The following is a 57671-nucleotide window of genomic DNA, read 5'->3' on the forward strand; positions in this document are numbered from 1 at the left end:
CCTGGGCGCTGCTGATCGGCGGCGTCTGGATGCTGGTGGCCGAGCACTTCGCCAGCAAGCTGCCCGAGCGCGACGTGGTGACCTGGAAGGTGGCCATTGCCGTGGGCCTGGCGCAGGTGGTGGCCGGTGTGTTCCCGGGGACCTCTCGCTCGGCCTCGGCGATCTTCCTGGCCATGCTGCTGGGATTGAGCAAGCGCTCGGCAGCGGCGGATTTCGTGTTCATGGTGGGCATTCCGACCATGTTCGCGGCCAGCGGCTATGCGCTGCTGGAGATGTACAAGGAAGGCGGCATCGGCAGCGAGAACTGGGCCGATGTGGCCGTGGCCTTCGTGGCCGCCACCATCACCGGCTTCGTGGTGGTGAAGTGGTTGCTGGGCTACATCAAGAAGCACCGCTTCACCGTGTTTGCGCTGTATCGCATCGTGCTCGGCGCGGCCTTGCTGCTGTGGCTGCCGGCGGTGGCCTGAGGCCCTGGCGCGCGGCAGCCCGCTCGTGGCTGCCTGCGCACTGCCCGAGGCGGATGCGCAGGCAGTGACGGCGGTGGTTGCCCTGGCCGCAGCCCGGCGGTATCACTGAGCCATCGATCACCGGGAGCTGCCCATGCGTGCCGTGTTCTTGGCCCCAGCGCTGCTGGCGGGGGGTGTGGCGGCCTGCGGTTCGGGCGCCGCGCCCGACCGTCCTGCCGCCGCGCGCCCTGGATCGGAGACGGCTGCGGCGCCTGCAGCGACAGCGCCGGCCAGCTCGGTCGCCGACAACGCGCTACGCGCTGCCCTGCAGGCCCACCACTGGCAGTTGCGGCAGGCCAGCGATGCGCATGGCAGCGCGCTGACCAGCCTGTTCGTCGCCGGCAGCGCGCCACTGCAACTGGAGTTCGGCGATCAGCGCGTCCAGGTCAGCCAGACCTGCAACTCGCTGGGCGCCAGCTACGGCGTGACCGCTGCGCGGCTGCAGATCGGCCGGGTCGTCTCCAGCAAGCGGCTGTGCGCGCAGCCGCGGAAAATGGCGCAGGAACGGGCGGCCAGCGAGCTGTTGTCCGGCAGCTTTGCGGTGACGCTGGACACCACCCAGGCCGCACCGCAGCTGCGGCTGGCCCGCAGCGACGGCACCCGCCTGCTGTTCGGCGGCGCGCCCACTGCCGACAGCCGCCACGGCGGCCCCGGGCAGACGGTGCTGCTGGAAGTGGCGGCCGACACCGTGCCCTGCCCCACCGTGCCAGTGCATCCGTGCCTGCAAGTGCGCGAGCAGACCACACAAGGACAGCGTGCGACCGGGCCGTGGCTACCACTGGACGGCAACATCGAAGGCTTCGAGCACGAAGCCGGCATCCGCACCCTGCTGCGCATCACCCGTTATCCTGCCGCTCCCGACAGCGGGGGTGCGCCGGTGTATGTACTGCAGCAGATGATCGAGGCGAGTGGGTAGCTTGGGATTCGGGATTCGGGATTCGGGATTCGCTGAGCGTTGCAGGCGTGGTTCGGCGGTCGGCGCGTCCGACGCGATCAACTTGCCCGGGTGCCTTGCGGCACCATGGCCGCATCGGCCGATGCAGCCGATGCGGTGGTGCTGATCTGTGCTCAGCGCAGCGATGGGTTCAGCGTGTAGGTGCCGTGCAGCGCGGCCTCGGCGAGCACGTGGCCCTGCATCGCGGTCAGCAGATCGGCCGCGGTGAATGGCGTCGGCAACGGCAGCTGCGCCACATCCAGCGCGAACACGCGGAAGAAATAGCGGTGCATGCGCAGGTCGTTGAACGGCGGATAGGGGCCGTCGTAGCCCAGGTAGTCGCCGGCCATGTCGGGATTGCCGGCGAACCATTGGGTATAGGAATTCAGGCCCTGGCGCGCGCCAGCCGGGCCGGCGGGTTGCCGCTTTCCCTTGGCGACGAACCCGTCGCTGCAACTGCCTGGCGCAATGATGTGCACGGTCGCGGGGATATCGGCCATGGCCCAATGCACGAAATCGGTGCGTGGTTGTTCGACCGGGATCTGCAGATCCGTCCGCCCCACGGTGTCCGGCACCGTGGGCACATCCGGGTCCAGGCACAGCAGCGCGAACGACCGGGTCCCGCCGGGCGCATCGCTCCAGGCCAGGTGCGGGTTGCGATTGGGCGCGAAGCCGTCCGGGGTGCCGGCAGCGAATTCCACCGCGATCGGCTTGCCGTTTTCGATGCTGGTACTGGTCAGACGCATGCAAGGTCTCCATGGAGCGAGGTGCCCCAGCGTGCCTGGATTGGGGCAGCAGCGGAAGTCGCCGTCATGGAACCGTGTGTGGCGCGGCTGGCGCGGTCGAGCGCATGCGTTGATCGATAACGCCCGTCGCGGCCGGGTCCGCTCCTGCGACGTGCGTCAGTCCTGCGGGTAGCCGAAGCGCACCGCGATCAGCGTGAGTTGATCGAATTGACCACCCAGCACGCTGCGATAATCGCGCCAGCGGCCGGCTGCCAGCCGTGCCGGTCCGCGCGGTTCGATCAACGGGAAGCTCAGCCCGAACGCCTGCTGCAATGCGTCGGAGATGCCTTGCGGGTCGCTTTCGATGCCGTCGAGCCGGATGATCCGGTGCGGGTACAGATCGCGCTCGTGCAGCACCGCCAGTTGCTCCAGCGCGACCAGCAGCCAGTCGGTGGCCTGCTGCGGCGACTCCACCGCCAGCGGTGCCGGCGCACCGGCCGACAGCCAGTCCAGCAGCATGTCGCGCGGGTCGCGCAATGCGATCGCCAGCCGGCCCTCGGGCAGGTGCGGGCGCAGTGCGGCGAGCAGGCTGTTGTCCCACCACAGCAGCCAGTCGATGACATTGCCATCGTCGATGGCGCGGCGCGGCAGCTGCGCCTTCCAGCCTTCCACCAGCGCCAATGGGGCCAGTTCGCCGGAAGCCAGCTGCTCGACGGTACGGTAGCTCTGCAACGCGTCCGACGGCGGCGTGGTGCCGTAGCGGTCGCCGCGCACCAGCGGCGTGGCGGCGTCCATCGCCGCGATCAGGCGTTCGACGTGCGAACCAGGGGTACCCCAGACGAACAGCGGGCGCGCGGTGACGGTGTCGGGAATGGTCCCCAGCGCGGGCCACTGCATCGGCTGCCTGGCGGCCTGCGGCGGCAACGGCAGGCGGTGCGGGGCCTGCTCGCGCTGGAACTGCATCCAGGTGGACAGGGCGGCGTCGGGCTGGCCGGCGCGGTCCTGCACATTGCCCAGCCAGGGCCGCAGCACGGTCTGCTGCGGCGCGGGCAAGGACTCGATCAGCGATTGCACGCAGGCGATCGCCGCCGGAGGGTCGCGCGCGAGCAGGGCCTCGACGATGCGTTGCTCGCCGCTGATGCGGCCGGGCTCCACTGCCACGATCTGCCGCGCCACCATTTCCGCTTCGTCGGCATGGCCCTGCATGTCGTGCACGCGCATCAACGCTTCCAGCGCCGGCAGATGCTCGGGCATGGCCAGCAGCCAGCGCTCGATCACCGCCTGGGCCTGCGGCCCTCCCACCGGTTCCACTGCCAGCCGGGCCAGCCACAGGTCGTGCGAGCCGCTGAACGTGGCCAGCGCCGCATCCAGCGTGTCGCGCGCGGCATCCACCGCGCCCAGGCGCTCCCAGGCGGTCAGCAGCGCATGCAGGGTGCGCCGGTCCGACGGCCAGTGCGCCAGCGCCAGGCGCAGGTGCGCGGCGGCCTGATCGGGGCGGCCGGCCTGCAACTCCATCTCGCCGGCCAGCCGGCGCATTGCCGGACTGTCGCCGCCGGGCTGCTCCAGCACCGCCTCCATCGCGGCCAGCGCATCGTCCAGGCGGCCCTGCCGCTGGGCCAGCTGGGCAATGAAGGCGCGCAAGGCGGTGCCGGGCGGGTTGAGCTCGACCACGCGCTCGAACGCGCGCTCGGCGAAGGCGAAATGCTCCTTCTGCAGGTAGGCAAAGCCCAGCGCGAACATCACCCGCGGGTCGTCCGGCAACTGTTCCGCCGCGCGGGTGAGCAAGGCCAGCGCGCGGTCGGCCTGGCCGCGGCGCATCTCCACCACGCCATCGACCGCCAGCAGCTGCGGATGCTCCGGCACCAGCCGCCCGGCGGTGCGGCTCAGCCGCTGCGCCTCGTCCAGATCGCCGCGCGCCACCGCCAGATGCGCCTGCATCACGTAGGCGTTGAACTGGTTGGGGTCCAGCGCGGTGCTGCGCGACAACGCGGCGTCGGCTGCGGACAGGTCGCGCGCGGCCAGCAGCAACCCAGCATGCAACAGGTGCAGGTCAGCGTCTTCCGGCGCCAGCGTCAGCGCGGTCTGGATGCTGGCCAAGGCCAGCGCCGGTTGACCTTGCTGCTGCAGGGCCAGCCCCAACCACCGATGCGGCTGCGCATCGTCCGGTGTGCTGGCCGCCCACTCGCGGGCCAGCGCCACCGCATCGTCGGCCGCGTTGCGGCGCAGGGCTTGAAGAATGGCGTCTTGCATGGCGGCGGCGTGTCCCGGACAAACCGCTATTGTAACGATGCGCGCTGCTGCGGCTGGCGTGTACGGGTGATACATGCCGATTCCGAGCACCGGCCGCGCCCGCCTGGCGGCTGCGCAGTCGTCTTGTTAGCCGCTCTGTATCATCACGCAACGACAACCACTGCCAGAACGCCGACCACTGCATCCATCCACGGAAGTCGTGTCGGCACGGTCAGCGCGCCGCCGTCAGCCGCTCGGCCACCCAGCGTTCGGCGAAGCCGTCGCCCCGCGCGTTTTCCAGGAATCCGCAGTGCCCGCCCCAGCGCGCGATCTCCAGCTGCGCGTGCGTCGGCAGGCGCCAGGCGGCGAAGTCTGCGTACGGAATCACCGGGTCGTCCTCGGCCATCAGGATGTCCGAGGGCACCTGCAGGCCGGCCAGGCGGTCGCCGGCAATCGAATAGCTGTCGAAATACGCTTCCAGCGAGCCGTGTCCGGTGTGCTGCACCGCCAGCCAGGCCATCAGTCCGCGCATGTCCAGCGCCAGGGTGGCATCGTCGTAACCGTGCTGGTCGGGAAACAGCTTGCGCTTGCGCAGCAACGAGTCGCGCCATTTGCGGCGGAAGTACCAATCGTAGAACTGCGGGCCCTTTTCCAGCTGGGTCATGGTCGCGGCCGGATCCAGCAACGGGCACACCGCTGCCACGCGGGCCAGCGGCAGCCCGGCCGCCGGGGCGCGCAGGGCCAGCCGCAGCGCGAAGTTGCCGCCCAGCGAATACCCGGCCGCCAGCAGTTGCGGGGCGGGAAAGCGCCGCCACAGATCGCCCGCCGCATTGACCACTTCGTCGATGCGATCGGAATGGAACAGGTCCACATTGAGATGATGCGTGCCGCCGTGATCGCGGAAGTTAAGCCGAAATACCTGGTAGCCCAGACCCAGTAAACGCGCGGCGGTCAGCCGCATGTAATTGGAATCGGCGCTGCCTTCCCAGCCGTGCAACAGCAGCACGGTGCCGCGCACCGGTGCATCGCCGGGCGGCACACTCAGCCAGCCTTGCAGGCGCACGCCATCGCCGCCATCGAGGATATGCTCGCTGGTGACCGCACCGCTGGCGCTCAGCAGCTGGCGGCTGCGGATCCGGCGCAGGGCGCTGCTGCCCAGCACCGATTGCACATGCGGGTTGCGCAGCCAGCGCGGCGGCAGGTAATCGGAGGCGTTCATGCGCGCGTGCGGCCGGGCACTGCCGTGGCGACCGCGGGAGGCAGGGGCGCGCGCATCGTCGGCTCAGGATTCCATCGCGGCGATGATGCGTTGCCGTGAGGTATCGGCCAGACGGCGACGCCCCTCGATGTCGAATGCCCCGATCGGCTCGAGGAAATGCACTTCCGCCAGCCGCGGCGGCTCACCGAGCAGGCGCACGATGTTGGCGAAGAAGCTTTCGCGTTCGCCGAAGGCCACCACCGCCTGTGCATCCCCGCGCACGCCATAGCGCAGCGCGACCGGCTGCACCGGGACGCCGGCTTCGACCGCTGCCTGGAAGATGCGCGCGTGGAATGGTCCCACCTCGGTGCCGCCGCGGGTGCGTCCTTCCGGAAACACGCCGACCGGTCTGCCGCCACGCAGGCGTTGCAGCATTTCCTGCAGCACCCCGCCCATCGATTCGGTATTTCCGCGCTGATGGAAGATGGTCTGGCCCTTGGCCGCCAGCCACCCCACCAGAGGCCATCCGGCGATCTCGCGCTTGGCCACGAAGCCCATCACGCGCTGGCTGTGCAGCATCGGGATATCCACCCAGCTGACATGGTTGGCCACGAACAGGGTGGGGCCGGGCAGCGGCTTGCCGAAACGGCGCAGACGGAAGCCGAAGATGCGCATCAGGTTGCCCTGCCACCAGCGGATCATCACGTGTTCCAGCGTGTCGTCGCGGCCGATGCGGATGCGCGCCAGCGGCGGCGCCACCACGCACAGCATGGTGACCGGCAGGCACAGGCTCAGGTGCAGCAACAGCAGTGGTACCCGATACAGGTACCGGAACCAGCGCAGCACACCGCCAGCATCGCGCGTGGCGTCCAGGGATGACTCGCTCATTCGACCAACGGGACCGGTAACAGGGGAAGGAGGCACGGCTATTGTGACAGCAGCTTGGCCGCGGCGCAGTGCCGGCCGCGCACGGCGCTGTTCCACCCATGCGCTTGCCGGGCGCACTCAGCCATCGCTGCGCGCCACCACGGCCAGCGTCAGGCGCGACACGCAGACCCGTTTCCCGGCCGGATTCTCGATGACGATGTCCCAGACCTGGGTGCTGCGCCCCACGTGCACCGCGCGCGCGGTGCCGGTGACCAGGCCCTGGGTGGCGGCACGCAGGTGGTTGGCATTGATCTCCAGCCCCACGCAGATCTGGCTGCGCATATCCACGCACAGATTGCCGGCGCTGCTGCCCAGGGTCTCTGCCAGCACCACCGATGCGCCACCGTGCAACAGGCCGTAGGGCTGTCGGGTGCGCGCATCCACCGGCATGGTGGCGCGCAGCCAATCGTCGCCGGCATCGGTGAACACGATGCCCAGATGTTCGATCAGGGTGTTGCGGCTGCCGGCGTTGAGGGCGGCGAGGTCGACGGGTTCGCGGAAGGTCATGGGCTGGGGATTGGGGATTGGGAATCGCAACAGCGGTTGCGGGGCCGGGGCCTGATGCAATGCAGCCACGGGGTGGTTCACGCCGTGACGGTAACAGGCCGAGCGGGGTCGTTGCTTGTCGGACGCTGGCGGAATCGGACCCGACGACCGCGGTCGTCTTCAATCCCGGGTGGTGCGGGTCCCGGTGCTGCATGCGGCGCCGGTGCACGCGGCCGACCGCGCGGTGCTCAGAGTATCGGCACCAGACCGGCACCGAAGGCGGTGAGCATGCGCACCAGCAGCCACTTCGGCCCCACGTTGACCTCGGGGAAATCGCCCACGGCCACATAGCACTGCCGGAACTGCGGGTCCTGCCGCTTGAGCGGGAACGGGCAGCCGGGGCCAGGCTGGAACTCGTAGTTGGTGGCGTAGCGCCATGGCCAGAAGTCCAGCACCGGCAGCGCCTCGGACACTTTGCCCACGCTGTAGTTCAAGCCGCTCAGCAGCGGCGGCTTTTCGCGCGGCGCCACCGTCCAGGCGTTCTCCGGGCCGATGTCGCGTTCGATGCTGGCCGCCAGCGCCTGCGCAAAGCGCACATCGTCGATCACCACCGCCGCCTCGGTGTTGTAGTTCTCGCTGCGCGGATCGAAGTTGTGCGTGCCGATCACGCCGATGCGGCGGTCCACCACCAGCGACTTGGCATGCAAGCCCATGCGCGCGCCGGCCCGGGTCACCGGCAGCGGTTTGTTGACCGCACGGGTGCCCAGGAACGAGGGGCGCGTTTCGGTGCGCAATACGCGGCGATCGACCTCGCTACCGCCGGGCGCACGGCCACTGCCGCTGCTGCCGCGCAGAGCGCTGGCCGGCGCCCTCTGCGCGCTACCAGTGCCGCTGGCGCCGCCGCTGCCGCGCACCGCGTTGCCGGCCGCGCTGCCGCCGATCAGGCGGGTGCCACGCTCGTCATCGTCGCTGGCGGCATCGGGGTTGAGCGGATCCGGCAGCAGGTTGGCGTAGTCCACCGGCGCATCCAGCGGAAACGGCTTGAATTCGTACACATTGAAACCCAGCTCGCGCAGGTTGCGGCGTTTGAACTTGTACGACAACGCATAGACGATGGGGTTGTCGGTTGCGGCCAGGCTGTTGGTGGACACCACGATGCGCGGCGGCTGCGGGCGTTGGCGCAATTGACGGAAGATGGCCTGCGCCTCGTCGGACAGCACCAGATACGGCGTCTGCAGCAGCACTTCCTGCTGCGCGCCGGCGATCAGGCTGTCCAGTTCCGGGGCGGTGGACACCGCCTTGGAGGCATGTTCCCTGCGGTGCTTCTGCGGCAGGTCGGCCACGTACAGCACCCGCCGCACCGGCATGGCCGGGGTGACGAAGACATCGCGCACGAACTGCGGATCGCGCGCCTCCCGGTCCACCCGTGCCACCCGCTCGGGGCGCCGGAACTGTGCCGGCGGCATCGGCGGCACGCCCTGCTCCAGCAGCAGCCGGCCCACATCGTTCAGACGCTCGGCCGGGATGCTGCGCCGCGCGCGCCAGAACGCATCGAAATTGGCCGCCATCGCGCGCACTTCCGGCCCCGCCAGGATCACGTCGCGGTCGCGGAAGTTGTATTCGCTGTCCCAGTCGTAATAGTCGTCCTGGTAGTTGCGCCCACCGACCACGCCCAGCACATCGTCCACCACCAGCAGCTTGTTGTGCATGCGTTGGTTGAAACGCCGGAAACAGCACAGCACGCTGCCGGCGTAATCGAAGTAATTGAGTTTGACCTTGCCGAAGGTGGGGTTGTAGATACGCAGCTGCAGGTTTTCATGGCTGCCGGCGAGCGCACCGAGAATCTGCAGATCGGCGATCGCCGACAGCTGGTCGATCAGGATGCGCACCTTGACGCCACGCCTGGCGGCATCGACCAAGGCGTCCAGCACCATGCGCGCGCTGTCGTCCTTGTCGAAGATGTAGGTCTGCAGATCGATGCTGCGGGTGGCGCTGCGGATCAGGTTGAGCCGGGCCACCAGCGATTGCTCGCCGTGATCGAGGATGGTGGCGTAATGCCGCGGCACCGCCGGGGTAGAGGCGGTGATGGCCTCGCCCCCCAACGCGCGCAGCGGCGACGGCTGGGCGCAGTGGTTGGCCTGGCTGCACTCCACCACGGTACTGCGCGCGGCGGCGGCCACGCCGGCGGCACGGTTGCGTTCGATGTTCGACAGGCCGGCGCATCCGGTGCCGAGCAACAGCGTTGCCAGCACGAAGCCCTTCAACAGCAACTTCACGGGCGCCTTGCCTCCTGAAGGCGCCCACGCAGAATGAACGTCACCCTGTCGCCCAGGGCCATCTGCCACGCATTCATTCCATAACGTCCACGCAGCACCGTACCTCGGCTGATCACCTCGCAATCATAGCCCGGCCGCGCGCATTCGGCGGGCGCCACATGCAGCGTCTCCATGTGGGTGATTCCGCGAATGGTCAGGTTGCCGGTGATGTCGCCACCGTCCTTGATCGCGTCGTCGGTGTACGGCAGCGATTCGAATTCCACCACCGGATAGCGCGCCACGTCGAAGAAGTCCTCGCCCCGCATCCAGCCGGTGTAGCGGTCCTTGCCCGGGATCTCCACCTGGGTGGCGTCCAGCCGGAACCGCACCTGCTGACGCTTGTCGGGCAGCTCGACCACTTCACCGCGAAAGCGCGGGAAAATCCCTTCGATCTTCATGCCGAAGCGGGTTCTGATCTCGAAGCCGAAGCGCGATTGCGCCGGGTCGATGGAATGCACCTTCTGCTGCGCCAGGCAGGGCAGCGTGACCCAGAGCGCGAGCCAGGCGTACCAGCGCAACGACGATGACACGGATCAGGGCCACCAGAAGGCAGTCAGACGGGCGATGCCCGGCTCGATGGTGGCTTCCAGCGGCAGTGCCAGCAACGCGATCGAGGCGGTGGGCATGCCACGGTAATCGCCGGTCTGGCCGCTGTGCATCAGCGCCGCGAGGCGTTCCAGCCCGGGGTTGTGCCCCACCAGCAGCAGGCGCTCGGCATCGCGATGCTCGTCCACCAGGCTGGCCAGGGTGCCGGGCGTCGCCTCGTAGACACGCTCGTCCAGGCGCTGTTCGATGTAGCCGGTGAGTTCGAGTACCGCCTCCAGCGTCTCGCGGGCGCGCCTGGCCGGCGAGCACAGCACGCGGTCGGGGACCAGCCGTTGCTCGCGCAGCCAACGCCCGGCCGCTTCGGCCTCGGCGATGCCGTGCGGGGATAACGGGCGATCCAGATCGGCCTGACCGGTGTCGGCCGGCTCGGCATGGGCATGTCGCAACAAGATCAATTCGCGCATTGGAAACTTTCCGGTTCTAGGACTTCTTGAGCCATTTCAGCAATGGCTCCCAGTCCTGTTGATGGTCGCGCACCTGCGCCGAGCGATAGTCGAAGAGGCTGCGGCCCAGTCCGGCCATGACCACGTAGGCCTGCGTGTCGCGCAGCTGCGTCACCAGCGGATATGGCCAGCTGCCGATCATATCGGCGGCCTGTTGCGAGGTCTGGGTCCACGGGCGGGCGCGGTTGAGCACCAGACCCACCGGCAGCTTGCGCTGATGCACGCGCGGCACCTTGGCCAGGGTGTTGAGGAAGCCGACCACTGCTTCGATATCCAGCGCCGAGGACAACACCGGCACCACGACGGCGTCGACATGGTCCAGAAACCCGCCCAGATCGTCGGCCATCGCACCGGCGGGTGCATCGATGACCAGTTGATCGGTGCCCTCGGGTACGGCCGCCTGCCAGTTGCGGCGTTTGGTGGCATCGATGGGCAGGACGGCGCTGTCCAGGCTGGCGCGCCGCTGCGCCCACCGCGTCGACGAGCCCTGCGGGTCGGCATCGGCCAGCACCGTACGCTGGCCCTGCAGCGCCGCATAGGCGGCCAGATTGGTGGCGATCGTGGTCTTGCCGACGCCGCCCTTGGAGGCGGCCACCAGAACTGTCTTCATGCACGCCTCGCTTCCGGGAGCAAGCCGGCAGCGTACACCGCGACAAGGTGAGGAAGTAGTCGAAATGCGTTAAACGCCAGGCGCGGCAGCGGGGCTGCGGGAACCCCAGGCGATCACCGCTGGGGACTGCCGCACATCGTCCGCTGCAGGCGCACCCCGCAGATGGGGCCAGGCAGGCATCGCGACGCAACACGGCCTGCCCGCCAGCGCATGCGCCTGGACTGGCCAGCCAGCCAGCGGGTACGCCCAGGCGTACCTGGGCTCATCCGGCCAGTTGCGCCAGCAGCCAGGCCCATGCAGGCAGGGTCAGCAACGACAACAGGATGCTGTAGCCGACCATGGCCGCGGCCAGACGCGGCGCCAGACGATGCGAAATGGCCAGCGCGGCGGCGGTGATCATGCTGGGCATGGCCGATTCGAGCACATTGGTCTGCAGCATCAGGCCATGCAGGCCGAGCGCCCACGACAGCGGCAGCGCCAGGATCGGCATGACCGCCAGCTTGAACGCAAGGCCCAGCGCCAGCGGCTTGAGCTCGTCGGCCGGCAGGCGCAGTTGCAGTGAAAAGCCCACCGCCAGCATCACCAGCGGCAGCATGGCATCGGCCAGGCTCTTCAGACCGGACCCGATCCAGGCCGGGGGCTGCTCGGGCATCAGGGTCAGCGCGAACAGCAGTGCCCACAAGGGCGGGAATCGCAACACCCGGCCCAGGATCGTCCTGGTGGTCGGCGGGCGATCGCCGCTGTAGCGCGCCAATACGTACAGGCCGAAGGTGGACAGCAGCACGAAGGTACCGAACTGGTCGTAGACCACCGCGTACGGCAACGCCTGGTCGCCCAGCAGCGCGCGTACCATCGGGAACCCGATGAAGCTGGAGTTGGTGAACACCACGCACATCAGCAGCGCGGCGTATTCGCTACGGCCGACCCGCAGCAGGCGGATGCAGCCCCACAGCAACGGCACGATGAGCGCGGTCAGCAGCCACGGGGTGGCGATCACCCCGCCCAACGAGGCGTCCAGGTGCAGCCGCGGCACATAGGTCAGCACCGAGGCCGGCAGGCAGATGTACAGCACGATGCGGTTGAGCACATCGGCACTGTTCTCGGGCAACACCTTGAGCCGCGCGAACAGCAGGCCCAGGCCCAACATCGCCAGGATCAAGGCAAATGCATCCACCGCCATGGGGTGATCGTGTCCGTGGGAAAGCGATGCACAGGATCGCATGGCGCGCGGTGTGCGCAGCGGTGGATGCGTTGCTTGACGGATGCGCGGCGCACGCCACCGAGTTTCGATCACCTCGAAGCCGCAATTGCGGCATTGTTTCCATCGGCGGAAGCCAGCATGTCGACGGCACGGGGCCCTCGCCGCTCCCCGCGGGACACGCGGTGACCCGTCCATGGGCTCGATGCGGCATCCATGCCGCAAGCGGCGGGGACACCACACCAGACAGTTGGCTGGTGGTTTTATTTAAGACGAGGACCGCGCCCGTGGTCTGCGGGCCGCTTGTTGAACCACGCGCACCGACCAACGCGACTGGTCCTTGCCCGCTTACCGTCGCGGGACCTTACGCGGCATGGAGGCCGCGTAAGAGCCTGCACGGACGTACTTGCGGCGTGTCCTGCGATCGTGGGCGGGCAAGGGCCTGCAGCCAAGCCACAGGCCAAGCGCTTTGCGACCTCGCAACGTCGGACAGCAACGCGCTCAGCCATCGTTCCACTCAGGCGTACAGACCCGGTAGAACCTTTCGACGAGCTGGCGGAATCGAGGTTACGCGTCCTCGTTTCGAATTAAGCGGCCTGCCGACGCACCAGATCGAGCCTGGTTGATCGGCAGAGCGTGCCTGGCCCAGCCTCAGCACTGCACGACCCGCGCTGCAGGACATCCCCGCAGCGCGGCGCGGCGCTTACGGAAACGCTGGTGGGTTGGCCTGCCAGGCCGCATGGACCTCGGCGAGGCTGGCCCGCTCTGCGTCGCGCCAGTCCGGCAGCAGGCTGGCGTAGTTGGCGGTACTGCTCCAGCGATCCGGCCAGGTGCGCACCGCGGCGGCATACCATTCGGTCGCCTCCTGCTTGCGCCCGGCGCGCCACAGCGCCAATGCGGCGGCGGTGGGCAACCATTGCGGCGTGGCCGGCCGGCCGTTGGCCAGGTTGGCCCACTGCTGCAGCGCCTTGTCCGGCTTGTCGGCGCGCAACAGGTCCCAGCCGTAGTTCCAGGTAATGGCACGGTATTGCTGGCTGCCATTGGAGACCAGCCCCAACGCCCCCTGGTAGAGCTCGTCGCCCAGCTGCGTTCGCCCACCGGCGTAGGCCAGCGAGGCCAGCTGCGCGCGCGGTTCGGCCGCACGTGCGTCACGCTGCACCATGGTGGCCAGCCGATCGACGACGGCATCGCCCTGCCCCTGCACCGCCACCACCGGCTTGGTCGTGGCGCGGTCTTCGTCGAAATAGAACTCCTTGGGCTTGGGCAGAGTTTGCGCCTGCGCCAACGACCACACGCCCCCGAGCAGGGCCAGGGCGGCCCATGCGTATTTCCTTTTCACTGTGTTTTCCCCTGACAGCAAACGACCCTTCCCGCTCCCATCCTAACCGCAGCGCGGCGGCTGTGCATCCGCAAACCGGCCAGGCGGGTGAAGGCTGGCTGGTACACTTGCCGATGCCGTTTTTGGAACCGTCAGGCGGGTCATGCAGTTTCAGATGACACGTTCAAGGTCCCAGCCACCCTTTCCGGGCACGCCATGACCAGTACCGCTGCACTTTCCTCTCCCGACTCTGCCAACACGCCGGAGCTCGGCCGAGTGGATGCGGACTACACGCTGGAACATAAGTACACGCGCGCCGATGGCCGCATCTATCTGTCGGGCGTGCAGGCGCTGGTGCGGCTGCCCTTGATGCAGCGTCTGCGCGATCAGGCCGCCGGCCTGGACACCGCCGGCTTCGTCAGCGGCTACCGCGGCAGCCCGCTGGGCGGGCTGGACCTGGAGTTGTGGCGCGCACGCAAGCATCTGGAGGCGTCCCGGGTGACCTTCACACCCGGCCTCAACGAGGACCTGGCCGCCACCATGGTCTGGGGCACCCAGCAGACCAACCTGTTCCCCGGCGCGAAAGTGCAGGGCGTGTACGGCATGTGGTACGGCAAAGGGCCGGGCGTGGACCGCAGTGGCGACGTGTTCAAGCACGGCAATGCCGCCGGCACCTCGCCGTTTGGCGGCGTGCTGGCGCTGGCGGCCGACGACCACGCCTGCCGCAGCTCGACCCTGCCGCACGGGTCGGAAGACGAATTCGTCAGCGCGATGATGCCCATCCTCAATCCGGCCGGGGTCCAGGACATCCTGGAGATGGGCCTGCTGGGCTGGGCGATGAGCCGCTACACCGGGCGCTGGATCGGCTTCAAGACCATCGCCGAGACGGTGGAGTCCTCCGCGTCGGTCGAGGTGAATCCGTTCGCGCGCAGCATCGTGCTGCCGGAGGACTTCGCGCTGCCACCGGGTGGTTTGAGCATCCGTTGGCCGGACCCGCCGGTGGATCAGGAAATGCGCCTGCATCGCTATGCGGTAGCGGCCGCGCAGGCATTCGCACGCGCCAACGGCATCGACAAGGTGGTGCTGGATTGCCCGCAGGCACGGCTGGGCATCGTCACCACCGGCAAGAGCTACCTGGACGTATTGCAGGCACTGGAATACCTGGGCCTGGATGCGCGCGCCTGCGCGCAGATCGGCATCCGCGTCTACAAGGTCGGCATGACCTGGCCGCTGGAACCGCTGGGCATCGGCGCGTTCGCGCGCGGGCTGCAAGACATCGTGGTGGTGGAAGAGAAGAAGGCCTTCATCGAGCGCCAGATGAAGGAGCTGTTCTACAACTGGCCAGCCAGCGCGGGCGCGCGGCCGAGCATCGTCGGCAAGTACGACGAGCAAGGCGCCTGGATCCTGCCCTCCACCGGCGAGCTGACCCCGGCCACCATTGCCGCGGTGATCGGCAAGCGCATCCTGCGCCTGCTGCAGACGAGCACGGTCGATACCGAATCGATCGAGCAGCGCTTGCGCTGGATGGAAGCCAAGGAAGCGGAGATGGCGCTGCCACGGGCGCAGTTCCCGCGCGTGCCGCATTACTGCTCCGGATGCCCACACAACACCTCTACCGCGGTACCGGAAGGTTCGCGTGCGCTGGGCGGCATCGGCTGCCATTACATGGTGACGTGGATGAATCGCGCCACCGACACCTTCACGCACATGGGCGGCGAAGGGGTGACGTGGTCGGGGCAGGCGCCGTTCACCGACACGCCGCACGTGTTCCAGAACCTGGGCGACGGCACCTATTTCCACAGCGGCTCGCTGGCGATCCGGCAGTCGGTGGCCACCGGCGTCAACATCACCTACAAGATCCTCTACAACGATGCGGTGGCGATGACCGGCGGGCAGCCGGTGGACGGCACGCTCACCGTGCCCGATATCGCCCACCAGCTGCGTGCCGAAGGCATCCACGAGATCGTGGTGGTCAGCGACGACATCGGCAAGTGGACGCGGCGACGCGACCTGTTTCCTGCCGAGGTCGCATTTCATGATCGTGGCGAACTGGACGCGGTGCAGCAGCATCTGCGCACCGTCAAGGGCGTGTCGATCCTGATCTTCGACCAGACCTGCGCCACCGAAAAGCGCCGCCGCCGCAAGCGCGGCAAGCTCATCGACCCGCCCAAGCGGGTGATGATCAACTCGCTGGTGTGCGAAGGCTGTGGCGACTGCGGCGAGAAGAGTTTCTGCGTATCGGTGCTGCCGAAGGAGACCGAGTTCGGGCGCAAGCGCCAGATCGACCAGTCCAACTGCAACAAGGACTATTCCTGCGTGTCGGGCTTTTGCCCGAGCTTCGTCACCGTGCATGGCGGTGCGCCACGCAAGGGCAAGCAACGCGACGCCAGCGCATTGCTGGAGGCACTGCCTGCGCCGCCACAACGCACGACGCTGGAACAACCCTGGAACATCCTGATCACCGGCGTTGGCGGTACCGGCGTGGTGACCATCGGCGCCTTGCTGGGCATGGCAGGGCATCTGGAGGGCAAGGGCGCCACGGTGCTGGACCAGACCGGCCTGGCGCAGAAAGGCGGCGCGGTGACCACGCATATCCGTATCGCCCGCCGGCCCGACGATATCCACGCGGTGCGCATCGCTGCCGGCGAAGCGGATCTGGTGCTGGGTTGCGACATGGTGGTGGTCAACGATTACTGGGCCTTGTCCAAGGTGCGCGACGGCCGTACCCAGGTGGTGCTCAACACCTATGAGGCGATGCCGGGCACGTTCACCACCCAGCCGGACCTGCAGTTCCCCGCCGCGCAGATCATCGCCGGCGTGCGTACCGCACTGGGTGGGCGCGAGCCGTTGCTGCTGGATGCCACGCAACTGGCCACCGCCCTGCTGGGCGATGCCATCGCCAGCAACCTGTTCGTGCTGGGCTATGCCTGGCAACACGGGTTGGTGCCGTTGTCGCATGCGGCGCTGATGCGTGCGATCGAGCTCAATGGCGCCGCCATTGCGATGAATCGGCAGGCCTTCGCCTGGGGCCGCCTGGCGGCGATCGATCTGCCGGCAGTGCAACGCGCCGCGGGCATGGCTGGCGCCGGCATGCCGGCACACCTGCACGGCGATACGCCCGCGGCACGTGCGCCGGGGAGTTGGGAGGAGCACGATCTCAGCGGCCAGAGCGCACCGCGCGCGTTGCCGCAGACCGATGGCGGCACGCTGCATGGCGACGTCGCTGCACCGGCCGCTCCGCTCGACGACGAGCAGCTGGCGCACTCGCTGGACGAGGCCATCGCGCGTCGCGTCGCGTTTCTGACCGACTATCAGGATGCGGCCTACGCGCAGCGTTACCGCGCGTTGATCGAGCGCGTGCGCAGCCACGAGGCGCAACGCGTGCCCGGCAGCAGCGCGCTGACCGAAGCGGTCGCCCGTTACGCCTTCAAGCTGATGGCCTACAAGGACGAATACGAAGTGGCGCGGCTCTACACGCGTGGCGATTTCCAGCGCCGGTTGCAGCAGCAGTTCGAAGGCGACTACACGCTGCGCTTCCATCTGGCGCCGCCGTTGCTGGCGAAAAAGGACGCGCATGGCAATCTGATCAAGCGCGAATACGGGCCATGGATGTTCACTGCCTTCAAGCTGCTGGCACGGCTGAAGTTCCTGCGCGGTGGCAAGCTCGACGTGTTCGGCTACACCGCCGAGCGGCGCGGCGAACGCCAGTTGATCGTCGACTACCTCGCCACGGTGGAGCTGTTGCTGGAACGCCTGGATGCCGACAACGTGGGCCTGGCCGCGCAGATCGCCAGCATTCCGGAACACATCCGTGGCTACGGCCATGTCAAGCATGCGCACCTGCAGGAAGCCAAGGCACGCGAAGCCGCGCTGCTGGCGCAGTGGCGCAATCCGAAGGCGTTGCACGTGGTGCAGACGGCTTGATGTCGGCGAACGATGATATTTGATTGATGTCATCGTTCGACTACATTTCTGGGGTTTGATCGGCTGCGGGGCGGATTGACGTGCCGATGTAACCGATTGGCGACATTGCGCAAATGTCGTCGATCGCTTACATTATAGCCATGGATACTGCCCGCACTCCCTCCGATGTCGGCAACATCATCCGCGCCAGGCGCAAACGCCTGGGCTGGGATCAGGCTCGCCTGGCCCACGAAATCGGCGTGAGCCGGCAATGGATCGTCGATATCGAAAAAGGCAAGCCGCGCGCGGAGCTGCAGCTGATCCTACGCGCGCTGCAGGCGCTGGGGCTGGAGTTGATGCTGGGCCCGAGCGCTGCTCAGGTTCCGCCGGTGAATGCGCCTGATGGCGGCACCCTGACACCGATCGATCTCGACGCGATCATTGAACACAACCGGTCCAATTCACGATTGGGAACGAATGTTCTCAATGCGTTCAACAACAACATCTTCGAGAATCAATTCTCCTCGCTCGATCGGCCGAAAAACACCGGCTTGCATGGACCATTCTCGGCAACGGATGCTTTAAAACAGTCTCCGGCGCAGGCAGCATCGGCAGCAGCCCTGAATCACTATTCCTCGATGGTCGATGCGCCAAATGAAAGAAATTTGGTGAGTGAGCCGCTGCAAAAGCAGTTTCCCGCGCTTGATCGTCCGAAGATTGGCCAGACAACGAAAATGCCCAGGGTTAGATCGACATCTTCTAAAAAGAAGGGCGATCCGTGAGACTGGTCGCGCTGATCGAAAATCAGGTGATCGGCCATCTGGCGTCCGGCCCGCATGGGCATCCACGATTCACCTACGCGCCGGACTGGCAGCAATCGAAAAGTGCGATACCGCTGTCGTTGAACCTTCCCCTCAGCAAGGAGCATCACCCGACCGAGGCGGTCAGTGCAGTGCTGTGGGGCCTGCTGCCAGACAACGAAGCCACCTTGCAACGCTGGGCCTCCAGGTTCCAGGTTTCGCCGCGCAATCCGCTCGCCCTGTTGTCGCACGTCGGCGAGGATTGCGCCGGTGCGGTGCAGTTCGTCACCGAGGCCAGGCTCGAGGATGTGCTATCCGGCGCCAGCGATGGCATCGAACCGCTCACCGATGACGAACTGGAAGCACGCTTGCGCAGGCTGCGCCAGGATGTCGGTGCAGCGCGCCAGGTCGATGACGTCGGTCAGTTCAGCCTGGCCGGTGCCCAGGCCAAGATCGCCCTGCTGCACGATGGCCAGCAGTGGGCCATCCCGGCTGGGCGCATCCCAACCACACATATCCTCAAACCACCGAGTGGCGAGTACGACGGATTCGTCGAGAACGAGCTTTTCTGCCTGCGCCTGGCGCGCAGTATCGGTCTGCCCACCGCAGCCGCCCAAGCGCTGCGCGTCGGCGCTGAAACCGCCATTTGCGTCAAACGTTACGACCGCATCCCTGTTGACGGAGTGCTGCTGCGCATCCACCAGGAAGATACCTGTCAGGCGCTGGGGGTGATGCCGCACATCAAGTATCAGAACCAGGGCGGTCCTGGGGTGGAGGCGATCTCACAACTCTTGTGGACGCACTCGTCGCAACCGCGGCAAGACGTCGAAACCCTGTTCCAGGCCCTGGTCTTCAATTACCTGATCGGCGGCACCGATGCGCATGCGAAGAACTATTCGCTGCTGCTCGGCCAACACCGGCAGGTCCGGTTGGCGCCGTTGTACGACCTTTCCAGCGCCCTGCCGTATCCGCAGCTGCAACAGCGCAAACTCAAGATGGCGATGAGCATCGGCAGTCATTATCGCTGGTGGGACATCCGTCCAAGCGACTGGATGCGGGTCGCCGGCACATTGCGCCTGGATGCATCTGAGTGCCTTGCATGGATGCGCTGGACCGTCAGCGCCCTGCCCGATCGAGCGCAGGAACTGCTTGCCGAGCTTTCGCGGGAAGGCCTTGCGCACCCGGTCCTGAATGTCTTGGTGGGAGAAATTGCAGGCGCATGCAGCCGCCTGTGCAAGTTGTTGCCGTCGGGTTGATCCGTTCGATACCGCCATACATGGCGGATGGCGTCTCCAAGCGGCCGCGCATCAATCGAAACGCGGCCCGCGCATCAGGCGAATCGGTCCGCGTGCGGAGGCAAGGCCCACGGTTCGCCCCTGCTGGGTGATGCGCACCAGACCCTTGCCCGCGGCGTCGGCGGCAACCGCGCGCACCCGCGGCATCAAGGCACGCCACACCGCCACGTCATCGCTCAGCGCGCGCGCAACGTCCGAAGGACAGATGGAGTGCTGCGGCTGCCGCTGTGCGAGCAGCTGCCGCATGACCGCGACAATCTGCGCATCGGCCGGCTGCTGCGCGCTGGACACTTGCGCCTACAGCGGCCGCAACAAGCGCAGGCCGAACCAGTCCTTGGCATCGTTCCAGCCGTGGGTGACCTTGAGGCCGGCCGCGGCGGCGAGTTCGGCAAAGCGCGCATCGGTGTACTTGTAGCTGTATTCGACCTGCATCGCCTCGCCTTCGGCAAAGCCGAATTCCTGCCCGCCGACGTTTACGCGCTGGTCGCGCTGGCTGATCAGGAAGGTTTCGATACGTCCGCGTTCGCGCGCGTACACCGCATGGTGACGGAAGCCGGCAAGATCGAAATCGCTGCCGATCTCGCGGTTGAGTCGCGCCAGCAGGTTCAAGGTGAACTCGGCGGTGACGCCTGCCGCATCGTTGTAGGCCGCTTCGATCAGCCTGGTGTCCTTGTCCAGATCGATACCGATCAACGCGCATCCATCGCTGCCCATGGTCTGGCGCATCGCGTCCATCAAGGCGATGGCAGCGGTATCGGTGAAATTGCCCAGCGTCGAGCCGGGGAAGAACACCAGGTGCCGGCGCGCGCGACGTTGCGCATCGGGTAGCCGCAACGGCTTGGTGAAGTCGGTGCACACCGGCAGCATCTGGATCTGCGGAAACTGCTGCGCCAGCCGTGCGGTGCTCTCCAGCAGCGCGGTGCGCGAAATCTCCAACGGTGTGTAAGCCACCACATCGCGCAGGCCCTGCAGCAGCAGTTCGGTCTTGCGACCGCTGCCGCTGCCGTACTCCACCACGTGCACGCTGGCGCCGATGGCCTGGGCGATCGACGGCATGCTGGTCTCCAGCAGCGCCAGCTCGGTGCCGGTGAGGTAGTACTCCGGCTGCCGGGTGATGGCTTCGAACAACTGCGAGCCGCGCGCATCGTAGAAATACTTGGATGGCAAGGTCTTGGGCGTCTGCGACAACCCGGCCAGGGCATCGGCGGTGATGTCGTCCGGCTGCGGACGCAGGTCGGTCAGCGCGGCATGGGCGCGTTGCATGGCATGGGCGGCAGCGTTCACGGCAGATCCTTGGCAAGGCGCACGCCGGCGAACTGCCAGCGCGCATCGGAGGGAAAGAAGTTGCGATAACTGGCGCGCATGTGGCTGGACGGCGTGGCGCAGCTGCCGCCACGCAGCACCCACTGCGCGTTCATGAATTTGCCGTTGTATTCGCCCAGCGAACCGGGCCACGGTGCGAAACCCGGATACGGCAGGTACGCGCTGCCGGTCCACTCCCAGACATCGCCAAACAGTTGCTGCAGGCCGGTATCCACGGCCTGTGCGCCGCGCGGATGCAAGGCATCGCTGTCGACGAAATTGCCTTGCACCGGCATCCCGGCGGCGGCCAGCTCCCACTCGGCTTCGGTCGGCAGGCGCGCACCGGCCCAGCGTGCGAAGGCATCGGCCTCGAACAGGCTCAGGTGGCAGACCGGCGCATGCGGATCGCGTGCGCGCCAGCCATCCAGGGTGAACTCGCGCCCGTCCGTGTCCCAGTACAGCGGATGCTGCCAGCCTTGCGTCTGCACCATGGCCCAGCCATCGCTGAGCCAGGCTCCGGCGGTGCGATAGCCGCCATCGTCGACGAACTGCTGGAATTCGGCATTGCTGACCACGCGATTGGCCAGCGCATGTGCACCGACCAGCACACGATGGCGCGGGGATTCGTTGTCGTAGGCGAAGTGCTCGCTGTGCGGCCAGGAAGGCGCGCCGATTTCCGCGATCTGCTCGTCGCGTGCCTGCCAGCGCAGTGCGCTGCCGGCTGCACGCGGCGCATCGTGCCTGTCGCGATAGGCCGGCTGCAACGGATTGCTCCAGAGCGCGTGCTTGATATCGGTCAGCAGCAGCTCCTGGTGCTGTTGTTCGTGCTGAATGCCCAGCTGCACGATGGTGCGGGCCTGCGCATCTAGCGCGCCATCGCGCAGGCGCAGTTGCATCTGGGTATCTATCGCCGCGCGGTAGTCACGCACCTGCTGCAACGACGGACGCGACAGGACACCGCGACGCGCGCGTGCATGCATCGGGCCCACGCTCTGGTAGTAGCTGTTGAACAGGAAATCCCAGGCCGGATCGAAGACGCGATAGGCCGGATCGGCCTGCAACACGAACCGCTCGAAGAACCAGGTGGTATGTGCCAGATGCCATTTGCTAGGGCTGGCATCGGGCATGCTCTGCACCATCGCGTCTTCGGCGCTCAGGGGTGCGGCAAGGCGGTCGCTCAGCGCGCGGGTCTGCGCATAGCGTTCCAGCAGGCCGGGCTGCTGGTGCTGGCGGTCGACCAGCAAGGGTGAGAGTGCAGACATCGCCGTATGCTTGGGGAGCGCCTGTGAACGTGCCGTGTCGGCGCGGTGGCAGCTGGCGGTAAGCTGTACGCATGTCATCGTCGATGTTGTCCAGTCCGCTCCCCGCTCCACTGGAGTGGGCACACCGCCCGCAGGCGTTTGCGCTTACCGGTGAGGTCGTTTATCTGGACGCCGCCTCGCGCGGCCCGTTGCTGCGCGCGGTCCAGTCCGTCGCGCATCAGGCCGTGGATGCGCTGGCCACACCATGGCGCCTGTCCTTCGATGCGTGGTTGCTGCAGCTCGAACAGCTGCGTGGGCTTGCCGCCGGCTTGTTCGATCACGACGCCGAGGCGCTGGCCGTGCTGCCATCGGCTGCGCATGGTCTGGCCACTGCGGCGCGCAATCTGCCGTTGCAACGCGGCGATGCCGTGTTGGTGCTGGAAGGACAGTTTCCGTCCAATTTGCTGGTCTGGCAGCGCCGCTGCGCCGAGGTGGACGCGCGGATCGTCGCGGTGCCGGCCACGCCCGGTGTTGGATTGACCGATGCGGTGCTGCACGCCATTGCCCAGACACCGGCATTGCGCATCGCCAGCCTGCCGCAGGCATATTGGCTGGATGGCCGGCAACTGGATCTGGACCGCATCAGCGCCGCGGTGCATGCGCGCGGTGCGGCGCTGGTGCTGGACCTGAGCCAGAGCCTGGGCGTGTTGCCCACCGATCTGCCGCGCTGGAAACCGGAGTTCGTGGTCAGTGTGGGCCACAAGTGGCTGCTGGGGCCGATGGGCCTGGCCTGGTTGTGGGCGGCGCCGCACTGGCGCGCCCATGGCGTCCCGATCGAAGAGCACTGGATTGGCCGCGATGCCGGCAGCAGCTGGGAGTTTCCGGTTGCGCAGGCGCCGCACTATCGCGATGGCGCACGCCGCTTCGATGCCGGCGGCGTGGCCGACCCACTGCGTATTGCGATGGCGACGGCGGCGTTGCAGCAGGTCATGGCCTGGCAACCGGCGCGCATTGCGCAGGCATTGGGTGCGCTCACCGCGCAGTGGGATACCGCCCTGCAGGCGCGTGGGCTGGGCGACTGGTGCACGCCCGGACATGCGCCGCATCTGACCGCCCTGCAGCCGCCCGCCGCTGCGCTGGATGCGGTGGCAGCGACGCTCGGCGCGCTCGGGGTGATCTGCACGCGCCGGCACGGGCGCTTCAGGATCGCACCGCATTTGCATGTCACCGAACACGCGCTGGAACGGGTGATTGCCGCGCTGCCGAACGGGTGATGCGGCGCGCGCCGCGCTCCCCGGTCGATACACTGCGCCAGGGCCCCTCATCCGCCCTTCGGGCACCTTCTCCCGCACGCGGGAGAAGGAGATGACTCACGCAAGTGGGAGGAGGAGTGACTCACGCAAGTTGGAGAAGGAAATGACAGCTTACCGCTGCTGGCTGATCCGCAAACCGCGCGGCGTGACCCAGCGCTCCAGACCTTCGAACACCGCCTGGACCAGCAAGGCCAGCACCGCGGCCGGAATCGCGCCTTCCAGGATCAGGCCAAGATCGTCCAGGCGGATGCCGGTGAGGATCGGCTGGCCGTAGCCGCCTGCGCCGATCAGCGCGCCCAGGGTGGCGGTACCGACATTGATCACCGCAGCGGTCTGGATGCCGGCCACGATCGTGCGGCGTGCCAACGGCAGTTCGATGCGCCACAACCGCGTCCATGCCGGCAGGCCGATCGCTTCGGCGGTCTGGCGCAACTCGCGCGGGATCGAGCTCAGCCCGGCATGCGTATTGCGCACGATCGGCAACAGGCTATACAGGAACAGCGCCGCAATCGCCGGCTTGGCGCCGATACCGAACAGCGGAATCATGAAGACGAACACCGCCAGCGACGGCAGGGTCTGCAGCACACCGGTCAGCGACAGCACCACCTGGCCCAGCCGTGGTCGGCGTGCCGCCAGCACGCCCAACGGCAGGGCGATCAGCAAGGCGAACCCCAACGAGCTGCCGACCAGCGCCAGGTGTTCGCGGGTGTGTCGCCATAACCGGCTGATGCGCGAGTCGATGTTCGAGACAGGCTTCACGCCCAGCCATTGCGCGGCCACCGCGGCTTCGCTCTTGCGCTCCAGCTTCACCTGCGCATTGAGTTGCTGCATGGTTGCTTCGTCGATGCGTCCCTGCAGGCCTTGCAGTGCCTGCAGCATCTTCGGTGCGCGTTGCGCCAGATCCTTGCGGTACAGGAACACCGCCTGGTAATCGGGAAAGTAGTGGCGGTCGTCGCGCAAGACCTGCAGCCGGTAATACGCAATCTCCGCATCGGTGCTGTACAGATCGGTGACCTCGATGGCGCCGCTGTGCAGCGCGCGATAGGCCAGGTCGTGATCCAGTCCGGTGGCGGTCTGCGGCAAGGCATAGGCGGCGCGCACGCCAGGCCAGCCGTCGGCACGCTGCATGAACTCGTTGCTCAGGCCGATCTTCAACGCCGGGTGGCGTACCAGCTCCGACAGCGTGCTGATGCCCAGTGCCTGCGCACGTTCGCGACGCATGCCGAATGCATAGGTGTTCTGGAATCCCAGCGACTGCGTCATCGCCAGCCCACGCGCGTCCAGTGCGGTGCGCAGCGCTTCCTGGCTGGCCTTGGGCAGTTGCAGCAGTTCCTGCGCCAGGGTGCCGGTGTATTCGGCATAGGCATCGATCTGCCCGGTCTCCAGCGCGCGCCACAGGATGCGGGTGCCGCCGAGCTGGGCGCGATGCTGCACATCCACCCCGTCGCGCTTGCCGGCGGCGGTGGCGATCTCGCCCAGGATCACTGCTTCGGTGAAGTTCTTCGAGCCGATGGTGACCTGCGTGGCCTGCACGCCGAGGCTGCACAGCAGCAACATCGTGGCGACGAGTACACGCGCCCTCATGCGGCGTCGCCGATGCTGCGCTGGGCAGTGAGAAAGCGATGCACGAAGGGCTCGGCCGGGTGCTCGAGCAGACTGCGCGCAGTGCCCTGTTGCAGCACCCGACCGGCGCGCATCAGCACCAGGGTATCGGCCAGATACGCCGCCTCGGCCACGTCGTGAGTGACCAGCACCACGGTCTTGCCGAGCTGGACGAACAGTTCGCGCATCTGCGCCTGCAGGTCGTAACGCACGATGGGATCGAGTGCGCCCAGTGGCTCGTCGAGCAGCAGGGCCGGCGGGTCCAGCATCAGCGCGCGGATCAGGCCCACCCGCTGCCGCTGACCGCCCGAGAGCTGGGCCGGGTAGCGCGCCAGCAGCTCCGGCGGCAGCTGGCACAGTGCGCACAGCGTCTGCAGGCGCGCGTCGATGCGCTCGCGCGTCCATCCCAGCGTCTGCGCCAGCAACGCCACGTTGCTGCGCGCATCCAGATGCGGGAACAGCCCGCCCTCCTGGATCACATAGCCGATGCGCTGGCGCTGTGCCTGCAGCCGCTGGCGTTGCAGTGGCGTGCCATCGAAGACGACCGTGCCACTGTCGGGCCAGTCCAGCCCGACCAGCATGCGCAACACGGTGGACTTGCCGGCGCCGCTGGGACCGATCAATGCCGTCGTGACACCGCTGGCGAACGTCAGCGTGACGTCGTCCAGTGCGATGGACTGGCCGTAGCGGCGGCTGACCCGATCGAGAGTGAACATGCGCTCGAGCTTGCCGAAAACGCCGTCAGCCGGGCGCGAAGGCGCGCATCAGCGGGGTGGCGCCAACAATTCGCGCGCGCTCAGAAACCCGTCGCCGTTGGCATCCTGCCGCGCGAAGCGCTCGATCAAGGTGGCGCGGTGCGCAGCGCGGGTGATCGGCTTGCCGCGTCGCCCCGGCAACTCCTCGCCCTGCAGCACGCCATCGTGATCGGTATCGCGCTGATCGAAGGCGTAGCTCATCCAGGCCAGATACTCGTCGCGGCTGACGCGTCCATCGCCGTCGGTGTCCATGCGCTTGAGATAGTCCTGGCTGTCCTGAACCTGCGCCTGCAGCGCGGGCGTGCACGCGCCGACCAGGCAGGCCGCAGCCAGCGCGCGCCACACCCTGCGGCGGCTCCGGCACGCGCTGGCCACGCCCGGGACCTTGCCGACCTCAGACCGCACTCAGCGCATACCCCTTGAGCCGCGCGGCGTAGGCCTGCAGCGCGGCGTTGCCGCTGGCCTCGGCCTCATGGCACCACTGCTGCAATTGCCTGAGCCGCTCGGAGGCGTCGTGACTGCGCGCTTCCAGCACTGCGGTCAGACGTGCGCGATAGTCGATCAGGGTGCGCATCCGCGGGCGCTGCGCCACCCAGGCCTGCAGTTGCGCGCGCGCATCCGGCTTGAGCCAGCGGCCGTCGTCGACCAGGCCCTTGCGCAGGCGCCGCGGCAACAGCTCGCGCAGCTTGGCGCCGGTGGCGGCCGCCTCTTCGCGCAGTGCCGGCTTGAGCACATTGCGCTGGTAGTCGGTCATGGCCTGGAAACGATGCGACAGCAGGGCCTTGAGCGTGTCGGCATCGGGCACGGCGATGTTGGGGCGGATGTCCAGCGATGGCGCCACCCGCAGCACCTTGGCAAGACCCAAGGCCTGCAGGCCGACAATGGCGATCCAGCCGATGTCCAGCTCCCAGCGCCGCATCGAGAACCGCGCCGAACTGGGGAAGGCATGGTGGTTGTTGTGCAGCTCTTCGCCACCGATCCACAGCGCCCACGGCGTGAGGTTGGTGGAGGTATCGGCCGATTCGAAGTTGCGGTAGCCCCACCAGTGACCCAGCCCGTTGACCACGCCGGCCGCCCAGAACGGAATCCACGCCATCTGGATCGCCCACAGTGCAACGCCCGGCAAACCGAACAGCACGACATTGATCACTCCCAGCGCGATCGGGCCGGCGTTGGCGTGCGGCGTATACAGATGCCGTTCGATCCAGTCGGCAGGCGTGCCCTTGCCGTATTGCGCGATGTCGGCACGCTCGGCGCGCGCCTGGCGATACAGCTCCACGCCGCGCCAGAACACCTGGCCGATGCCCTTGGTCTGCGGGCTGTGCGGATCCTCGTCGGTCTCGACCTTGGCGTGGTGCTTGCGATGGATCGCCACCCACTCGCGGGTGATCATCGAGGTGGTGAGCCAGGTCCAGAAGCGGAAGAAGTGCGCCAGCACCGGATGGAAATCCACGCCGCGGTGCGCCTGGCTGCGGTGCAGGTACAAGGTCACCGCGAAGATGGTGAGCTGGGTGAACACCAGCAGCACCACAAGCATGCCCCACACGCCCAGGCCGGCCACGCCGGAGGTCAGGAAGTCGATGATCGGGTCGGGCAACATCGGCAATTCCACGGCGGCGGTATCTCGTTGGTCGGTGCAGACATGATGGGGGCGATCGCGGCAAACTTCACCCTGCGCAAGCGTAGGGTGATGCCCACATCGCCAAGCGGTTCACACGATTTCTTCCACTGCCCGACATTGTTGCGTATGACTGTTGCTGTCTCTGTTTCCACCGCCGCTGCGGACGCCGCCGCCTTGATCGAACTCGACCAGGCAAGCGTGATGCGCGGCCAGGTGCGGGTGCTGCATGCCTTGTCCCTGCGCATCGCGCTGGGGCAGCACACCGCGATCCTCGGGCCCAACGGCTGCGGCAAGTCGTCCTTCATCAAACTGATCACCCGCGAGTTGTATCCGCTGGCGCGCGGCGATGGCCAGGCAGCGGTGAAGGTGCTGGGGCAGACGCGCTGGCAGGTGGATCGGCTGCGCTCGCAGCTGGGCATCGTCACCGCCGATCTGAGCGTCAACCTGGCCGACATGCCGGGGCTGGATGTGGAAAGCGCGGTGCTGTCGGGGTTTTTCGCCAGCTACGTGGTGCCGCCGCACCGCGAGATCGACGACGGCATGCGCGCACGTGCGCGCGAGGCGCTGGCGCTGGCGCGCGCCCTGCCGCTGCTGGACCGGCCGTTCGCCGAGTTGTCGGCCGGCGAGACGCGCCGGGTGCTGATCGCCCGCGCCCTGGTCAATCGCCCGCAGGCGCTGTTGCTGGACGAGCCTTCCACCGGCCTGGATCTGGTCGCGCGCCAGCACCTGCTCGACACCATGCGACATCTCGCCCAGCAGGGCATCACGCTGGTGCTGGTGACCCATCACATCGAAGAGATCGTGCCCGAGATCGCGCGGGTGATCCTGCTCCGCGCCGGCAAGGTGGTGGCCGATGGCAGCCGCGATGCCCTGCTGACCGATGCCAGCCTGTCGGCGGTGTTCGACGGCCCGGTGCGCGTGCAGCGCGATGGCGAACGCTATTGGGCGACGGTCGGCGCATGACGCGGTGATCGTCGCCATACGCTGCGTGCCACCGCAACCGGCCCGGCTGCGGCCCGCCATGACCTTGGACACGGGACGCGGCGGCCGGCGCTGCCGCTAGACTCGGCGCACACACGCAGACAGGAGTCGTTCCGATGGCCCAGTGGTATTTCCATGTTCCCGGACAGGCCGACCGTATCGGCCCGCTCGACGATGCCAGTGCCCGCGCCCATGCCCAGCGCCAACCCGATGCATTGGCCTGGCGCGAGGGCCTGGAGGGCTGGACCCCGGCGCGGCAACTGGCCGAGCTGCAGGGCGGCGGCAGTGCGCCGCCGCCGCTGACCGGCACGGCCGGGCGCGCCGACGAGATCGATTACCGCATCGTCGGCAACGACATGCAGTTCGTCGAAGTGGAGCTGGACCCGGGCGAGAGCGCCATCGCCGAGGCCGGTGCGCTGATGTACAAGGATGCGGCCGTGCAGATGGACACCGTGTTCGGCGATGGCTCGCACGCTGGCCAGAGCGGCGGCAGCGGGTTGATGGGCAAGCTGTTGTCGGCCGGCAAGCGCGTGGTCACCGGCGAAAGCCTGTTCACCACCGTGTTCACCCACGCCGGCAGCGGCAAGGCCAAGGTGGCGTTCGCCGCCCCCTACCCCGGCACGGTGCTGGCGCTGCGCCTGTCCGAACACGGCGGCCAGCTGATCTGCCAGAAGGACAGCTTTTTGGCCGGCGCGCGCGGGGTGGCACTGGGTATCGCATTGCAGAAGAAAATCCTCACCGGCCTGTTCGGCGGCGAAGGCTTCATCATGCAGAAGCTCGAAGGCGACGGCTGGGTGTTCGTGCACGCCGGCGGCACCGTGGTGGAACGCGAACTGGGCCCCGGCGAGCGGATCGACGTGGACACCGGCTGCGTGGTCGCCTATCACGCCGGCGTGGACATGGACGTGCGCCGCGTGGCCGGCCTGAAGAGCATGTTCTTCGGCGGCGAAGGCGTGTTCCTGGCCACCCTCACCGGCCCGGGCAAGGTATGGCTGCAGTCGTTGCCGTTCTCGCGCATGGCCGGGCGCATGCTGCAGGCTGCCCCCCAGGCCGGCGGCCAGCAGCGCGGCGAAGGCTCGGTGCTGGGCGGTCTCGGGCGGTTGCTGGATGGCGACAACCGGTTCTGAGTGCTGGCCGGCGTGGCGGTTCGGCACGCACTCCGGTGCGAGCGGGTCGTGCTGTCGCCATCGGGAACGCCCCCATCCGCCCTTCGGGCACCTTCCCCCGCGCGCGGGGGAAGGAGATGCACCGCGTCGATGTCTGCACGCTGCAGGAAAATCGGCTCCCATCCGGATCAGCCGCCGTTTGCGCGACGCGTGTATTCTGCCTCGCCTTTCCCGAGACGTTTTCGCCATGACTGCGCTCCGCCGCTCCCGCTCGCTCACGCTGCTGTCCCTGCTCGGTCTGCTCTCGGCCTGCGGTGGCGAGCCGCGCGCGGCTGCACCGGCACCGGTCGTGCAGCCCCCCGCCGCCGCTGCGCCCAAGCCGGTGAAGATCGGCATCGCGCTCGGTGGCGGTGCGGCCAAGGGGTTTGCACACATCGGCGTGATCAAGATGCTGGAGGCCAACGGATTCGCCCCGGTGGTGGTGTCCGGCACCAGCGCCGGCAGCGTGGTCGGTGCCTTGTATGCCAGCGGCATGGACGCGTTCCAGATGCAGGAAAAAGCCGTGGCTTTGGACCAGACCAGCATTCGCGATGTGCGGCTGTTGTCCGGCGGCCTGGTGCAGGGGCAGAAACTGCAGGATTACGTCAATGCGCAACTCGGCGGCAAGCCCATCGACAAGTTGCGCAAGCCGTTCGCCGCGGTGGCCACCCGCCTGGAAGATGGTGAGCGAACCGTCTTCGTGCGCGGCAATGCCGGCCAGGCGGTGCGCGCGTCCAGCAGCATCCCCGGTGTGTTCGAGCCGGTGACCATCGGCAAGTATCACTTCGTCGACGGCGGCGTGGTCAGCCCGGTGCCGGTGGATGCGGCGCGCCAGCTGGGCGCCGAGTTCGTGGTGGCAGTGGATATCTCCAGCAAGGCCAGCGGCAAGAATCCGGGCGATCTGCTCGGCACGGTGAATCAATCGATTTCGATCATGGGCCAGCGCCTGGGCGAAGCCGAACTCAAGCGCGCCGACATGGTGATTCGCCCCAAGGTCAGCGATATCGGCTCGGCCGACTTCAACCAGCGCGGCACCGCGATCCTGGAAGGCGAACGCGCAGCGATGGCGGCGATGCCGCAGATCCGCGCCAAGGTCGCGCAGTTGCAGGCCGCGCGCAGCAGCGCGGTGCGCAACGCCGCCGAGCAGGCCGCCGCGGCCAAGCAGCAGGCCTATCAGCGCTGCCTGGAGCAGCGCTCGCGCTGGGACAAGTTGCGCGGCAAGGACGAGGACTGCGTGGCGCCGTGATGGCTGCAGCGGCCTGGTTCATCGGGAAAGCATCGCGGCCGGGGCCGCTCCTACGAAGAGCCAGCGCATCTTTCCGCGGCGCCCCGCGAGCCCACACGCCTTCGGCAGCCCGAAGCCGCCCCCTGTCGGAGCGGCCCTGGCCGCGATGCGTCACTGATAGTCACGCAGCGTCGGCGACAGCTCTCAATACCGCCAGCGCAGCGACACGCTGACGAAGCGCGGTTCGCCGTAGTTCTGGTAGTCCAGGTTCGCCCAATAGGTTTTGTCGAATGCGTTGCGCACCGCCAGTGTGGCGGTCCACTGCTCGCTGATGCGGTAGTTGGCGTTGAAGTGCACCAGCGCGTACGGGTTCTGCACCACGGTGACCGGCGTGGTGGCGCCGCTGCCGTCGCCGGTGGGGCGCGCGATGTTGAAGCCGCGCACCGCGCTCTGCCAGCTCACGCCGCCGCCGATGCTCAGCCGGTCCCACGCGCCCGGCAGGCGCCACTGGGTGGAGAGCTGCAGATAGTCCTCCGGCAGATTGGCGTAGATCGCATCGGTGGGCGCGCGGGTGACCTTGACGTGGGTGTAGCCGGCGTTGACGGTCCAGCCGGGCAGCACTTCGCCGTTGAAGTCCACTTCCCAGCCGCGGCTCTTGGTACCGTTCACGCCGACGAAGGCCGAGGTGCCGTCCGGCAGCGAGCCTTCCGGCTGGGTCATGTCGCGCACCGCGAAGTTGTCCTGCCTGGCCTCGAAGACCGCGGCGGTGGCCATCGCGCGGCCATCGAGCAACTGCGCCTTGATGCCGGCCTCCAGGTTGGATCCCTCCACCGGGGCGAGCAGGTTGTTGTCCTTGTCGCGGTAATTCTGCGGATTGAAGATCTCGGTGTAGCTGGCATACACCGAGGCGTCGGGCACGATGTCGTAGACCAGGCCCACATAAGGGGTGACTTCATCGCTCACTTCGTAGCGGCCGCTGGTACCGGTGTAGACACCGGCGGCATTGAAGGCCTGGGTGCGGGTTTCCCACGCACTCAGGCGCGCGCCGGCGATCAGTGACAGCGGGTCGGCCAGGCGAAACCGCGTGGAGGCATACACACCGCGCTGAGTGGTCCGCGCTTCGTTGCGGCGGCCGGTGCGTGCATAGGTCACTTCGGAGATGTCGCCATCCCAGTTGCGGATGTTCGGGATGAAATAGCAGCGCTCGCGCACGCCGGTGGGGCTGGTGCAGGTGGCCCAGTCGGCGGGATAGGTCTGCGCGGTGGGATAGGCGGTGGACTGCAGATCCTGCCAGCTGCCGCCGATCACCACGTCGTGCTGACGGCCGAACAGCGAGAACCCACCGGACAGATACACGTCCACGCTATCGCGTGCGTCTTCGGTCTCGCCGGCCGCGGTGCGCAGGAACACGCCGCTGCCATCGGCTGCCGGGTAGCCGGTGCCGTAGACGCGCATGTTCTGCACCTGGCCCTTGGTGTGCGCGTAGTTGACGCGCAACAGCCAGTCCTCGCCGACGCGCTGTTCGAGATTGGCGAACGCCGTACTGGTTTCGCGCTGCCAGCGCGTCCATTTCGGTGCCATGTTGGTCGAGCGCGCCAGGTTGGCGAACGTGCCGTCGGCCGCGAAGAACGGCACCGTGCCCCAGGTCGAACCGACCGGGGTGTTGTCTTGGCGCTGATAGCCGACGGTGAGCGTGGTGGTCTCGGTCAGGTCGCCTTCCAGCACCGCCATGCCGGACATTTTGCTGTCGTGGTAGCGGTCGTAGTAGTAATCGCGGTCCTGCCAGGCAGCCACCACGCGGCTGCGGAAGCGCCCGTCATCGGTCAGCGGCGCATTGACATCGGCCTGCATGCGGCGGAAATCCCAGGTGCCCGCACTGACCGCGAACGACGCATCGAAGTCCTTGCCAGGACGCTTGCGCAGCAGGTTCACCGTGGCCGAGGGAATGCCCGCACCGGTGAGCAGGCCATTGGCGCCGCGGATCACTTCGATGCGGTCGTAGAAGACCGTGTCGTATTCCTGGTTGGTGGCGCCGCTATAGGTCGGCAGGCCGTCGACCTGGAAGTCGGTGATCTGGAAACCGCGCGCGAAGTAGAGCGGGCGCTGGGTGTCGTAGAACGAGACGTTGACGCCAGTGACGTTGCGCATCACGTCGTCGATGCTGAACAGCGATTGTTCTTCCAGCCGCTGCAAGCCGATCACGCTGACCGATTGCGGCGTTTCCTGCAGGGTCAGCGGTAAGCGCGTCGTGGTGGCCGGCTGCGCGCGGCTCACCGTGCCGTTGACGTTGACCTGATCCAGGGTGGTGGCATCGGCAGCGTCGGCAGCATGGACGGACGGCGCCAGCAGCAGCGCGCACAGCAGGGCGACAGACAACGTGGTCGGCGAAAGCGTGGTCACGGGCATCGGTTTCTCATCGAACGGAGGCGCACGCCATGCGTGGCCAATGAAGTGCGGTCCTGGGTCGGCATCCTGCTCAGGCGACGGCTGGCTGGCCTGGCGAGGCTGGCGGATCGACGAGACGGATGTGGCCGGCAACGGTCTGAAGTTATGCAAATGTAAATCGTTATCGTTTGATGGGCAAGTGCGGGGCGGTGGTCTGCCACCTTCGGCGGTCAGGCAGGCGTACGCCGCGGCCGGAGCGCCGGCCGATACGCGCGGTATCGAACCCGCCGCGCTCAGCCCAGGTGCGACAGCGGCAGACCTTCCGGTGCCTTGACCGTGCGCAGCACGAAGCTGGAATTGACGTCGGACACGCCGGTGGCATTGAGCAGGCGGTCGAGCAGGAAGCGCGAGAAATGCTCCAGATCGCGCACCTGCACCTGCAGCAGGTAATCCATATCGCCGGTCAGCGCCCAACAGGCCACGACCTCGTCCCAGTCGCGCACGCCTGTGGCGAAGCGGTCGATGTCCGGTTGGCCGTGTTGCTCCAGCTGCACCCGGACGAAGGCCTGCAGGCCGAGCCCCAGCGCACGCGCGTCCAGGCGTGCGCCATAGCCGGCGATGATGCCGGCCGCCTCCAGGCGCTGGATGCGGCGCAGGCAGGCCGATGCGGACAGATTCACCTGCACGGCCAGCTCCGCATTGCTGCTGCGGCCCTGTGTCTGCAACAGGGCGAGCAACCGCAGATCGGTGCGATCCAGGGCAATGGATTGATTCATATGTTGCGCAGCAGCAGATGGATACGCATGAATCTTGCGCGCTGTCGGCTTCGGCACGCAAGATTCGCAATCCTGTTGCGCAACGATCCGGCTAAGGTGAGGCCTGCCGCCACCCATCCTCTGCCAGCATGAATACCACCCCGCGCCGCGTCGAAAACCAGCTCACCGACAAGGGCTATGTGCCGGTCTACACCACGGCCGTGGTCGAGCAGCCGTGGGATGGCTACAGCGCCGACGACCACGCCACCTGGGGCACGCTGTACCGGCGCCAGCGCGAATTGCTGGTGGGTCGGGCCTGCGACGAGTTCCTGCAGGCACAGGACGCCATGGGGATGGACGACAGCCAGATCCCGCGCTTCGACGCCCTCAACACCGTGCTGCAGGCGGCTACCGGCTGGACGCTGGTGGGCGTGGAAGGCCTGCTGCCGGAGCTGGATTTCTTCGATCACCTGGCCAACAAGCGCTTTCCGGTGACGTGGTGGATTCGCCGCCCCGACCAGATCGACTACATCGCCGAGCCGGACCTGTTCCACGACTTGTTCGGGCACGTGCCGTTGCTGATGAACTCGGTGTTCGCCGACTTCATGCAGGCCTACGGGCGTGGCGGCGTCAAGGCGCATGGCATCGGCGCGGACGCCTTGCAGAATCTGACGCGGCTCTACTGGTACACGGTGGAGTTCGGCCTGATCGACACTGCGCAGGGGCTGCGCATCTACGGCGCCGGCATCGTGTCGTCCAAGGGCGAATCGCTGTACTCGCTGGAATCGGCCGCCCCCAATCGCATCGGGTTCGACCTGCAGCGCATCATGCGCACGCGCTACCGCATCGACAGCTACCAGAAGACGTACTTCGTCATCGACAGCTTCGCCCAATTGATGGATGCGACCAGCCCGGACTTCACGCCCATCTACGCCGCACTCGCGCAGCAGGCGCAGGTGCCGGCCGGCGATGTACTGGCCGAGGATCGGGTAGTCCAGCGCGGCAGCGGAGAGGGCTGGAGCCGCGACGGCGACGTGTAAGAGCGTCGGCCATCGCCGCTGCGTGGCACGACCGCACGTGGCGTGCACGCTCGGCAGCGGCATCGCCGGCCACGCCGCCGCCGACGATGCGCACACGATGCCTCGTTTGCGGCGATACGCCGTGCCCCGAGTACATCGCATCCGGTCGAGGTGCTGGCAGGTTCGAGAGATTTGCGCAGGCTGCGTGCTGTGCCGCGCGCCTGCTGCAGGCGTGCGGCGACTCGACAGCATCGCCCGCGCGCACTAAGGTCCAAGGCTCCCCACATCGCCTTCGCCCAATGGACCTGACGCATCTGCGGATCCGGCGCCTGGAGCTGGACGACACCCGCCTGCTGTTCACCCTGACCAACGGCATGCGTATCGATGAGCCCATCCAGGCCCATCGCCTGCTGCAACGGGCCGGGCCGCCGCAACGCGCGCAGTGGCAACTCACCGAGGATGGCTACGGGGTGAACTGGCCCGCGATCGCACCGCCGACGGCAGATGGCCTGCTGAACATGCCCGAGCTGCTGTGGCGCCGCCGTGCCGCGCGCGCACAGGCCAAGCTTGCGAGCGTGCGTGGGCGCCTGGATGCGCTCTCTCCGGGCGAACGCGAACTCATCGCGCTGGCACGGCTGGACACGGACATGAGCGAGAGCGGCTATGCGCGCTATTTCGATCGCTGGGACGCGGCCACCCGCAGTGCCGCGCTGCAGGGGCTGGCGGCGATGGGCGCGACGCAGACGCGGCAGGCGATCGAGGGCCTGGGCGCATTGTTCGAACGGCTGGAGGAAGACCCCGACCTGCTCAGCATCGAAGACATCCTCGATGCGATGAACGAAACCGAACGCCAACGCGTGCAGGGCTGGGAAGACGTCTATTACCGCCGCCTCGGCGATCTGGCGCGGCTGGGATTGACGCATTACGGCGTGGACAAGGCCTGATCAACGCGGTCAACCGTCCGCGTGCAACGGGCATTGCCCGGAGCGCACACCGGTGCCGGCTCAGCCCGCCGGCTTGACCAGGTACGCCAGCAGCACGATCAGATCCTCTTCGCCGGTCTGCTGCAGGGCATGCGTGCTTCCCGGCCGCGTCAGCAGCGCATCGCCGGCGGCGACTTCGTACTGCTTGCCATCCAGCGCATACAGGCCGCGGCCGCTGACGATGTAGTAGATCTCGTCCTTGTCGTGCAGGTGCAGGCCGATGCCGGCGCCCTTGTGCAGCACGCGCTTGCGCAGCACGAATTTCAGCTCGGGCGCATCGGCGAAGAAGGGGTAGGCCGTGGTGGGCCCGGCACCGCCATGCGGGCCGGGTTGTTCGCGGGCGAGGTCGCGCTCGTGCACCACCAGCGAGGGATGCGCCTGCGCGGCGCGCTGCGCGGCGGTATCGGGTGCCGCGCCGCAATCGGCATCGCGGCGCAGCTGCGGTTTGAGCGCCGGTTGCAGTTGCACCCAGCCGTGCACCACCAGGCAGGCGATGGCGGTGGCGCCAGCGCGGCTGAAGTGGGTGCCGTCGGCGATGTGCTTCTCGGGCACGAACAGGAAATACGGTTTGGCGGCCTGCTCGCCGAGCGCGCGGATCCAGTCGCTGGAGCTGGCGTTGAGATCGATCAGGGCCACGCGCTCTGCAGCCGCCAGTTGCTGCATGGCCAGGGTGTAGCGGCCATGGGTATCGAGCAAGGCGCCGAAGTCGTACAGCAGTCGCGCGGCCGGGGTGATCAGGATCGGCGTTGCGCCCTTGTCGCGCGCGGTGGCGATGTAGCGGCGCAGGAACTGCACATAATCGGTGGCCGGATCGGTGTAACGCGTGGCATCTTCGCGCTTGGCGTCGTTGTGGCCGAACTGGATCAGCAGGATGTCGCCGCGTTGCAGTTCCCTTGCGATGGCATCCAGGCGCCCTTCGGCGATGAAACTGCGCGTGCTGCGACCGCCCTTGGCATGGTTGCGCACCTGCCATTGCGCCGGGTCGAACCAGCCTTGCAGCATCTGCCCCCAACCGGCCTGTGGCGCGCGCTCGGCGCCATACTCGGCGGCGGTGGAATCGCCGGCGATGAAGATGCGTTGGGGCGCGGCCTGAGCAAGGCCGGTGCAGAGCAGCAGCAAGGCAAGGAGCAGCAAACGCATGGTGGCTCCGGGGAGGTAGTAAGTGCATAGCGCTGTTCCTTCTCCCATTGGGAGAAGGTGCCCGGAGGGCGGATGAGGGGCGCCTCAGAGACTGCGAGTGCTTCGCCTCGTACCCCCCGCTTCGCGTCCCGCGCTTGCAGCGCGGGCGCTCCAATGCACGCGCGCCACTGGCGCGCGCGCCGTGCCTTGTCGCCCCGGCGAGAGAGGGGCTTCAGCGTTTCGAGGGCCGGTTAAGCTGCTGCAGCTGCTTCGGTCTTGCCCAGCAGGCCGGCAACGAAGCTGCGGATTTCCGCATCCTGCGCGTTGTCGAAGAAGCACTGCTGGAAACGTGCACCGCCGATCGCCTGCTTGACCAGCTCCGGGTCGATGGCGCGCAGGCCGTCCAGGTAGGACTTGGCGGTGGCCTGCTTGACCTGGGTCAGGATGCCGGCGTTGGCGACCTGCGACTCGCGACGCTCGGCCGGGTAGCCCATGCCGCGCTCGCCGCTGAAGGCCTTTTCGAAGATGTAGCGCACGTTGATTTCCGCGCCCCAGCCGTAGCCCTTGGCGAAGGCCAGCGACAGCGCGTTGCCGTTGTTGACCTGGGCGAACAGGTAGGCATCGGTGGGTTCGATGCAGTAGCCGCAGAACACGCCCGGGTGCGCGTTGAGCGACATCATGGCGCCCTGGCCGGTGCCGCAGCCGGCGACCACGAAGTCCACCGCCTTGGAGTTCAGCAGCAGGCTGGCGACGATGCCCAGGTGGATGTAGGTCAGGCGGTGGTCGTTGTCACCGTCCATGCCGACGTTGAACACGTCGTGGCCCTGCGCGCTGGCGACGTCGTTGAGCTGCTGCAGGATCACCGGGTTCTTGGCGGCCTGGCTGAACTCGTTCATGAGTGCGATTTTCATGGGATTGCTCCGATTGGGTTGGGGAAGAGTGGTGCGGGAGAGGTTGGAGGCCTCGGTGCTGCCGCGATGCGCGTTTCATTGCCTTGCCCGTGTGGGCTCCGGCGCTGTGTGATCGAGAAGTTGCTTGCGGTTGCGGGCGGCGCGGCCCTCATCCGCCCTTCGGGCACCTTCTCCCGCTTGCGGGAGAAGGGAACGTCGCCTCCCGATTGCGGGAGAAGGACAGGTCATCTTCCTGCTTGCGGGAGATGGGCAGCTCATCGCGATCGCGGTGCACTCCTGATCAGCGCGCCAGCCAGCCGCCGTCGACCGGGATGATGGCACCGTTGACGTAGTCCGAGGCGCTGCTGGCCAGGAACACGGCGGTGCCGCCCAGATCGGCCGGCACGCCCCAGCGCGCGGCCGGAATGCGGTCCAGGATCGACTGGTTGCGCGCTTCGTCGGAACGCAGCTGCGCGGTGTTGTCGGTGGCCATGTAGCCCGGCGCAATGGCATTGGTGGTCACGCCCTTGCTGGCCCATTCGTTGGCCAGCAGGCGGGTGATGCCGGCGATGCCGGACTTGCTGGCGGTGTAGGACGGCACGCGGATGCCGCCCTGGAACGACAGCATCGAGGCGATGTTGATGATCTTGCCGCGGCCCTGTGCGATGAAATGCCGGCCGGCGGCCTGCGCCATGAAGAACGCCGACTTCAGGTTGACGTTGAGCACGTCGTCCCAGTCCTGCTCACTGAAATCCACCGCGTCGGTGCGGCGGATCAAGCCGGCGTTGTTGACCAGGATATCCAGACCGCCAAGACCGGCGATGGTTTCGTCGACGATGCGCTGCACCGGCTCGATGCTGATCAGGTTGGCTTCGATGGCGATGAAGCGGCGGCCCAGCGCCTTGACCTTCTCTTCGGTCTCGGTGGGCGCCTGGATGCCGGCGGCGGCGATGTCGGCACCTGCCTCGGCCAGGGCCAACGCGATGCCCTGGCCCAGGCCGGTATTGGCACCGGTGACCAGTGCGACCTTGCCTTCGAGACTGAACGGATTGCTCATTACCTTATCGCTCCTGCTGGATGTGCCGTGATGTGAATGAGTGAGCCACGCAGTGCGCGGCCGATTGCGTTGTACGAACTGCTGCAGCGCCGGCGCCGTGGTGACGTGCGTTGGCGTTGCTGGCACCGGCTGATGCGGGGCGGCGTCGCGACTGCCAGCCTTACTTGAGCTGGCAGATATCCAGCACGTGCATGTCGGTGTAGTCCAGGTTTTCCCCGCCCATCGCCCAGATGAAGGCGTAGTTGCTGGTGCCAGCGCCCATATGGATGGACCACGGCGGCGACACCACCGCTTCGTTGTTCTGGATCACAATGTGGCGCTGCGCCTCGGGCTCGCCCATGAAGTGGTAGACGCGGTCGTTGTCGCCGAGGTCGAAGTAGAAATACACCTCGCTGCGGCGGTCGTGCAGATGCGGCGGCATGGTGTTCCAGACGCTGCCGGGCTTGAGCACGGTCAGGCCGAGCAACAGCTGCGAAGACTGGCAGGTGGCCGGCACGATGTATTGGTAGATGGTGCGCTCGTTGCTGGTCTCCAGCGCGCCGCGCTCCAGCGCCACCGCGTCCTTGATCGACAGCTGCCTGGTTTCGAAGCGCGCATGCGCTGGCGTGGAGGCCAGGTAGAACTGCGCCGGGTTGGCGGCATCGACCGAGGCGAAGCTGACATCGGTGCTGCCCATTGCCACGTACAGGCCGTCCTTGGGCCCCAGGGTGTAGGCGGTGCCATCCACGGTGACCGTGCCGGTGCCGGCGCCGACGTTGATGACGCCCAATTCGCGACGCTCCAGGAATGGATGCCCGGCCGCCGAGGCCGGCTCGGTCTGTTTGGGCAGTTCCAGGGTCTTACCGACCGGTGCCGCGCCACCGAGTACGAAGCGCTCGTAATGGGTGTACTTGAGGGTCACCGCATCGTCCACGAACAGGCCGTCGAGCAGGTAGAGCTCGCGCAGCGCGTCGTTGCTGGCGCCCTTGATGGCGTCGGGATGGGTGGCGTAGTGGGTTTTGCAGTACAGGGACATGCGCATCTCCGGTGGCAAGCGAGTGGGGACATGGGCTTGCACCGGCATAGTCTACCGGCTCTGGTTAACCGGTGTCATTGCGCAGTGCAAGATGGAGCCGTGGCGGAATGGGAACCCCGTCTCCCGTCGGGAGAAGGTGGCGCGTAAGCGCCGGATGAGGGTACGAGGCTGCGCGTGGCGTTGGGTTTGCGGCTGGATTGGTCGGGTAGAAGCTCATGTGGGCCTCCTCCATCAGCGCATGGCTGAGCTTTTTTAGATGGCTGTCTGCCGCCGCACCCTCACCCCAACCCCTCTCCCGCAGGGAGAGGGGCTTTGAGCGCTTCTCCCGTTGGGAAAGGGGCTTTGTCGCAGCGACCGGCGGACGGCCTTCCCCCGCCTGCGGGGGAAGGTGCCCGAAGGGCGGAGGGGGGCCAGCCGTTGGCCGATCGAGCCAGCTGTTCTCACCCTGACCGGCACACCGTCCTGCAAGGTGGCGCGCAAGGCCCGCGCCGCGTGGGGTCGCGGGGCGCGCTGCTCAATCTTCCGGCGGCTGGCAGGAGTCGCGCACGATCAGGTGCGGGCGCACGCTGGCGGTGGGCAGCTGCGGGGCGTTATCGGGCTGGATCAGCATGGCCGCCGCAGTGCGCCCGGTGTCACGGGTATGCCGGCGCACCGAGGTCAGGGGCGGCCACAGGCGCGAGGCCAGCGAGCTGTCGTCGTAGCCGATCACCGAGAGCTGGCGTGGAATGCTGATCCCGGCACGCAGGGCCACCTTGTAGATACCGGCGGCCATCTCGTCGTTACCGGTGAAGATGGCGGTGGGCCGCTTCTTGCCCAGCAACAGCTTTTCGGCCGCCGCCACGCCCGACTCGAAGGTGTAGCCGGCCTCGACGATGCGTTCGGGCGGCAGCTCGATGCCGCGCCGGGTCAGCGCATCGGCGAAGCCTGCGGTGCGTTCGATCGAGGAGCGGTAGGCGCTGGGGCCGGTGACCAGGGCGATGTCGCGGTGGCCGAGCGACAGCAGGTAGTCGGCCGCCTCGGCGGCGCCGTCGCGGTCGTGGGTGATCACCGTCTGCGAGGTGGCGTCCAGCGCGATCGAGGCGATGCGGGTATAGCGGCAGCCGATCTCGGCCAGCATGTCGGCCAGCGCCTGGTCTTCGGAGGCGCGCGGCACCAGGATCACCCCATGCAGCTTCTGCGCCTGCGCGAAGCGGCGCACGCCTTCGATATAGCCGGGGCTGCGGCTGTCGCAGGGGTGCACCACCAGCTCGAAACTGGAGCCTCGCAGCGCGTCCAGCGCGCCGTACTGCATGTCCACGATGTACTGCGCGGTGGGGTTGTCGTAGACCATGCCGATCAGGAACGAGCGCCGGAACGCCAGCCCGCGCGCCAGCGGGTCGGGCGCATAGCCGACCTCGCGCATCAGCGCTTCGACCTTCTCGCGGGTGTCCTGGCGTACCAGCGGCGAGTTGTTGATGATGCGCGAGACGGTCTTCTTGGATACGCCCGACATCCGCGCGATGTCGTTGATCGTTGCGACCTTGCCCTTCGGCAGGCCTGGCATTCCCTCATCGGGCATCTTGCGGGCGGGCATAGCGGTCAACCGTTGAAGTTGATTGGATTCTACCGGCCATGGAGCCGGCAGACCTGAGCGCAGCCTGCTGCTGGGCCGGATCCGCTGCGTCGGGCAGGCTGCAGCGCATTCGCTGCGGCATGCCCGGTGGTGCAGAACGGTCAGTCCAGGGCGCGGTAGCGGAAGTTGCGGAACTCCACCTGACCATCGCCGGCGGCGTACAGCGCCGGCTTCAGCGCCAGGAACTTGCCGGCCACGTTGTGGTGGTAGCCGGACACTTCCATCTGCACCGGGTACTTGGTCCAGGCCTTGCCGTCGGTACTGCTGTGGATGGTGACGATGTGCCGGTTGTTGGTGACCCGCAGCCACAGCGTGCCGCCGTCGGCGCTGGGCGCCAGCTTGGCCGGGCGCTCCTCGCCATAGCGGTGCATGACGAAATTTTCGCCATTGCTGCCCACCCCGGCGTAGAGCTTGTCGCTGTAGAACAGCAGCGCACCGCCCTGCCCGCCCGGCGCCACGGTCATCTGCACCTCGAACTGGTAGGCCGGGTCGGTGGCGATCACCGTCAGCGGCGAGGCATCGCGCGGCGCGCTGCCCTTGCCCTGCAGACGCAACACGCCATTGCCCACCTGCAGGCGCCTGGCCTCGTCGGCGGCCGGATTGAAGAACGCCCACTGCGGGCCCAGCGTGCTGGCGCGGAAGTCGTCCGACAGCGCCAGCCCGTGCTGCAGCGCCTGCCCACTGGGCTTTTTCAGCGGTTTGCCCAGATCGCCGCCCTTGGCCACGAACCAGCCGTCGGGCGTCCATTCGATCGGGTCCAGCAACGCCTGCCGGCCCAACGTCCAGAAGCCGTTTTCGTAGCCGTGGTAGAGCATCCACCAGCGCTTGTCGGTGCCTTCCACCAGGGTGGCGTGGCCGCGCGACCACCATGGCTCCTGCGCGCTCCTGGTGCGGGTGATCGGGTTGTTGGGTGCGTTCTGCCAGGGACCATGGATCGAACGCGAGCGCGCGGTGATCACCATGTGCCCGGTCGGCGGGCCGGCGGTGCCGCCGACCGCGGTGGTCATGTAGTACCAGCCGTTGTGGCGGGTGATCTTGGGGCCTTCCTGCGCGTAGCCTTCCACGTCCCAGCTTTCCGGATACTTCCAGCCGTCGTAGACGTGCTTGGGGGTGCCGACCACCTTCAGGCCGTCGTCGGACAGCTGCACATAATCGCCGCCGCTCAGGAACAGATAGCGCTTGCCGTCTTCGCCCACCGCGTGGCCGGGGTCGATGTACTTGCCCAGGCCGATGTCGATCGGTGCGCTCCACGGGCCCTTGATGTCGTCGGCCCACACCACGAAGTTGCTGCGCTCGCCCTGGTCGCCGCGCCGGGCCGGGAAATAGATGTAGTAGCGCTTGCCGTGCTTGATCAGGTCCGGTGCCCAGATCGCGCCCACGTTCTGGGTGATCGCATGGCCCAGCGGCTGCCAGTTGACCAGATCGCGCGAATGCCAGATCGGCAGGCCCGGGTAGGCATCGAACGAGGACAGCGTGAGGTAGTAGTCCTGCCCGTCCTTGAGCACCGAGGGATCCGGGTGGTCGCCGGCCAGGACCGGATTGAGATAGGTGCCATTGCCTTGATCGGCGATGCGCTGGTGTTCGATGCCGCGTTTCCAGTCCGCCGCGCCGCTCAGGCCGGCGCAGAGCAACAGTCCGCCGGCAACCAGCCAACGCCATCGGGATGAGGTGATACGCACACGCATGCTTTCTCTCCTGGTCCCCGGATACCGGGGCTGTGCGGCAACCGGCAGACAATGCCACCGGTTAACCGGATGAGGCGGAACCCTCCCGCCGGCAGCGATGCCTGACGCGTCTGCGCGACATCGGGCATGGCCGGCAGATGGGAACCGCTGCGGCGCTCGGCGCCGCCCCGGTCGCCCGCCTGCCGGCGCGCGGTCGTTCAGGCCCTCAGGCGCGCAGCGCGCGTGGCAGCCACAACGACAGTTCGGGGAAGAACGCCACGATCAGCAACACGCACAACGCCGCCAGCCAGAACGGCCAGATGGTGCGCATGCTCTGGGCGATGGTGATCTGCCCGATCGAGGTACCGATGAACAGCACCGAGCCGATCGGCGGGGTGATCAGACCGATACCGCCGGCCAGCACCATCACCAGGCCGAAGTGGATCGGATCGATGCCATAGGCCTTGACCACCGGCAGGAAGATCGGCGTGCAGATCAGGATCTTCGGCGCCAGGTCCATGAACATGCCCAGCAGCAGCAACAGCACCACGATCATCAGCAGCACCGTGCGCTGGCTGTCGGCGATGGCCTGCAGGAACTTCACCGCCGCCGCCGGCACCTGCAGATACGCCAGCAACCAGCCGAACACCGCCGCGGTGGCGATCACGAACAGGATCACGCCGGTGGTGCGCGCGGCATGCGTCACCGCCGCGAAGAACTCTGCCCAGCGCAACTGGCGATACAGCAAGGCGGTGACGATCAGCGCATACACCACCGCGATCGCCGCGCTCTCCACCGCAGTGAAGATGCCGGCGCGAATGCCGATGAAGATCAAGGCGACCAGCCCCAGCCCCGGCAGCGCGCCGACCAGGCGCAGTGCCACCGCGCGCCAGCCGGGGAACGGTTCGGTGCCGTAGCCGCGATGGCGTGCCACCGCATAGCCGGTGATCATCATCGCCGCGGTCATCAGCAACGCAGGCACGATGCCGGCGGCGAACAGATCGGCGATCGACAGCCCGCCGCCGGCCGCGGCCGAGAACAGGATCAGGTTGTGCGAGGGCGGCACCAGCAGGGCCACCAGCGCCGCGGTCATGCTCACGTTCACCGCGTAATCGCGGTCGTAACCGCGCTTGATCATCTGCGGAATCATGGTGCCGCCCACCGCCGAGACATCGGCGATGGCGGAACCGGACACGCCGCCGAAGAACAGCGACGACAGCACGCTGACCTGGCCCAGGCCGCCGCGCACGCGCCCCACCAGGGACGAGGCCAGCGCGATCAGGCGTTCGGAAATGCCACCGCGCAGCATCAGCTCGCCGGCGAAGATGAACAGCGGAATCGCGATCAGCGACGCCGAGCCGCTGCCGGCGGAGATCTGCTGCACCAAGACCACCGTGGGCAGGTCCAGATACAGCAGCGTGGCCAGTGCGGCCGCGCCCAGGGCGTAGGCCACCGGCACGCCGATCAGCAGCAGCACCACGAAGGTTCCCAACAACATCGCGATGCCCATCAGCGCACTCCTGTGGTGTGGATGGGGCGCAGCACACGCCACAACTTGAACAAGGCAAACAACACCATCAACGCACCGCCGATCGACAACGGCAGGTAGTTGATGCTCTGCGGCATCTGCGCGCCGGCCATCTTGATGTCCAGGCCATCGAGCAGCAGCGCCGCGCTCCACCACGCCAGCACCGCGCCGATGGCGAGGATCATCAGCGGGCGAATCACTTCGAAGATTCTGCGTACCAGCGGCGGCACGTGTTCGCCCAGCAGGTAGAAGCCGAAGTGGCGGTTGGTGTGCACGCCGGCGGCGGCGCCCAGGCTCAGCGCGGTACTCAGCAGCAGCAAGGTCACCGGCTCGGTCCAGCTGGGCGAGTCGTTGAGCACGTAGCGGGTGAATACCTGCCAGCCCTGCACCACCACCAGGCCCAGCAACGCCAGCGAGGCCACGCCAATGGCAAGGTCGGAAATGCGGTCCAGCGCGCGCTGCAACGGCGCGACCGGGACGGCAACGGTCTCGGGTTCGGTCATCGGGACACCTCTATGCAAAATCGCGGATGCGGCGGTACAGCGCTTCGATCTCGGGCTGCTTGCGGTATTCGGCCAGCAGCGGCGCGGCGGCGGCGCGGAATGCCGGCATGTCGACCTGATTGAGCTTGACGCCGTAATCGATCACCTGCTGGCGTGCCACCGTCTCGGAGGCATCCCACAGGTTGCGCATCACCGGCACCGATGCGCGCGCCAGTTCCACCACCAGGCCGCGATCGGCCGCGCTCAGCGATTCGAAGCTCTGCCGCGACATCACCAGGATGTCCGGCGCATAGGAATGCTCGCTCTGCGACCAGTAGTGCGCGGCTTCGAAATGCCGGCTGGACTGGAAGCTGCGCATGTTGTTCTCCGCACCGTCGATCATGTGCGTTTCCATCGCCGAGAACGTCTCGCCCAGCGACATCGGCGTGGGGTTGGCGCCCAGCATGCGCATCAGCTTGAGGAAGATGTCCGACGAGGCCACGCGCAGTTTCAGGCCCTTGAGATCTTCCGGGCGGTGCAGCGGGTGCTTGGTGTTGTAGAAGCAGCGCGCGCCCGAATCGTAGATGGCCAGACCGACCAGGCCGCGCTGCTCGAAGCTGCGCAGCACGCTGTCGCCCACATGCCCGTCGATCGCACGGCGCAGGTGCGGCACCGAGTCGAACACGTACGGCAGGCACAGCGCCTGGGTCAGCGGAAAGGTGTTGTTCAACGCGCCGGAGTAGACGCGGGTGATGTCGATGGCGCCGAAGCGCGCCATGTCGATCGCCTCCGACTCGCGGCCCAGCTGGCCGGAATGGTACTGGCGCAGCTTGAGCCGGCCATTGGTGCGGGCTTCGAGCTGCTTGCCGAACCAGCGCACCGCCTCCACCGTGGGGTAGTCGCCCACGTGCACATCGGTGGCGGTGAGCAGCTGGCCGCCGGGGATCGGCGTGGTGGCGCCGGCGCCCAGCCAGGGGCCGGCGGCGGCGGCGCCGAGCCCGGCACCGAGGAAATGTCTGCGTGTGATCATTGGCGCCCTCCCAAGCGTCTGGTCACGGTGATCCGTCTCAATTGGCGGACACGGCCGTACAGGAAATGTCGCCGATGCCGGCGAAACGAATCAGCGCATGCTGTCCCACTTCGATGTCGTGGATACCGGTGGCATTGCCGGTGGCAATGAGATCACCGCGCTTGAGCGGGCGCCCGCGCAGAGCCGAACGGCTGAGCGCGAACGCGTAGGCCGCGCGCAGCCCGCCGGGCAGCGTAGTGGCGCCGCCGGTTCCCACCACCTGGTCGTCGATCCGGGTCTCGGCGCTCAGCGTGGCCTCGTCGCGACCCAGCCAGTCGGTGACTTCGGGGCCCAGGATCAGGCCGTTGTTGTTGCCGAAATCCGAAATCACCACCCGCGGGCCCAGCTTGTTGATGGTCGCCAGCGGGCTGCTGGCCACTTCCACGCCGATGAACAGCCGCGCCGGCAGCGCCGCGGCCTCGTCCGCGGTGTAATGGGTCTTGCCGCTGGGCGCATCGGCCTCCAGGCGCAGGACGTATTCGGCTTCCACGGCGCCGAAGCCGCCGACGAAGACCGGAATCTCGGTTGTTCCACCGGTAGCATTCCAGAGCTTCTGCGAGAAGATTGGGCCGAGCAGACGCTCGTCGCCCGAACCATCGCGGCGTTCGGCAGCGATATAGCCCACCTTCCAGCCGACCACCTGGTCGTGCCACTGGCTGATGGCGATGTCCTGCACCTGATACGCGGTGACCAGATCGTCGGGGATTTGCCCTGGAAACTCGGGAAGCGATGCGCCTGCACGGCGTGCCTCCACGAAGCGCTGAGCGATTGCGGACAGCGGGGATGTGGACGATGGCGGGGTCGCGGCGTCGTTGCTCAAGGGTGTCTCCCTGAAAGGTGTTTTGTTGCACTGCCAATCGACAGCGGCACGGTGTGCTGTATATGGTAAACCGGTGTCATTGGCAATGTGCAGTGCGGCATTGTGACCGCCAACGCGAAGCGACCCTGGGAGGGGCGATGCGACAGACGAGCTCGAACCCCCATGGCTGCGGGCAGCGACGCAGGATGTGCCGGGTCCCGGCGCTGATCCTGGGCACTCTGATGCTGCTGGGCACTCCCGCCTGGGCGGCCGAGACAGCCAGCGCCGATACGGCGGCCGAGCAGGCCAGCCGCATCGCACTCTGGCCCGCCGGGGTGGCACCGGGAGACACCGCACTGACGCAGCCACAGCGCATCGTGGAGCGCAGCAGCGATGCCGCCCACCCCGACCGCTACATCCAGGCCATCAGCCAGCCCTATCTGGTGGTGTACCGGCCAAAGCGGCCCAACGGCACCGCGCTGCTGGTCACCCCGGGCGGCGGCTACCAGCGCATCGTGCTGGACAACGAAGGCAGCATGCTGGCGCCGAGTTTCGTCGACACCGCGGGCATCACCCTGTTCGTGCTGCGCTACCGGCTGCCGGGCGAGGGCCATCCAGACGCTGCGGACGTGCCCCTGGCCGACGCCCAGCGCGCGCTGCGGCTGATCCGCGCCAATGCGGCGCGTTACGGCATCGACGCGCAGCGGGTCGGGGTGATGGGGTTTTCGGCCGGCGGCCATGTCGCCGCCAGCCTGGGCACGCGTTATGCCGCGCAGGTGTACCCGGCGCAGGACGCGGCCGATGCGCTGAGCGCGCGGCCCGATTTCCAGTTGCTGATCTACCCGGTCATCGACATGGACAGCGCCAACGCGCATCCAGGCTCGCGCGAGCGCCTGCTCGGCCGCACACCCGGCCAGGCGCAGGTGCGCGCCTATTCCCCGCAGCTGCACGTGGACGCCCGCACCCCGCCGGCCTTCCTGCTGCACGCGCAGGACGACGCGGTGGTGCCGGTGCGCAACAGCCTGTTGATGTACGACGCGCTGTTGCATGCCGGCGTCGCCAGCGAGCTGCATGTGTTTCCGCAGGGCGGCCATGGCTTCGGCACCGGCCGCATCGCCGGGCTCACACTGGCTGCCTGGCCGCAGCTGGCGCAGGCCTGGATCGCCCGCGTCACCCAGCCACCGGTGGCAACGGCATCCAGGGAGGCCGGGCGATGAGCGCGCCTGTTTCGCCGGATCCGCGCCGCCGCACCGTACTGAAAGGCGGCCTGCTGGCGACCGCCGCCGCGGCACTGCCCGGCATTGCGGCGGGGGCCGCGGTGCCGCCGCCACGCGACCAGGGCGCGCCACTGGCGCAGCTGCGCAGCGGCACCGTGCGCGGCCTGCGCGATGCGGGCATCTGCGTGTTCAAGGGCATCCCGTACGGCGGCGACACCGGCGCGCGGCGCTTCCAGGCGCCGCTGCCGGAAACGCCCTGGCAGGGCGTGCGCGACGCCCTCGGCTTCGGCGCTGCCGCCCCGCAAGCCAAGGCCAGCGAACCCACCAGCGAGGATTGCCTGTTCCTCAACGTGTGGACGCCGGCCCTGCGCGATGGCGGCAAGCGGCCGATCCTGTTCTACATCCACGGCGGCGGCTACACCACCGGCTCGGGCAGCGACCCGCTCTACGATGGCGTGCGCCTGTGCACGCGCGGCGACGTGGTGGTGATCACCGTCAATCACCGGCTCAACCTGTTCGGCTATCTGTCGCTGGCGCAGCTGGGCGACGCCAGCTTCGCCGACTCGGGCAATGCCGGTCAGCTGGATCTGATCCAGGCACTGCAGTGGGTGCGCCAGCACGCGGCCGAGTTCGGCGGCGACGCCGGCAATGTCACCGTGTTCGGTCAGTCCGGCGGCGGCGCCAAGATCGCCACGCTGATGGCGATGCCGGCCGCGCGCGGGCTGTTCCATCGCGCCTGGACCATGAGCGGCCAGCAGGTCACCGTGGCCGGCCCGCGCGCGGCCACCCAGCGCGCACAATTGCTGCTGGACGCACTGAAGATCGCCCCCGGCGATGTGGCGCGGCTGCGTACGCTGCCGGTGGCGCAGCTGCTGGCCGCCGCGCAGCTGCGTGATCCCTCACGGGTGGAGAACAGCGCGTTGTACTTCGGCCCGGTGCTGGATGCGCGCAATGTCCCGGTGCACCCGTTCTGGCCGAACGCGCCGCTGCAGTCGGCACGCATTCCGATGGTGATCGGCAATACCCGCGACGAGACGCGCGCGTTTCTCGGCAACGATGCGAAAAACTTCACATTGAGCTGGGATGAGTTGCCGGCCAGGCTGGAGACCCAGCAATACGTGGACCTGTTGCCGCAGGTGGTGATCGCCGAATACCGCCGGCTGTATCCGCAGTATTCGCCATCGGACGTGTTCTTCGCCGCCACCACGGCCGGACGCTCGTGGCGTGGCGCGGTCGAAGAAGCCGAAGCGCGTGCGCGCCAGGGTGCACCCACCTGGGCGTATCAGCTGGACTGGGCCTCGCCGCTGGATGGCGGCAAGTTCGGCGCCTTCCACACCCTGGACATCCCGTTGGTGTTCGACACCATTGCGCAGCCCGGTTCACGCACCGGCCAGGGCGCCGACGCGCAGGCCATGGCGGCACAGATGAGCGATGCCCTGATCGCATTCGCGCGGCATGGCGACCCCAATTGTCGGAGCGCGCCACGCTGGCGGCAGTACTCGCTGCAGCGCCGCGAGACGCTGATCTTCGATGCCCCGAGCCGGCTGGAACTGGATCCGCGCGGTGGCGAACGACGCCTGTATCAACAGGCTCCCTTCATTCAACGCGGTACGTTCTGACCGCCTTCGGCCCACGGTGATCCATGCATCTGCGTGCTCTTGCCGCACCACTGCTGCTATCGGCCCTGACGGCGGCGCTCGTACCGCTCGCCTGCGCCGGACCTGCTGCGGCCCCCTCCGCTGCGGCGCAGCGGCGCACCGCAGCTGCGACTGCAAACGCTGGCGCCACGCCGGTATTGGCCGCCAGCAAGATCGTGCTGGTGGGCGATTCCACCACCGCCGTGCAAGGTGGCTGGGGGCCGAGTTTCTGCGCGCAGCACGTGACCTCGTTGCTGAGCTGCGTGAACCTGGCACGCGGCGGGCGCAGCACCTCGAACTATCGCGCCGAAGGGTCGTGGGACATCGCACTGCAGGAACTGCGCAGCGGCGGCTATCGACAGGTGGTGGTGCTGATCCAGTTCGGTCACAACGATCAACCGGGCAAGCCGGGACGTTCGACGGACCTGGCGACCGAATTCCCGGCCAATCTGCGCCGCTACGTGGCCGAGGCGCGTGCTGCCGGCGCAGTGCCGGTGCTGGTGACGCCGCTGACGCGGCGGCAGTTCGAACGTGGACAGTTGCTGGACGATCTGGGCCCCTGGGCCCAGGCCACGCGTGCAGTGGCGCGCGATCTCCAGGTGCCGCTGGTCGACCTGCACGCACGCAGCCGCGCCCTGGTGCAGGGCATGGGCCCGGTACTGGCGATGCGGCTGGCGCAGCGCCCGGCCGACCCGGAACAGGTGATTGCCGCGCAGTCGGGCACCACCATCGGCAAGACGTTGGCGCAGGCGACACCCGCCCCGATGCCTGCAGCGACGGGAGCAAGGGCAATCGCGCCACCCCCAGCGGCGACGGCACGCCCGGCGGCACAGGACAATGCCAGCACCGAGCCAATGGGGCAGGCCAAGCTCGCCTTCGACTACACCCACCTGGGGCCTGAAGGCGCGGACGTGTTCGCCGCCATCGTCGCCGACGAACTGGCGCAACAGTTGCCTGGCATGCGGCCGCTGTTGATTCCGTGATCACGGGCGCCTTCGCGATCGACTGCCGGAGGGGCGGCGCGGCGATTGCGAGCGCCAGTGGCGCGCAGGCACTGCCTCTTCGCCCCCAACCGGAGCGAGGCTTGTCTGCCTTCTCCCACCGGGAGAAGGTGGCGCGCAGCGCCGGATGGAGGCTGTGCTCCCTTCTCCCATCGGGAGAAGGTGGCGCGTAGCGCCGGATGAGGGTACGGGCGCAGCCTCCTGTCATCCAGCACTGTCGCACGCCCCTGCGCCGCGCAGTCGCCTCGCGTCCTGTCTTGCAAGTGCCACGTGTGCGCCTGCATCTTCACCACACACCACCCATCAACCCGACACAGGTACCGGCGCGTCGGCCTCGATCACCTTCTCGCGCTTGAGCTCTTCCCACACCGCCGCAGGAATCGCCACCCGCATCGACGCCGCGTTCGCCTGCGCCTGCCCGGCAGTGCGCGCACCCGGAATCACCGACGCCACCACCTGCGGCGCAGCGGCGAACTGCAGCGCCACGGTGCGCAGGTCCACGCCATGCCGGTCGCAAACGGCCATCGCCTTCTGCCGCTTGGCCGGTGCCCACGCGGGCACGGTCCCGTCGTAGAGATAACGCTCGCGCCCGGCCAGATAACCGGCCAGCAGCGGCGCGCCCACCACCACCGAAGCGCCGTGCCTGGCGATCTTCGGCAAGGTGTCATGCAGCGCCTGCGCATGATCGAGCAGCGAATACTGGCAGGCCAGCAGAAAGATGTCCGGGTCAGCCTCCTCGATCGCGCGCAGGGCCGGCTCGGGGCGATTGACGCCGAAGCCCCAGGCCTTGATCAGGCCTTCCTTGCGCATCCTGGTCAGCTCGGGCATCGCCCCCTTCGCCGCTTCGGCGAAGCGCTGCTCCCAGGGCATGCCCAGGTCCTTTTCGTTCTCCGGCGACAGATCATGGATGTACACGATGTCGATCTGCGACACACCCAGGCGTTGCAGGCTGTCTTCGATCGAGCGCCGCACCCCGGCGGCGCTGTAGTCGTAGCGATAGTCGAACGGCGACGGCTGGACCCAGGTGGTCTTGGGCGGCTTCCGGGTGGCGGTGAGCAGGCGGCCGACCTTGGTCGACAGCACATAGTCGTCGGCACGATGGTTGTGCAGATGACGACCGATGCGCCGCTCCGACAGGCCCAGCCCGTACCACGGCGACGTATCGAAATGACGCACGCCCGTTTCCCACACCGCCGCCAGGGTCTGCTCGCTCTGCGCGTCGCTGGTGGGCGCAAAGCCGTTGCCGACCGCCACGCCGCCAAAGCCCAGACGACCGCTCGGCCGATAGCGTCCGCCGCTGCGTGGCGGGTTGATCGGCAGGGCAGCGGCGGTGGTCTTGCCACGCGTGGGCATCACACTGCCGGGCGTGGAAGCGGACGCGGCCTGTGCCAGCAACGGCGCCGCCGCCAGCGCAGCGGTGCCGGCAGCGGCTGCGGACAGGAATTGGCGGCGTGTATTCATGGGAGAGTCCTCGCGACGACGTGGTGCCCAGGATCGCCCCGTTGGCGTGCATGCCAGGTCAGCGCACCCGGTCCGGCTCCAGCAGTTGCAACTGCGCGCGCGGCGCAGCGTCGCCCAGCCACAGCGTGGCCACGCTGATCGGCAGACGGAAGCGGCGCGGCCCGGCACTGCCCGGATTGACGTACAACACCCCATCCCGCGTCTGGATCGCAGGAACATGCGAATGCCCGCTGACGACCACATCCGCCCGCACCTGCGGTGTCAGCGTCTTCAGATCGTGCAGCACATGGATGCGCACGCCATCGATCTGCAGATCCAGCGTCTGCGGCAGGCCCGCCGCCCAGGGCTGGTCATCGATATTGCCTGCGATGACATGCAGCGGCGCCAGCGCCTGCAACGCCTCGAGCACCTGCGGCTTGCCCACATCGCCGGCGTGGATGATCTGCGCGCAGCCGGCAAGTGCGGCGAGCGCTTCGGGCCGCAGCAATCCGTGGGTGTCGGAGATCAGACCGATGCGATGCGGTGTGGCCATGACGACCTCCGGGATCCGTGTCCTGCGAAGCCGCTGTTCCGGCATCTGCCCGGCAACAGGCGCAGGACGTCCATCACGCGATCTCCCCGTAGAACCAATGCTCGCTCATGCGTCAGACGATATGGGCCGGCCACTATCGTATCCGGGAACGTCCCCCTGCCCACACGCTATTGGGATCGCCATGCAGGCTGCGGCGCAATGCAGCGCGCGCCATCTTCCAGTACGCCCAGGCGGCCGCAAGCGCGATCAGATCCACGCTTAGCACGCGCGGATCGGTCCACGGCATGACCGCCCCCTGCGGCGAACGCAGGGACGCGATGGGAATGAGCGCGGTCAGCACGGCGCAGGCCAGCAAGGCCTCGTATGCGCCGCGCGCAGTAGGCCGCAGCACCGCCCACAGCAGCGTGACGCCGAACACCGCGTAATACACATAGCGCTCCTGTCCCGCCGGCAACAACCGCGCGGCGATGAACAACGCCGAGATGCCGGCCACGCTGCCCAGGCAGACACCGACCGTCAGCCGCGCCATCGCATGCGTGCGACCTGGCTGCTCGGGCTGGCGACGCTTGCGCCGTGCCTCGATCCACAACAGGTTGCCGCTGTAGAACAGGAATGCGCCGCCCAGGCCGAGCAGAAAATACAGCCACTGCACCGCGGCGTGCCCGAAGTTGCCGAAATGCAGCGCCTGCAGCCCGCGCAGGGCGGCGGTGCCGGGCGACATCGTGGCCGGCTCCAGCACGCGCAGCACCTGCCCGGTGGTGGCATCCAGCGCCACGCCGCCCAGGCTGTTGAGCCGGCGCTGATCGTGATGGCCATAGACCTCCACCCGCGCATTGGCGTCGCCGGCATCGTGGTAGGCCAGGCTTTCCGGCACGAAGCCGGGGCTGGCCGCGCGCGCGCGATCGAGCAGCGTTGCGATCGGCAGCAGCGGCGCGGCGCGCTTGGCCGGTGCCACATGCGGTGCGAGTTCGAAATCCGGCTCCAGGATCTGCATCAACTTGCCGTCGAACACCAGGAACTGGAACGGCGCCAGCAGCAGCACACCCAGGCACAGCACCGCGCCGGACCAGGCGAAGATCACATGGAACGGCAGCGACAGCATGCCGACCAGATTGTGCGCGTCCTGCCACAGGCGCTTGAGGTTGGCACCGATGCGCAGCGCGAACAGATCCTTGAAGAAGACGGGCGCATACAGCACCACGCCACTGACCAGCGCCAGCCCGTACAGCACGCTCACCACGCCGAACAGATAGGTACCGAACACGCGCGGCAGGCCGGCGGTGAAATGCAGGTCGTACAGAAAATCGGCAAAACCCGTGCGCTGCGGCAACTCCAGCACACCGCCATCGGGTCCGTGTTGATACTGGCGCATGCCCCCGCTGGCATCGGCCTGCGGGCCATACCAGTACAGCCGCGCCAACGGCCCATGCTCGCCCGGCAACAGCACCAGGAACGACTCGGCCACCTGCGGGTGCGCGGCGATGACGGTGTCGAGCAGCGATTGCGCGGCCGCGACCGGTTCGGCCGGCACCGCCGCCTGCGCTGGCGGCGCGACCTGCCAGCCGCTCAGCTCGTGGGTGAACACGGTGAGTGCGCCAGCATAGAACGCGATGAACAAGGCCATGCCGGCCAGCAGTCCCGTCCAGCTATGCACGGACAGGAACGCGCGTAAGGTTGCGGCTTTCATGCGGGAAGCTCCGTCCAGCCCAGCGCCTTGATCGCGGCCAGCGCGAGATAGCACAGCAGGGTCAGCCCACCCATCCAAAACCAGGCGCGCGCTGCGCTCCGGAATGCGAATGGCCAGGCCATCGCGCCGATCCAGACCGGAAACATCACCAGCAGCCATGCCAGCGTGTAGGACTGACGCGGCCCAGGCAGCAGCAACGCGCACAGGCCCACCAGCGCCACCGCCAGCGGCAGGCCGAGCACCACCGATGCCAACCACCTAGCCCACATGCGGCACCTGCCTGCGCTGCACGCGCCCCTGCCACCAGACATCCACGCATGGCAGCACGATGGCCGCCAGCATCAGCGCGGTCAGCGCGGCGAAGACCCCGGCCCAGGGACCCAGCGCAGCGATCCCGCAAGCCAGCGAAAGCGCGCATGACACACCCGCCGCGACGCGCAGCGGCAGCGCCGCACGGGTTGCGCGCCGCCACAGCCGTTGATGCGCGGTCGCCAGATAGAACAACGTTGCCGCAGCGATGGCGCCGAGCAGATACAGCCAGGTCAGCAGCATGCCTCGCTCCCCGCCTGTGCAGCTGCCAACGCGCACGCCTTGTGCGCGCCCCTGGAGCCTGCCTGGAACACGCGCGCGCCTGTGGCACCCAGCCGCTGCAGCGCAGCTGCGCCCGGCGTCCGCCGCCTGCGTCGTCCAGGGCCGGTTGGCGACACTGCACAGCCGGCAGGCCAGGATTGGATCTGTTGATTCACTACGCCTGCGCGCACGCACCGCACTCCCGCAAAGGATAATCGACGGAAGGCATGGCGGCGGCTGTGCCCGGCCGCCCTCCCCGGGCGGCAATGAGGCGCGAATTTAACAGCTGGCCTGCCACCGGGCCAAGCGGCCGGCGGCAGGCCAAGGCATCGGCCTTGCGGACTCAGCCTTGCGGCGTCAGCACGATGGCGCCCAGCGGTGGCAGCAGCAACGGCAGCGATTGCGCATGCCCGTGCATGGATTGCTGCTCGGCGCTCACGCCGCCGCCATTACCGAGGTTGCTGCCACCGTAAAGGCCGGCATCGCTATTGAACACTTCCCGCCAGTGGCCGCCCTGCGGTACGCCGATGCGATAGCCGTGCTGCACCACCGGGGTGAAGTTGATCACCACCAGCACCGGCGCATCGCCGCGCTTGCCCTTGCGCAGGAAGGCCACCACGCTGTTGGCCGCATCGTCGCCCACCACCCACGCGAAGCCGGACGGGTCGTCGTCGTGCGCGTGCAACGCCGGGTATTCGACGTAGAGGCGGTTCAGGTCGCGCACCAGCGTCTGCACGCCGCGGTGGCGTGTGTCGTCGAGCAGATGCCACGGAAGGCCAGCGTCGTGGTTCCACTCAGTCGGTTGGCCGAATTCGCAGCCCATGAACAGCAACTTGCGCCCGGGGTGGGTGAACATGAAACCCAGATAGGCACGTAGGTTGGCGAAGCGCTGCCAGTCGTCGCCCGGCATGCGGCCCAGCAACGAGCCCTTGCCGTGCACCACCTCGTCGTGCGAGATCGGCAGCACGAAGCGTTCCGAGTACGCATAGACCATGCTGAAGGTCAGCTCGCCATGGTGGTAGCGGCGATAGATCGGATCCAGCCCCGCGTAATGCAGGGTGTCGTGCATCCAGCCCATGTTCCACTTGTAGTGGAAGCCCAGTCCGCCATGCGCCACGTCTGCAGTGACGCCGGGAAACGCAGTGGATTCCTCGGCGATGGTCACCGCACCCGGTGCATGTTCGCGCACCACCTGGTTGAGCCGCCGCAGGAACGCAATGGTTTCGTAGTTCTCGCGCCCGCCGTGGATATTGGGAATCCATTCGCCGGCATTGCGGCTGTAATCGCGGTAGAGCATCGACGCCACCGCATCCACGCGCAGGCCGTCGACGTGGTAGCGCTGCAAAAATTCCAGCGCACTGGCGATCAGGAAGCCGGACACCTCGCGGCGGCCGTGGTTGTAGATCAACGTGTTCCAGTCGCGGTGGAAACCCTCGCGCGGGTCGGCGTGCTCGTACAGCGCGGTGCCGTCGAAGTGCGCCAGCCCGTGCGCATCGGTGGGGAAATGCGCCGGCACCCAGTCGACGATCACGCCCAGGCCCTCGCGATGGCAGCGATCGACGAAGCGCGCAAAGCCGTCCGGCGTGCCGAAGCGCGCGGTGGGCGCGAACAGGCCCAGCGGCTGGTAGCCCCAGGAGCCACCGAACGGATGCTCGGTGACCGGCATCAGTTCCACATGGGTGAACCCCATGTCCGCCACATACGGAATCAGTCGGTCGGCCAGGCCATCCCAGTCCAGGTCCACGCCTTCGGCGTGCAGCCAGGAGCCTGCATGGATCTCGTAGATGCTCATCGGTGCATCGTGCGCCTGGCGCCGTGCGCGCGTGGCCATCCAGCCATCGTCGTTCCACTGGAAGGGCGCCGGGTCGGCCACGATCGAGGCGGTGCCCGGCGCCAGTTCCGCGCGCCGCGCCACCGGGTCGGCCTTGGCCGGCAACTCGTGTCCATGCGGCCCACGCAGCTGGTACTTGTAGTGCGCGCCGGGGCCGACGTCGGGAATGAACAGCTCCCACACCCCGGACTGATGACGCAGCCGCATCGGGTGGCGCCGCGCATCCCAGCTGTTGAAGTCGCCCACCACCGCCACCCGCGAGGCATTGGGCGCCCACACCGCAAAGCGCGTGCCGCGCACGCCATCCACGTCCACCACGTTCGCACCCAGTGCATCGGCGAGTTGCAGGTGGTGGCCTTCGCTGATCAGGTGCAGGTCGAAGTCGCTGAGCTGCGGGCCGAAGGCGTACGGGTCGGCGGTCTCCTGCTCGCCACCGGGCCAGCCGATGCGCAAGCGGTAGCTCCCCTGCGCAGGGAGTTCGCCGGCAAACAGGCCCGGCTCCGGCCCGGCTTCCAATGCGATCGTCTGGCCGTCGTGCAGCACCGCACTGACACGGTCGGCGCCGGGCAGGTAGGTTCGCAGCACCCGGCCGCTCCCGCTCGGGTGCGCGCCCAGCACGGCGAAGGCGTCGCCGTGGCGCGCCTCGGTCAGGGCGCGGATGACGCCGGGATCCCATCGAT

General features: G+C 67.7%; 50 protein-coding genes and 1 pseudogene (2 of these 51 running past the window's edge). 15 read left to right on the forward strand and 36 right to left on the reverse strand.

The genetic code is table 11. The features are described 5' to 3' along the window. Both LL964_RS17400 and LL964_RS17405 read left to right on the forward strand, forming a co-directional pair. Positions 1-467, forward strand: the 3' portion of a protein-coding gene (locus LL964_RS17400) for an undecaprenyl-diphosphate phosphatase (protein ID WP_104588519.1). Its footprint begins 328 nt before the window's first position; only the last 467 of its 795 coding nucleotides appear in the window; the start codon falls outside the window, past its left edge; its stop codon occupies positions 465-467. A 133-nt stretch (positions 468-600) separates the two neighbouring features. Then, complete coding sequence (locus LL964_RS17405) at positions 601-1422, forward strand: META and DUF4377 domain-containing protein (protein ID WP_104588518.1); 822 nt, start codon at positions 601-603, stop codon at positions 1420-1422. Between the two features lie 152 nt (positions 1423-1574). On the opposite strand, the gene LL964_RS17410 is transcribed toward LL964_RS17405, so the two are convergent. The 11 genes from LL964_RS17410 to LL964_RS17460 form a co-directional block, all read right to left on the reverse strand. Continuing rightward, complete coding sequence (locus LL964_RS17410; RefSeq protein WP_104588517.1) at positions 1575-2186, reverse strand: YbhB/YbcL family Raf kinase inhibitor-like protein; 612 nt, start codon at positions 2184-2186, stop codon at positions 1575-1577. Positions 2187-2342: 156 nt separating this feature from the next. Beyond that, complete coding sequence (locus LL964_RS17415) at positions 2343-4415, reverse strand: tetratricopeptide repeat protein (RefSeq protein ID WP_104588516.1); 2073 nt, start codon at positions 4413-4415, stop codon at positions 2343-2345. Between the two features lie 211 nt (positions 4416-4626). Beyond that, positions 4627-5613, reverse strand: a complete 987-nt coding sequence (locus tag LL964_RS17420; protein ID WP_104588515.1) for a YheT family hydrolase — start codon at positions 5611-5613, stop codon at positions 4627-4629. 63 nt (positions 5614-5676) lie between these two features. Then, positions 5677-6576: a lysophospholipid acyltransferase family protein gene (locus tag LL964_RS17425; RefSeq protein ID WP_208621481.1), complete on the reverse strand. Its 900-nt coding sequence runs from the start codon at positions 6574-6576 to the stop codon at positions 5677-5679. Between the two features lie 21 nt (positions 6577-6597). Then, entirely contained in the window at positions 6598-7026 is a 429-nt protein-coding gene (locus LL964_RS17430) for a hotdog fold thioesterase (protein WP_104588513.1), read from the reverse strand. A gap of 227 nt (positions 7027-7253) precedes the next feature. Then, positions 7254-9281 carry a phospholipase D family protein gene (locus LL964_RS17435; RefSeq protein ID WP_104588512.1) on the reverse strand — a complete coding sequence of 676 codons (2028 nt, stop codon included), beginning with the start codon at positions 9279-9281 and terminating at the stop codon, positions 7254-7256. Beyond that, positions 9278-9850: a YceI family protein gene (locus tag LL964_RS17440; protein ID WP_104588511.1), complete on the reverse strand. Its 573-nt coding sequence runs from the start codon at positions 9848-9850 to the stop codon at positions 9278-9280. The genes LL964_RS17435 and LL964_RS17440 overlap by 4 nt, the downstream gene beginning before the upstream one ends. A gap of 3 nt (positions 9851-9853) precedes the next feature. Further along, a complete protein-coding gene (locus tag LL964_RS17445) occupies positions 9854-10330 on the reverse strand; it encodes a SixA phosphatase family protein (RefSeq protein ID WP_104588510.1) in 477 nt (158 codons plus the stop codon). 16 nt (positions 10331-10346) lie between these two features. After that, positions 10347-10979: a ParA family protein gene (locus LL964_RS17450; RefSeq protein WP_104588509.1), complete on the reverse strand. Its 633-nt coding sequence runs from the start codon at positions 10977-10979 to the stop codon at positions 10347-10349. Between the two features lie 262 nt (positions 10980-11241). Beyond that, positions 11242-12159: an AEC family transporter gene (locus LL964_RS17455; protein ID WP_104588508.1), complete on the reverse strand. Its 918-nt coding sequence runs from the start codon at positions 12157-12159 to the stop codon at positions 11242-11244. 721 nt (positions 12160-12880) lie between these two features. Next, positions 12881-13516 (reverse strand): tetratricopeptide repeat protein, encoded by a 636-nt coding sequence (locus tag LL964_RS17460; RefSeq protein ID WP_104588507.1) that lies wholly within the window; start codon positions 13514-13516, stop codon positions 12881-12883. Positions 13517-13711: 195 nt separating this feature from the next. Here LL964_RS17460 and LL964_RS17465 point away from each other — a divergent pair, with 195 nt between their 5' ends. The 4 genes and pseudogenes from LL964_RS17465 to LL964_RS17475 all read left to right on the forward strand — a co-directional run bounded on the left by LL964_RS17465 (position 13712) and on the right by LL964_RS17475 (position 19454). Beyond that, positions 13712-17419: an indolepyruvate ferredoxin oxidoreductase family protein gene (locus LL964_RS17465; protein WP_104588506.1), complete on the forward strand. Its 3708-nt coding sequence runs from the start codon at positions 13712-13714 to the stop codon at positions 17417-17419. A 140-nt stretch (positions 17420-17559) separates the two neighbouring features. Further along, the gene (locus LL964_RS17470; protein ID WP_104588568.1) at positions 17560-18180 is read left to right on the forward strand and encodes a helix-turn-helix transcriptional regulator; all 621 of its coding nucleotides are present in this window, start codon (positions 17560-17562) and stop codon (positions 18178-18180) included. Further along, a pseudogene (locus LL964_RS20115) lies at positions 18177-18473 on the forward strand (HipA N-terminal domain-containing protein); the annotation flags it as partial. The gene LL964_RS17470 and the pseudogene LL964_RS20115, both read left to right, overlap by 4 nt. Next, a complete protein-coding gene (locus LL964_RS17475) occupies positions 18474-19454 on the forward strand; it encodes a HipA domain-containing protein (RefSeq protein WP_244181111.1) in 981 nt (326 codons plus the stop codon). It begins immediately after the preceding pseudogene. A 51-nt stretch (positions 19455-19505) separates the two neighbouring features. Here LL964_RS17475 and LL964_RS17480 read toward each other — a convergent pair whose 3' ends face one another. Genes LL964_RS17480 through egtB form a run of 3 tightly spaced genes read right to left on the reverse strand, consistent with a single transcriptional unit; the run spans position 19506 to position 22057 of the window. After that, positions 19506-19784 carry a DUF3253 domain-containing protein gene (locus tag LL964_RS17480; RefSeq protein ID WP_228329476.1) on the reverse strand — a complete coding sequence of 93 codons (279 nt, stop codon included), beginning with the start codon at positions 19782-19784 and terminating at the stop codon, positions 19506-19508. Between the two features lie 6 nt (positions 19785-19790). Next, a complete protein-coding gene (gene egtD, locus LL964_RS17485) occupies positions 19791-20777 on the reverse strand; it encodes an L-histidine N(alpha)-methyltransferase (protein ID WP_104588504.1) in 987 nt (328 codons plus the stop codon). Further along, complete coding sequence (gene egtB / locus LL964_RS17490; protein ID WP_104588503.1) at positions 20774-22057, reverse strand: ergothioneine biosynthesis protein EgtB; 1284 nt, start codon at positions 22055-22057, stop codon at positions 20774-20776. The genes egtD and egtB overlap by 4 nt, the downstream gene beginning before the upstream one ends. 71 nt (positions 22058-22128) lie before the next feature. Here egtB and LL964_RS17495 point away from each other — a divergent pair, with 71 nt between their 5' ends. After that, complete coding sequence (locus LL964_RS17495) at positions 22129-23310, forward strand: aminotransferase class V-fold PLP-dependent enzyme (protein ID WP_104588502.1); 1182 nt, start codon at positions 22129-22131, stop codon at positions 23308-23310. Between the two features lie 150 nt (positions 23311-23460). On the opposite strand, the gene LL964_RS17500 is transcribed toward LL964_RS17495, so the two are convergent. Genes LL964_RS17500 through LL964_RS17515 form a run of 4 tightly spaced genes read right to left on the reverse strand, consistent with a single transcriptional unit; the run spans position 23461 to position 27306 of the window. Next, a complete protein-coding gene (locus LL964_RS17500; protein ID WP_104588501.1) occupies positions 23461-24933 on the reverse strand; it encodes an ABC transporter permease/substrate-binding protein in 1473 nt (490 codons plus the stop codon). Continuing rightward, positions 24930-25667 (reverse strand): ATP-binding cassette domain-containing protein, encoded by a 738-nt coding sequence (locus tag LL964_RS17505; protein WP_104588500.1) that lies wholly within the window; start codon positions 25665-25667, stop codon positions 24930-24932. Before LL964_RS17505 ends, LL964_RS17500 begins: the two co-directional genes overlap by 4 nt. 48 nt (positions 25668-25715) lie before the next feature. Further along, entirely contained in the window at positions 25716-26051 is a 336-nt protein-coding gene (locus LL964_RS17510) for an EF-hand domain-containing protein (RefSeq protein ID WP_425478195.1), read from the reverse strand. 49 nt (positions 26052-26100) lie between these two features. Beyond that, positions 26101-27306 carry a DesA family fatty acid desaturase gene (locus LL964_RS17515; RefSeq protein ID WP_104588499.1) on the reverse strand — a complete coding sequence of 402 codons (1206 nt, stop codon included), beginning with the start codon at positions 27304-27306 and terminating at the stop codon, positions 26101-26103. A gap of 147 nt (positions 27307-27453) precedes the next feature. Between LL964_RS17515 and LL964_RS17520 the strand changes: the two genes are divergently transcribed. From LL964_RS17520 to LL964_RS17530, 3 genes are all read left to right on the forward strand, one after another. Continuing rightward, positions 27454-28290: an ABC transporter ATP-binding protein gene (locus LL964_RS17520; RefSeq protein ID WP_104588498.1), complete on the forward strand. Its 837-nt coding sequence runs from the start codon at positions 27454-27456 to the stop codon at positions 28288-28290. A 134-nt stretch (positions 28291-28424) separates the two neighbouring features. Continuing rightward, positions 28425-29435, forward strand: a complete 1011-nt coding sequence (locus tag LL964_RS17525) for a TIGR00266 family protein (protein WP_104588497.1) — start codon at positions 28425-28427, stop codon at positions 29433-29435. 226 nt (positions 29436-29661) lie between these two features. Continuing rightward, complete coding sequence (locus tag LL964_RS17530) at positions 29662-30699, forward strand: patatin-like phospholipase family protein (RefSeq protein ID WP_104588496.1); 1038 nt, start codon at positions 29662-29664, stop codon at positions 30697-30699. A 183-nt stretch (positions 30700-30882) separates the two neighbouring features. Here LL964_RS17530 and LL964_RS17535 read toward each other — a convergent pair whose 3' ends face one another. After that, a complete protein-coding gene (locus LL964_RS17535; RefSeq protein ID WP_104588495.1) occupies positions 30883-33084 on the reverse strand; it encodes a TonB-dependent siderophore receptor in 2202 nt (733 codons plus the stop codon). Positions 33085-33356: 272 nt separating this feature from the next. After that, entirely contained in the window at positions 33357-33839 is a 483-nt protein-coding gene (locus LL964_RS17540) for an Lrp/AsnC family transcriptional regulator (protein ID WP_104588494.1), read from the reverse strand. 128 nt (positions 33840-33967) lie between these two features. Between LL964_RS17540 and phhA the strand changes: the two genes are divergently transcribed. After that, positions 33968-34858 (forward strand): phenylalanine 4-monooxygenase, encoded by an 891-nt coding sequence (gene phhA, locus LL964_RS17545; RefSeq protein ID WP_104588493.1) that lies wholly within the window; start codon positions 33968-33970, stop codon positions 34856-34858. A 278-nt stretch (positions 34859-35136) separates the two neighbouring features. Next, positions 35137-35781 carry a DMP19 family protein gene (locus tag LL964_RS17550; protein WP_104588492.1) on the forward strand — a complete coding sequence of 215 codons (645 nt, stop codon included), beginning with the start codon at positions 35137-35139 and terminating at the stop codon, positions 35779-35781. 60 nt (positions 35782-35841) lie between these two features. Here LL964_RS17550 and LL964_RS17555 read toward each other — a convergent pair whose 3' ends face one another. The 10 genes from LL964_RS17555 to LL964_RS17600 form a co-directional block, all read right to left on the reverse strand. Continuing rightward, a complete protein-coding gene (locus LL964_RS17555; protein ID WP_146092428.1) occupies positions 35842-36960 on the reverse strand; it encodes a GDSL-type esterase/lipase family protein in 1119 nt (372 codons plus the stop codon). Between the two features lie 230 nt (positions 36961-37190). Next, a complete protein-coding gene (locus LL964_RS17560; RefSeq protein ID WP_104588491.1) occupies positions 37191-37850 on the reverse strand; it encodes an RpiB/LacA/LacB family sugar-phosphate isomerase in 660 nt (219 codons plus the stop codon). Positions 37851-38130: 280 nt separating this feature from the next. Beyond that, the gene (kduD, locus tag LL964_RS17565) at positions 38131-38886 is read right to left on the reverse strand and encodes a 2-dehydro-3-deoxy-D-gluconate 5-dehydrogenase KduD (RefSeq protein WP_104588490.1); all 756 of its coding nucleotides are present in this window, start codon (positions 38884-38886) and stop codon (positions 38131-38133) included. 160 nt (positions 38887-39046) lie between these two features. Further along, on the reverse strand, positions 39047-39901 hold the full coding sequence (gene kduI, locus LL964_RS17570) for a 5-dehydro-4-deoxy-D-glucuronate isomerase (protein ID WP_104588564.1): 855 nt from the start codon (positions 39899-39901) through the stop codon (positions 39047-39049). Positions 39902-40415: 514 nt separating this feature from the next. Further along, on the reverse strand, positions 40416-41474 hold the full coding sequence (locus tag LL964_RS17575; protein WP_208621480.1) for a LacI family DNA-binding transcriptional regulator: 1059 nt from the start codon (positions 41472-41474) through the stop codon (positions 40416-40418). 140 nt (positions 41475-41614) lie between these two features. Next, a complete protein-coding gene (locus LL964_RS17580) occupies positions 41615-43198 on the reverse strand; it encodes a family 43 glycosylhydrolase (protein ID WP_104588488.1) in 1584 nt (527 codons plus the stop codon). A gap of 205 nt (positions 43199-43403) precedes the next feature. Continuing rightward, positions 43404-44687, reverse strand: a complete 1284-nt coding sequence (locus tag LL964_RS17585; RefSeq protein WP_104588487.1) for a TRAP transporter large permease — start codon at positions 44685-44687, stop codon at positions 43404-43406. Next, positions 44687-45208: a TRAP transporter small permease gene (locus LL964_RS17590; protein WP_167395418.1), complete on the reverse strand. Its 522-nt coding sequence runs from the start codon at positions 45206-45208 to the stop codon at positions 44687-44689. The genes LL964_RS17585 and LL964_RS17590 overlap by 1 nt, the downstream gene beginning before the upstream one ends. A 10-nt stretch (positions 45209-45218) precedes the next feature. After that, positions 45219-46217 (reverse strand): TRAP transporter substrate-binding protein, encoded by a 999-nt coding sequence (locus tag LL964_RS17595; RefSeq protein WP_104588486.1) that lies wholly within the window; start codon positions 46215-46217, stop codon positions 45219-45221. Between the two features lie 37 nt (positions 46218-46254). Further along, positions 46255-47076, reverse strand: coding sequence for a 2-keto-4-pentenoate hydratase (locus LL964_RS17600; protein ID WP_104588485.1), 822 nt, complete (start codon positions 47074-47076; stop codon positions 46255-46257). Positions 47077-47261: 185 nt separating this feature from the next. Between LL964_RS17600 and LL964_RS17605 the strand changes: the two genes are divergently transcribed. Genes LL964_RS17605 through LL964_RS17615 form a run of 3 tightly spaced genes read left to right on the forward strand, consistent with a single transcriptional unit; the run spans position 47262 to position 50892 of the window. After that, a complete protein-coding gene (locus LL964_RS17605) occupies positions 47262-48272 on the forward strand; it encodes an alpha/beta hydrolase (RefSeq protein ID WP_228329477.1) in 1011 nt (336 codons plus the stop codon). Beyond that, positions 48269-49891 carry a carboxylesterase/lipase family protein gene (locus LL964_RS17610; protein WP_146092426.1) on the forward strand — a complete coding sequence of 541 codons (1623 nt, stop codon included), beginning with the start codon at positions 48269-48271 and terminating at the stop codon, positions 49889-49891. The genes LL964_RS17605 and LL964_RS17610 overlap by 4 nt, the downstream gene beginning before the upstream one ends. Before the next feature lie 23 nt (positions 49892-49914). After that, positions 49915-50892 (forward strand): rhamnogalacturonan acetylesterase, encoded by a 978-nt coding sequence (locus tag LL964_RS17615; RefSeq protein WP_104588484.1) that lies wholly within the window; start codon positions 49915-49917, stop codon positions 50890-50892. A gap of 321 nt (positions 50893-51213) precedes the next feature. Here LL964_RS17615 and LL964_RS17620 read toward each other — a convergent pair whose 3' ends face one another. From LL964_RS17620 to glgB, 6 genes are all read right to left on the reverse strand, one after another. Continuing rightward, on the reverse strand, positions 51214-52371 hold the full coding sequence (locus LL964_RS17620) for an aldo/keto reductase (RefSeq protein WP_146092425.1): 1158 nt from the start codon (positions 52369-52371) through the stop codon (positions 51214-51216). Between the two features lie 58 nt (positions 52372-52429). After that, on the reverse strand, positions 52430-52903 hold the full coding sequence (locus tag LL964_RS17625) for a metallophosphoesterase family protein (protein WP_104588483.1): 474 nt from the start codon (positions 52901-52903) through the stop codon (positions 52430-52432). 133 nt (positions 52904-53036) lie between these two features. Beyond that, the gene (locus LL964_RS17630; protein WP_104588482.1) at positions 53037-54590 is read right to left on the reverse strand and encodes a PepSY-associated TM helix domain-containing protein; all 1554 of its coding nucleotides are present in this window, start codon (positions 54588-54590) and stop codon (positions 53037-53039) included. Continuing rightward, on the reverse strand, positions 54587-54859 hold the full coding sequence (locus tag LL964_RS17635; RefSeq protein WP_104588481.1) for a hypothetical protein: 273 nt from the start codon (positions 54857-54859) through the stop codon (positions 54587-54589). Before LL964_RS17635 ends, LL964_RS17630 begins: the two co-directional genes overlap by 4 nt. Beyond that, complete coding sequence (locus LL964_RS17640) at positions 54849-55142, reverse strand: hypothetical protein (protein WP_104588480.1); 294 nt, start codon at positions 55140-55142, stop codon at positions 54849-54851. The genes LL964_RS17635 and LL964_RS17640 overlap by 11 nt, the downstream gene beginning before the upstream one ends. A 361-nt stretch (positions 55143-55503) precedes the next feature. Further along, positions 55504-57671: the 3' portion of a 1,4-alpha-glucan branching protein GlgB gene (gene glgB, locus LL964_RS17645; RefSeq protein ID WP_208621482.1), read on the reverse strand. It continues 7 nt past the right edge of the window; 2168 of the gene's 2175 nt are visible here — the last part of the coding sequence; its start codon lies beyond the right edge, outside the window — the gene reads right to left on this strand; it ends in the stop codon at positions 55504-55506.

The organism is Xanthomonas melonis (assembly GCF_020783655.1).
GTDB classification, from domain to species: Bacteria; Pseudomonadota; Gammaproteobacteria; order Xanthomonadales; family Xanthomonadaceae; genus Xanthomonas; species Xanthomonas melonis.

Bases quoted from the DNA above. Each gene is read 5' to 3' on its own strand.
- LL964_RS17420 (WP_104588515.1), bottom strand. From the start codon at position 5,613: ATGAACGCCTCCGATTACCTGCCGCCGCGCTGGCTGCGCAACCCGCAT.
- LL964_RS17520 (WP_104588498.1), top strand. From the start codon at position 27,454: ATGACTGTTGCTGTCTCTGTTTCCACCGCCGCTGCGGACGCCGCCGCC.
- kduI (WP_104588564.1), bottom strand. From the start codon at position 39,901: ATGTCCCTGTACTGCAAAACCCACTACGCCACCCATCCCGACGCCATC.
- LL964_RS17500 (WP_104588501.1), bottom strand. From the start codon at position 24,933: ATGAGGGCGCGTGTACTCGTCGCCACGATGTTGCTGCTGTGCAGCCTC.
- LL964_RS17575 (WP_208621480.1), bottom strand. From the start codon at position 41,474: ATGCCCGCCCGCAAGATGCCCGATGAGGGAATGCCAGGCCTGCCGAAG.
- LL964_RS17590 (WP_167395418.1), bottom strand. From the start codon at position 45,208: ATGACCGAACCCGAGACCGTTGCCGTCCCGGTCGCGCCGTTGCAGCGC.
- LL964_RS17580 (WP_104588488.1), bottom strand. From the start codon at position 43,198: ATGCGTGTGCGTATCACCTCATCCCGATGGCGTTGGCTGGTTGCCGGC.
- LL964_RS17595 (WP_104588486.1), bottom strand. From the start codon at position 46,217: ATGATCACACGCAGACATTTCCTCGGTGCCGGGCTCGGCGCCGCCGCC.
- LL964_RS17515 (WP_104588499.1), bottom strand. From the start codon at position 27,306: ATGTTGCCCGACCCGATCATCGACTTCCTGACCTCCGGCGTGGCCGGC.
- LL964_RS17630 (WP_104588482.1), bottom strand. From the start codon at position 54,590: ATGAAAGCCGCAACCTTACGCGCGTTCCTGTCCGTGCATAGCTGGACG.
- LL964_RS17585 (WP_104588487.1), bottom strand. From the start codon at position 44,687: ATGGGCATCGCGATGTTGTTGGGAACCTTCGTGGTGCTGCTGCTGATC.
- egtB (WP_104588503.1), bottom strand. From the start codon at position 22,057: ATGTCTGCACTCTCACCCTTGCTGGTCGACCGCCAGCACCAGCAGCCC.
- LL964_RS17410 (WP_104588517.1), bottom strand. From the start codon at position 2,186: ATGCGTCTGACCAGTACCAGCATCGAAAACGGCAAGCCGATCGCGGTG.
- LL964_RS17640 (WP_104588480.1), bottom strand. From the start codon at position 55,142: ATGCTGCTGACCTGGCTGTATCTGCTCGGCGCCATCGCTGCGGCAACG.
- LL964_RS17555 (WP_146092428.1), bottom strand. From the start codon at position 36,960: ATGCGTTTGCTGCTCCTTGCCTTGCTGCTGCTCTGCACCGGCCTTGCT.
- LL964_RS17635 (WP_104588481.1), bottom strand. From the start codon at position 54,859: ATGTGGGCTAGGTGGTTGGCATCGGTGGTGCTCGGCCTGCCGCTGGCG.
- LL964_RS17535 (WP_104588495.1), bottom strand. From the start codon at position 33,084: ATGCCCGTGACCACGCTTTCGCCGACCACGTTGTCTGTCGCCCTGCTG.
- LL964_RS17605 (WP_228329477.1), top strand. From the start codon at position 47,262: ATGTGCCGGGTCCCGGCGCTGATCCTGGGCACTCTGATGCTGCTGGGC.
- LL964_RS17430 (WP_104588513.1), bottom strand. From the start codon at position 7,026: ATGACCTTCCGCGAACCCGTCGACCTCGCCGCCCTCAACGCCGGCAGC.
- LL964_RS17465 (WP_104588506.1), top strand. From the start codon at position 13,712: ATGACCAGTACCGCTGCACTTTCCTCTCCCGACTCTGCCAACACGCCG.
- LL964_RS17620 (WP_146092425.1), bottom strand. From the start codon at position 52,371: ATGAATACACGCCGCCAATTCCTGTCCGCAGCCGCTGCCGGCACCGCT.
- LL964_RS17415 (WP_104588516.1), bottom strand. From the start codon at position 4,415: ATGCAAGACGCCATTCTTCAAGCCCTGCGCCGCAACGCGGCCGACGAT.
- LL964_RS17450 (WP_104588509.1), bottom strand. From the start codon at position 10,979: ATGAAGACAGTTCTGGTGGCCGCCTCCAAGGGCGGCGTCGGCAAGACC.
- LL964_RS17560 (WP_104588491.1), bottom strand. From the start codon at position 37,850: ATGAAAATCGCACTCATGAACGAGTTCAGCCAGGCCGCCAAGAACCCG.
- LL964_RS17550 (WP_104588492.1), top strand. From the start codon at position 35,137: ATGGACCTGACGCATCTGCGGATCCGGCGCCTGGAGCTGGACGACACC.
- LL964_RS17455 (WP_104588508.1), bottom strand. From the start codon at position 12,159: ATGGCGGTGGATGCATTTGCCTTGATCCTGGCGATGTTGGGCCTGGGC.
- LL964_RS17610 (WP_146092426.1), top strand. From the start codon at position 48,269: ATGAGCGCGCCTGTTTCGCCGGATCCGCGCCGCCGCACCGTACTGAAA.
- LL964_RS17540 (WP_104588494.1), bottom strand. From the start codon at position 33,839: ATGAATCAATCCATTGCCCTGGATCGCACCGATCTGCGGTTGCTCGCC.
- LL964_RS17405 (WP_104588518.1), top strand. From the start codon at position 601: ATGCGTGCCGTGTTCTTGGCCCCAGCGCTGCTGGCGGGGGGTGTGGCG.
- LL964_RS17505 (WP_104588500.1), bottom strand. From the start codon at position 25,667: ATGTTCACTCTCGATCGGGTCAGCCGCCGCTACGGCCAGTCCATCGCA.
- LL964_RS17615 (WP_104588484.1), top strand. From the start codon at position 49,915: ATGCATCTGCGTGCTCTTGCCGCACCACTGCTGCTATCGGCCCTGACG.
- kduD (WP_104588490.1), bottom strand. From the start codon at position 38,886: ATGAGCAATCCGTTCAGTCTCGAAGGCAAGGTCGCACTGGTCACCGGT.
- LL964_RS17625 (WP_104588483.1), bottom strand. From the start codon at position 52,903: ATGGCCACACCGCATCGCATCGGTCTGATCTCCGACACCCACGGATTG.
- LL964_RS17470 (WP_104588568.1), top strand. From the start codon at position 17,560: ATGGATACTGCCCGCACTCCCTCCGATGTCGGCAACATCATCCGCGCC.
- LL964_RS17445 (WP_104588510.1), bottom strand. From the start codon at position 10,330: ATGCGCGAATTGATCTTGTTGCGACATGCCCATGCCGAGCCGGCCGAC.
- LL964_RS17530 (WP_104588496.1), top strand. From the start codon at position 29,662: ATGACTGCGCTCCGCCGCTCCCGCTCGCTCACGCTGCTGTCCCTGCTC.
- phhA (WP_104588493.1), top strand. From the start codon at position 33,968: ATGAATACCACCCCGCGCCGCGTCGAAAACCAGCTCACCGACAAGGGC.
- LL964_RS17525 (WP_104588497.1), top strand. From the start codon at position 28,425: ATGGCCCAGTGGTATTTCCATGTTCCCGGACAGGCCGACCGTATCGGC.
- LL964_RS17495 (WP_104588502.1), top strand. From the start codon at position 22,129: ATGTCATCGTCGATGTTGTCCAGTCCGCTCCCCGCTCCACTGGAGTGG.